Source organism: Acinetobacter sp. ANC 4173 (assembly GCF_004331255.1).
Classification (GTDB): domain Bacteria; phylum Pseudomonadota; class Gammaproteobacteria; order Pseudomonadales; family Moraxellaceae; genus Acinetobacter.
On record NZ_SJOF01000009.1, the window covers coordinates 1 to 57,671 of the forward strand.

General features: G+C 42.4%; 54 protein-coding genes, 2 tRNA genes, 3 rRNA genes and 1 pseudogene (1 of these 60 running past the window's edge). 31 read left to right on the forward strand and 29 right to left on the reverse strand.

The window, feature by feature from the left end:
* Positions 1–164 precede the first annotated feature (164 nt).
* The 3 genes from leuS to holA all read left to right on the forward strand — a co-directional run bounded on the left by leuS (position 165) and on the right by holA (position 4,518).
* A complete protein-coding gene (gene leuS, locus E0H94_RS11240) occupies positions 165–2,786 on the forward strand; it encodes a leucine--tRNA ligase (RefSeq protein WP_131326617.1) in 2,622 nt (873 codons plus the stop codon).
* A 212-nt stretch (positions 2,787–2,998) separates the two neighbouring features.
* Positions 2,999–3,523 carry an LPS assembly lipoprotein LptE gene (lptE, locus tag E0H94_RS11245; protein ID WP_131326618.1) on the forward strand — a complete coding sequence of 175 codons (525 nt, stop codon included), beginning with the start codon at positions 2,999–3,001 and terminating at the stop codon, positions 3,521–3,523.
* Between the two features lie 5 nt (positions 3,524–3,528).
* Positions 3,529–4,518, forward strand: coding sequence for a DNA polymerase III subunit delta (gene holA, locus E0H94_RS11250; RefSeq protein WP_131326619.1), 990 nt, complete (start codon positions 3,529–3,531; stop codon positions 4,516–4,518).
* 29 nt (positions 4,519–4,547) lie between these two features.
* Here the strand turns inward: holA and E0H94_RS11255 are convergent, their stop codons facing one another.
* A complete protein-coding gene (locus tag E0H94_RS11255; RefSeq protein WP_131326620.1) occupies positions 4,548–4,997 on the reverse strand; it encodes a bacteriohemerythrin in 450 nt (149 codons plus the stop codon).
* A 380-nt stretch (positions 4,998–5,377) separates the two neighbouring features.
* Between E0H94_RS11255 and E0H94_RS11260 the strand changes: the two genes are divergently transcribed.
* The 4 genes and pseudogenes from E0H94_RS11260 to E0H94_RS19005 form a co-directional block, all read left to right on the forward strand.
* The gene (locus E0H94_RS11260) at positions 5,378–6,718 is read left to right on the forward strand and encodes a MacA family efflux pump subunit (protein ID WP_131326621.1); all 1,341 of its coding nucleotides are present in this window, start codon (positions 5,378–5,380) and stop codon (positions 6,716–6,718) included.
* A 2-nt stretch (positions 6,719–6,720) separates the two neighbouring features.
* Complete coding sequence (locus tag E0H94_RS11265; protein WP_131326622.1) at positions 6,721–8,712, forward strand: MacB family efflux pump subunit; 1,992 nt, start codon at positions 6,721–6,723, stop codon at positions 8,710–8,712.
* A gap of 9 nt (positions 8,713–8,721) precedes the next feature.
* Complete coding sequence (locus E0H94_RS11270) at positions 8,722–10,128, forward strand: efflux transporter outer membrane subunit (RefSeq protein WP_131326623.1); 1,407 nt, start codon at positions 8,722–8,724, stop codon at positions 10,126–10,128.
* Between the two features lie 35 nt (positions 10,129–10,163).
* Positions 10,164–10,274: pseudogene (locus E0H94_RS19005) on the forward strand (hypothetical protein); the annotation flags it as partial.
* A 61-nt stretch (positions 10,275–10,335) separates the two neighbouring features.
* On the opposite strand, the gene E0H94_RS11275 reads toward E0H94_RS19005, so the two are convergent.
* The 3 genes from E0H94_RS11275 to orn all read right to left on the reverse strand — a co-directional run bounded on the left by E0H94_RS11275 (position 10,336) and on the right by orn (position 12,765).
* A complete protein-coding gene (locus tag E0H94_RS11275; RefSeq protein ID WP_131326624.1) occupies positions 10,336–11,139 on the reverse strand; it encodes an enoyl-ACP reductase in 804 nt (267 codons plus the stop codon).
* Positions 11,140–11,302: 163 nt separating this feature from the next.
* Positions 11,303–12,037, reverse strand: a complete 735-nt coding sequence (locus E0H94_RS11280; protein WP_131326625.1) for a Bax inhibitor-1/YccA family membrane protein — start codon at positions 12,035–12,037, stop codon at positions 11,303–11,305.
* A 170-nt stretch (positions 12,038–12,207) separates the two neighbouring features.
* A complete protein-coding gene (gene orn, locus E0H94_RS11285) occupies positions 12,208–12,765 on the reverse strand; it encodes an oligoribonuclease (RefSeq protein WP_116760500.1) in 558 nt (185 codons plus the stop codon).
* Positions 12,766–12,888: 123 nt separating this feature from the next.
* Here orn and rsgA point away from each other — a divergent pair, with 123 nt between their 5' ends.
* The 4 genes from rsgA to secB all read left to right on the forward strand — a co-directional run bounded on the left by rsgA (position 12,889) and on the right by secB (position 15,219).
* Positions 12,889–13,947, forward strand: a complete 1,059-nt coding sequence (gene rsgA, locus E0H94_RS11290; RefSeq protein WP_131326626.1) for a ribosome small subunit-dependent GTPase A — start codon at positions 12,889–12,891, stop codon at positions 13,945–13,947.
* Between the two features lie 93 nt (positions 13,948–14,040).
* Positions 14,041–14,448, forward strand: coding sequence for a rhodanese-like domain-containing protein (locus tag E0H94_RS11295; RefSeq protein ID WP_131326627.1), 408 nt, complete (start codon positions 14,041–14,043; stop codon positions 14,446–14,448).
* Positions 14,449–14,466: 18 nt separating this feature from the next.
* A complete protein-coding gene (gene grxC, locus E0H94_RS11300; RefSeq protein ID WP_131326628.1) occupies positions 14,467–14,721 on the forward strand; it encodes a glutaredoxin 3 in 255 nt (84 codons plus the stop codon).
* A gap of 39 nt (positions 14,722–14,760) precedes the next feature.
* On the forward strand, positions 14,761–15,219 hold the full coding sequence (secB, locus tag E0H94_RS11305; protein ID WP_116760505.1) for a protein-export chaperone SecB: 459 nt from the start codon (positions 14,761–14,763) through the stop codon (positions 15,217–15,219).
* Between the two features lie 66 nt (positions 15,220–15,285).
* On the opposite strand, the gene E0H94_RS11310 is transcribed toward secB, so the two are convergent.
* From E0H94_RS11310 to coaBC, 4 genes are all read right to left on the reverse strand, one after another.
* Positions 15,286–15,900 (reverse strand): alpha-ketoglutarate-dependent dioxygenase AlkB family protein, encoded by a 615-nt coding sequence (locus E0H94_RS11310; RefSeq protein ID WP_131326629.1) that lies wholly within the window; start codon positions 15,898–15,900, stop codon positions 15,286–15,288.
* Positions 15,901–16,755: a bifunctional transcriptional activator/DNA repair enzyme AdaA gene (locus E0H94_RS11315; RefSeq protein WP_131326630.1), complete on the reverse strand. Its 855-nt coding sequence runs from the start codon at positions 16,753–16,755 to the stop codon at positions 15,901–15,903.
* Between the two features lie 165 nt (positions 16,756–16,920).
* Positions 16,921–17,298, reverse strand: coding sequence for a cytochrome b562 (locus tag E0H94_RS11320; RefSeq protein ID WP_131326631.1), 378 nt, complete (start codon positions 17,296–17,298; stop codon positions 16,921–16,923).
* Positions 17,299–17,448: 150 nt separating this feature from the next.
* Positions 17,449–18,711 (reverse strand): bifunctional phosphopantothenoylcysteine decarboxylase/phosphopantothenate--cysteine ligase CoaBC, encoded by a 1,263-nt coding sequence (coaBC, locus tag E0H94_RS11325; protein ID WP_131326632.1) that lies wholly within the window; start codon positions 18,709–18,711, stop codon positions 17,449–17,451.
* Between the two features lie 112 nt (positions 18,712–18,823).
* Here coaBC and radC point away from each other — a divergent pair, with 112 nt between their 5' ends.
* From radC to E0H94_RS11340, 3 genes are all read left to right on the forward strand, one after another.
* On the forward strand, positions 18,824–19,516 hold the full coding sequence (gene radC, locus E0H94_RS11330) for a RadC family protein (protein ID WP_131326633.1): 693 nt from the start codon (positions 18,824–18,826) through the stop codon (positions 19,514–19,516).
* Positions 19,517–19,591: 75 nt separating this feature from the next.
* A complete protein-coding gene (locus E0H94_RS11335) occupies positions 19,592–20,503 on the forward strand; it encodes a bestrophin family protein (protein ID WP_016166241.1) in 912 nt (303 codons plus the stop codon).
* A gap of 90 nt (positions 20,504–20,593) precedes the next feature.
* Positions 20,594–21,217 (forward strand): glutathione S-transferase family protein, encoded by a 624-nt coding sequence (locus E0H94_RS11340; protein ID WP_131326634.1) that lies wholly within the window; start codon positions 20,594–20,596, stop codon positions 21,215–21,217.
* 35 nt (positions 21,218–21,252) lie between these two features.
* Here E0H94_RS11340 and E0H94_RS11345 read toward each other — a convergent pair whose 3' ends face one another.
* Positions 21,253–22,104, reverse strand: a complete 852-nt coding sequence (locus E0H94_RS11345) for a PHP domain-containing protein (RefSeq protein WP_131326635.1) — start codon at positions 22,102–22,104, stop codon at positions 21,253–21,255.
* A gap of 45 nt (positions 22,105–22,149) precedes the next feature.
* Between E0H94_RS11345 and E0H94_RS11350 the strand changes: the two genes are divergently transcribed.
* Genes E0H94_RS11350 through mnmC form a run of 4 tightly spaced genes read left to right on the forward strand, consistent with a single transcriptional unit; the run spans position 22,150 to position 25,547 of the window.
* On the forward strand, positions 22,150–22,764 hold the full coding sequence (locus E0H94_RS11350) for a septation protein IspZ (protein WP_131326636.1): 615 nt from the start codon (positions 22,150–22,152) through the stop codon (positions 22,762–22,764).
* Between the two features lie 27 nt (positions 22,765–22,791).
* Complete coding sequence (locus E0H94_RS11355) at positions 22,792–23,094, forward strand: YciI family protein (RefSeq protein ID WP_131326637.1); 303 nt, start codon at positions 22,792–22,794, stop codon at positions 23,092–23,094.
* Positions 23,095–23,099: 5 nt separating this feature from the next.
* A complete protein-coding gene (locus tag E0H94_RS11360; protein WP_131326638.1) occupies positions 23,100–23,600 on the forward strand; it encodes a hypothetical protein in 501 nt (166 codons plus the stop codon).
* Between the two features lie 33 nt (positions 23,601–23,633).
* The gene (mnmC, locus tag E0H94_RS11365; RefSeq protein WP_131326639.1) at positions 23,634–25,547 is read left to right on the forward strand and encodes an FAD-dependent 5-carboxymethylaminomethyl-2-thiouridine(34) oxidoreductase MnmC; all 1,914 of its coding nucleotides are present in this window, start codon (positions 23,634–23,636) and stop codon (positions 25,545–25,547) included.
* A 66-nt stretch (positions 25,548–25,613) separates the two neighbouring features.
* Here mnmC and E0H94_RS11370 read toward each other — a convergent pair whose 3' ends face one another.
* The gene (locus tag E0H94_RS11370; RefSeq protein ID WP_131326640.1) at positions 25,614–25,928 is read right to left on the reverse strand and encodes a rhodanese-like domain-containing protein; all 315 of its coding nucleotides are present in this window, start codon (positions 25,926–25,928) and stop codon (positions 25,614–25,616) included.
* Between the two features lie 91 nt (positions 25,929–26,019).
* Here E0H94_RS11370 and E0H94_RS11375 point away from each other — a divergent pair, with 91 nt between their 5' ends.
* Both E0H94_RS11375 and E0H94_RS11380 read left to right on the forward strand, forming a co-directional pair.
* Complete coding sequence (locus E0H94_RS11375) at positions 26,020–26,508, forward strand: YajQ family cyclic di-GMP-binding protein (protein ID WP_116760531.1); 489 nt, start codon at positions 26,020–26,022, stop codon at positions 26,506–26,508.
* A 34-nt stretch (positions 26,509–26,542) separates the two neighbouring features.
* Positions 26,543–27,040: a DUF4442 domain-containing protein gene (locus E0H94_RS11380; protein WP_131326641.1), complete on the forward strand. Its 498-nt coding sequence runs from the start codon at positions 26,543–26,545 to the stop codon at positions 27,038–27,040.
* 48 nt (positions 27,041–27,088) lie between these two features.
* On the opposite strand, the gene E0H94_RS11385 is transcribed toward E0H94_RS11380, so the two are convergent.
* The 3 genes from E0H94_RS11385 to E0H94_RS11395 form a co-directional block, all read right to left on the reverse strand.
* Entirely contained in the window at positions 27,089–27,457 is a 369-nt protein-coding gene (locus tag E0H94_RS11385) for an acyl-CoA thioesterase (RefSeq protein WP_413773013.1), read from the reverse strand.
* Positions 27,458–27,545: 88 nt separating this feature from the next.
* Complete coding sequence (gene trxC / locus E0H94_RS11390) at positions 27,546–27,971, reverse strand: thioredoxin TrxC (protein WP_131326642.1); 426 nt, start codon at positions 27,969–27,971, stop codon at positions 27,546–27,548.
* The gene (locus E0H94_RS11395) at positions 27,968–28,867 is read right to left on the reverse strand and encodes an alpha/beta hydrolase (protein ID WP_131326643.1); all 900 of its coding nucleotides are present in this window, start codon (positions 28,865–28,867) and stop codon (positions 27,968–27,970) included. The genes trxC and E0H94_RS11395 overlap by 4 nt, the downstream gene beginning before the upstream one ends.
* Positions 28,868–28,991: 124 nt before the next feature.
* On the opposite strand from E0H94_RS11395, the gene E0H94_RS11400 reads away from it, so the two are divergent.
* From E0H94_RS11400 to E0H94_RS11410, 3 genes are all read left to right on the forward strand, one after another.
* On the forward strand, positions 28,992–29,327 hold the full coding sequence (locus E0H94_RS11400; RefSeq protein WP_131326644.1) for a TIGR01244 family sulfur transferase: 336 nt from the start codon (positions 28,992–28,994) through the stop codon (positions 29,325–29,327).
* Positions 29,320–29,745 (forward strand): beta-lactamase hydrolase domain-containing protein, encoded by a 426-nt coding sequence (locus tag E0H94_RS11405; RefSeq protein WP_131326645.1) that lies wholly within the window; start codon positions 29,320–29,322, stop codon positions 29,743–29,745. Before E0H94_RS11400 ends, E0H94_RS11405 begins: the two co-directional genes overlap by 8 nt.
* Before the next feature lie 1,050 nt (positions 29,746–30,795).
* Positions 30,796–32,178 (forward strand): dihydrolipoyl dehydrogenase, encoded by a 1,383-nt coding sequence (locus tag E0H94_RS11410; protein ID WP_131326646.1) that lies wholly within the window; start codon positions 30,796–30,798, stop codon positions 32,176–32,178.
* A gap of 4 nt (positions 32,179–32,182) precedes the next feature.
* Here the strand turns inward: E0H94_RS11410 and E0H94_RS18710 are convergent, their stop codons facing one another.
* The 7 genes from E0H94_RS18710 to E0H94_RS11440 all read right to left on the reverse strand — a co-directional run bounded on the left by E0H94_RS18710 (position 32,183) and on the right by E0H94_RS11440 (position 38,196).
* Positions 32,183–32,392, reverse strand: a complete 210-nt coding sequence (locus E0H94_RS18710; protein WP_227548587.1) for a hypothetical protein — start codon at positions 32,390–32,392, stop codon at positions 32,183–32,185.
* Positions 32,392–32,703: a hypothetical protein gene (locus tag E0H94_RS18715; protein WP_227548589.1), complete on the reverse strand. Its 312-nt coding sequence runs from the start codon at positions 32,701–32,703 to the stop codon at positions 32,392–32,394. Before E0H94_RS18715 ends, E0H94_RS18710 begins: the two co-directional genes overlap by 1 nt.
* A 128-nt stretch (positions 32,704–32,831) precedes the next feature.
* A 5S ribosomal RNA gene (gene rrf, locus E0H94_RS11420) occupies positions 32,832–32,946 on the reverse strand.
* A gap of 180 nt (positions 32,947–33,126) precedes the next feature.
* A 23S ribosomal RNA gene (locus E0H94_RS11425) occupies positions 33,127–36,020 on the reverse strand.
* 355 nt (positions 36,021–36,375) lie between these two features.
* Positions 36,376–36,451: transfer RNA gene (locus E0H94_RS11430), tRNA-Ala, on the reverse strand.
* A gap of 70 nt (positions 36,452–36,521) precedes the next feature.
* Positions 36,522–36,598: transfer RNA gene (locus E0H94_RS11435), tRNA-Ile, on the reverse strand.
* Between the two features lie 61 nt (positions 36,599–36,659).
* A 16S ribosomal RNA gene (locus E0H94_RS11440) occupies positions 36,660–38,196 on the reverse strand.
* Together the 16S, 23S and 5S rRNA genes with 2 tRNA genes alongside form the textbook arrangement of a ribosomal RNA operon.
* 560 nt (positions 38,197–38,756) lie before the next feature.
* Between E0H94_RS11440 and E0H94_RS11445 the strand changes: the two genes are divergently transcribed.
* From E0H94_RS11445 to E0H94_RS11465, 5 genes are all read left to right on the forward strand, one after another.
* Positions 38,757–39,680, forward strand: a complete 924-nt coding sequence (locus tag E0H94_RS11445) for a VacJ family lipoprotein (RefSeq protein WP_131326647.1) — start codon at positions 38,757–38,759, stop codon at positions 39,678–39,680.
* Positions 39,681–39,783: 103 nt separating this feature from the next.
* On the forward strand, positions 39,784–40,752 hold the full coding sequence (gene gigA, locus E0H94_RS11450; RefSeq protein ID WP_131265517.1) for an RsbU family protein phosphatase GigA: 969 nt from the start codon (positions 39,784–39,786) through the stop codon (positions 40,750–40,752).
* A gap of 113 nt (positions 40,753–40,865) precedes the next feature.
* The gene (gigB, locus tag E0H94_RS11455; protein ID WP_131326648.1) at positions 40,866–41,387 is read left to right on the forward strand and encodes an anti-anti-sigma factor GigB; all 522 of its coding nucleotides are present in this window, start codon (positions 40,866–40,868) and stop codon (positions 41,385–41,387) included.
* Between the two features lie 24 nt (positions 41,388–41,411).
* Entirely contained in the window at positions 41,412–42,239 is an 828-nt protein-coding gene (locus tag E0H94_RS11460) for a carbon-nitrogen hydrolase family protein (protein WP_131326649.1), read from the forward strand.
* Between the two features lie 276 nt (positions 42,240–42,515).
* On the forward strand, positions 42,516–42,941 hold the full coding sequence (locus E0H94_RS11465) for an organic hydroperoxide resistance protein (RefSeq protein WP_131326650.1): 426 nt from the start codon (positions 42,516–42,518) through the stop codon (positions 42,939–42,941).
* 43 nt (positions 42,942–42,984) lie between these two features.
* Here the strand turns inward: E0H94_RS11465 and E0H94_RS11470 are convergent, their stop codons facing one another.
* From E0H94_RS11470 to gspE, 3 genes are all read right to left on the reverse strand, one after another.
* A complete protein-coding gene (locus tag E0H94_RS11470) occupies positions 42,985–43,383 on the reverse strand; it encodes a hypothetical protein (RefSeq protein WP_227548591.1) in 399 nt (132 codons plus the stop codon).
* A gap of 8 nt (positions 43,384–43,391) precedes the next feature.
* Entirely contained in the window at positions 43,392–43,565 is a 174-nt protein-coding gene (locus E0H94_RS18720) for a hypothetical protein (protein WP_227548592.1), read from the reverse strand.
* A 224-nt stretch (positions 43,566–43,789) separates the two neighbouring features.
* Entirely contained in the window at positions 43,790–45,280 is a 1,491-nt protein-coding gene (gspE, locus tag E0H94_RS11475) for a type II secretion system ATPase GspE (RefSeq protein WP_131326651.1), read from the reverse strand.
* Positions 45,281–45,381: 101 nt separating this feature from the next.
* Here gspE and E0H94_RS11480 point away from each other — a divergent pair, with 101 nt between their 5' ends.
* Together E0H94_RS11480 and E0H94_RS11485 are read left to right on the forward strand one after the other, a co-directional pair.
* A complete protein-coding gene (locus E0H94_RS11480; RefSeq protein WP_131326652.1) occupies positions 45,382–46,206 on the forward strand; it encodes a hypothetical protein in 825 nt (274 codons plus the stop codon).
* Between the two features lie 9 nt (positions 46,207–46,215).
* Complete coding sequence (locus E0H94_RS11485; RefSeq protein WP_131326653.1) at positions 46,216–47,133, forward strand: mechanosensitive ion channel family protein; 918 nt, start codon at positions 46,216–46,218, stop codon at positions 47,131–47,133.
* A 1-nt stretch (position 47,134) separates the two neighbouring features.
* Here the strand turns inward: E0H94_RS11485 and E0H94_RS11490 are convergent, their stop codons facing one another.
* Entirely contained in the window at positions 47,135–49,972 is a 2,838-nt protein-coding gene (locus E0H94_RS11490; RefSeq protein ID WP_131326654.1) for a DUF2339 domain-containing protein, read from the reverse strand.
* A 202-nt stretch (positions 49,973–50,174) separates the two neighbouring features.
* Here E0H94_RS11490 and polA point away from each other — a divergent pair, with 202 nt between their 5' ends.
* Positions 50,175–52,937: a DNA polymerase I gene (gene polA / locus E0H94_RS11495; protein WP_131326655.1), complete on the forward strand. Its 2,763-nt coding sequence runs from the start codon at positions 50,175–50,177 to the stop codon at positions 52,935–52,937.
* Positions 52,938–53,015: 78 nt separating this feature from the next.
* Here polA and E0H94_RS11500 read toward each other — a convergent pair whose 3' ends face one another.
* The 5 genes in view from E0H94_RS11500 to ppx are tightly spaced (at most 35 nt apart) and all read right to left on the reverse strand, a layout consistent with a single transcriptional unit that may run on beyond the window.
* The gene (locus E0H94_RS11500; protein ID WP_131326656.1) at positions 53,016–53,585 is read right to left on the reverse strand and encodes a YggT family protein; all 570 of its coding nucleotides are present in this window, start codon (positions 53,583–53,585) and stop codon (positions 53,016–53,018) included.
* Positions 53,586–53,611: 26 nt separating this feature from the next.
* Positions 53,612–54,442, reverse strand: a complete 831-nt coding sequence (proC, locus tag E0H94_RS11505; protein WP_131326657.1) for a pyrroline-5-carboxylate reductase — start codon at positions 54,440–54,442, stop codon at positions 53,612–53,614.
* Positions 54,443–54,466: 24 nt separating this feature from the next.
* The gene (gene tilS, locus E0H94_RS11510; protein WP_131326658.1) at positions 54,467–55,822 is read right to left on the reverse strand and encodes a tRNA lysidine(34) synthetase TilS; all 1,356 of its coding nucleotides are present in this window, start codon (positions 55,820–55,822) and stop codon (positions 54,467–54,469) included.
* On the reverse strand, positions 55,759–56,583 hold the full coding sequence (locus E0H94_RS11515) for an acetyl-CoA carboxylase carboxyltransferase subunit alpha (protein WP_131326659.1): 825 nt from the start codon (positions 56,581–56,583) through the stop codon (positions 55,759–55,761). Before E0H94_RS11515 ends, tilS begins: the two co-directional genes overlap by 64 nt.
* Before the next feature lie 35 nt (positions 56,584–56,618).
* Positions 56,619–57,671, reverse strand: the 3' portion of a protein-coding gene (gene ppx, locus E0H94_RS11520; RefSeq protein ID WP_131326660.1) for an exopolyphosphatase. 468 nt of this gene lie beyond the right edge of the window; 1,053 of the gene's 1,521 nt are visible here — the last part of the coding sequence; its start codon lies off the right edge, out of view; the stop codon is at positions 56,619–56,621.

The following is a 57,671-nucleotide window of genomic DNA, read 5'->3' on the forward strand; positions in this document are numbered from 1 at the left end:
AAAGAGAAATTAGCCAATTCAAAAAACTCATCCTATTAAATAGATATTTGAGAAATTTTGGTTGTGCATATTGCAAGATAAAACCCCATCTAAAAACTGACATTGCACCCAGTTTTGCGCTATGCTGTGCAGCAAACTTTTAACCGTTGTTCCTAAATACGTTTATGACTACTCATATTGACCCTGAATATCAAGCTAGTGCGATTGAACCCTCTGTCCAACAAGACTGGGAAAATCGTAAAGTCTTTAAAGTTGCCGACACTGTCGAAGGTCCTCATCGTTACATTCTGTCGATGTTCCCTTACCCAAGTGGCAAGCTGCATATGGGTCATGTGCGTAACTATACCATTGGCGACGTCATTAGCCGTTTCCATCGCTTAAAAGGTGAAACAGTATTGCAACCTATGGGTTGGGATGCTTTTGGTTTGCCGGCTGAAAATGCAGCAATTGCACACCAAGTTGCACCTGCAAAATGGACCTTTGAAAACATCGCGTATATGCGTGACCAATTAAAAAAATTAGGCTTGTCTGTCGATTGGGATCGTGAATTTGCAACCTGCACACCAGAATACTACCACTGGGAACAATGGTTATTTGTTCAGCTTTATAAGAAAGGCCTAATCTATCGTAAGCTTTCAACCGTGAACTGGGACCCAGTAGACCAGACGGTGTTAGCCAATGAACAAGTTGAAAATGGTCGTGGTTGGCGTTCAGGTGCATTGGTTGAAAAACGTGATATTCCAATGTACTACTTCCGCATCACTGACTATGCGCAAGAATTATTAGACGATTTAGATACCTTAAAAGATGGTTGGCCACAACAAGTCTTGACCATGCAACGTAACTGGATTGGTCGCTCTACAGGCATGGAAATTACTTTCCCTTCTGCGAACACTGAAATCTATGCAGATAGCTTAACCGTTTACACCACGCGTGCTGATACTTTAATGGGTGTGACTTATGTTGCCGTTGCAGCAGAACACCCTATGGCACTGAAAGCGGCGGAAAACAATCCTGAACTTGCTGCATTTATTGAAGAATGTCGTATGGGCTCAGTGGCAGAAGCTGATTTAGCCACGGCTGAAAAGAAAGGCATGGCAACAGGCTTGTTTGTAAAACACCCTGTAACCGGTGAAGAGCTTCCTGTCTGGATCGCAAACTACGTATTAATGTCTTATGGTTCTGGCGCAGTGATGGCGGTTCCTGCACATGATGAACGTGATTTTGAATTTGCCAATAAATTCAACTTAGCAATCAAGCAAGTGATTGATGCCAAAGGTGCTGATGATGCTGAATACTCAGCAACTGAATGGCAAGAATGGTACGGCTCGAAAGATGGTAAATTGGTGAATTCTGGCGAGTTCGACGGTTTAGAATTCCAAGCTGCGTTTGATGCTTTCCTTGCAAAATTAGAACCACAAGCTTTAGCGAATTCAAAAGTTCAATTCCGTTTACGTGACTGGGGTGTATCTCGTCAGCGTTACTGGGGTTGCCCGATTCCAATGATCAACTGTGACAAGTGCGGTCAAGTCACCGTTCCAGAAGATCAATTGCCAGTCGTGTTACCAACTGATGTCGTACCAGATGGTTCAGGCAATCCGTTGAACAAAATGCCTGAATTCTATGAAACTAAATGTCCTTGTTGTGGTGGTGATGCACGCCGTGAAACCGATACTTTAGATACTTTCGTAGAATCTTCTTGGTACTATGCACGTTACGCCTCTCCAGACTTTACTGGCGGTATGGTAAAACCAGAAGCAGCACAATCTTGGTTACCAGTCAATCAATATATTGGTGGTGTTGAGCACGCGATTCTGCACTTACTTTATGCACGTTTCTTCCATAAATTGATGCGTGATGAAGGCGTGGTACAAGGCAACGAGCCATTTACCAACTTGCTTACTCAAGGCATGGTTTTGGCAGATACCTTCTATCGCGAAGCAGAGAATGGCAAGAAAACGTGGTTCAACCCTGCCGACATCGAATTAGAACGCGATGAAAAAGGTCGTATTCTTTCGGCAAAATATTCAGGTGATGGTCAGGAAGTTGTCATCGGCGGACAAGAAAAAATGTCTAAGTCGAAAAACAACGGCATTGACCCACAAGCGATTATTGATCAATACGGCGCAGATACAGCACGTGTGTTTATGATGTTCGCTGCCCCACCAGATCAATCATTAGAATGGTCAGATGCAGGTGTTGAAGGTGCAAACCGCTTCTTGAAACGCGTTTGGCGTTTGACGACTGGTTTCCTTGAAAAAGGGCATCAAGCCACTGCAATTGATACAGCAACTTTGTCGAAAGACGCGCAAGACTTGCGTCGTAAAACGCATGAAACCATTCAAAAAGTGGGGGATGACATCGAACGTCGTCATGCGTTTAATACGGCAATTGCAGCATTGATGGAATTACTCAATGCCAGCAATAAGTTCGAAGCGAAAGATGATAATGATGTTGCAGTAGCACGTGAAGCCATCATCACATTGTTGACTTTACTTGCACCATTTGCCCCACATTTAAGTCAAACGTTATTGACTCAGTTTGGCATTGAACTGACGCAAAGCTTATTCCCTGTTGTCGATGAATCTGCATTAACGCGTAATACTCAAACGATTGTGGTGCAAATCAATGGTAAATTACGTGGTAAATTAGAAGTGTCTGTAGATACATCAAAAGATGAATTATTGGCACTGGCGAAAGCCTTACCAGAAGTACAACAATTCTTAACTGGACCAACCAAGAAAGAAATTGTAGTGCCAAATAAATTAGTGAATTTGGTGGTTTAAAGCCTTAAAGCCTCCCTTTTATAAAGGGCGGTTTGGAGGGATTTTATTAGAAAATCTCCCCTAACCCCTCTTTCAAAAAGAGGGGGAAACGAGAAGGAATAAACAAAACCCAAACAAAGCCCGTTTTAATTTAACAGGCTTTGCTACTAAAATCAGATCAGTCCAATCAATTTGTATTACCCTGCTGAGTCAGCATTTACAGAGGAAAACACATGCATTTAGGCAAACGTTTCGCAACTCTTATTTTAACTTGCGGTCTAGGTGCAGGTTTGGTGGGCTGTGGTTTTCATTTGAAAGGAACTCAACCTTCTGCGAATCCAGTAGCATATGCACAGATGAGTTTATCTTTGCCTAAAGACACGGAAAAATTAGAAGAAAAATTATCTATTTATTTAGGTGCTGCCAATGTTCAACTCAGTAACAGCCCGAATGCTTACCGTTTACATGTGTATAGTTATACGCCTGTGCGCCAAGAGCTACGCGGTAAACTGATTGAAACCTTACTGCGTCTGAATGTGACCTTCCGTATTGAAGATGCTCAGGGCAATCCTGTGACTGAAATGCGTACCGTGACTGCATCACGTAGCTACCAATATAATTTGGCAACGGTCAACACCGATGACCAAGAAGAAAAATTCTTAAAAGATGTACTTGTGGATGATGTCGCACAACAAATTGTGCGACAAATTTCATCAAACCGTTTACCTAAAGTTACTACCACAACAACACAACCTTAATTGTTATGAAACTCGACTATTTGCAGGCCCTTAAACGCATTGCTGAAGCACGTGGTGCATGGGTGCTGCATGGTCAAGAACCGCTGCTCGAACAGAATCTACTCGATGCCTTTCGTAAAAGCTGGCACGAACAAAATATTGAACGTCAACGCTATGACATATCCAATGTGAGTGATTGGAAAACAGTTTTCAATGCCTTGAACAGTTTGTCTTTATTCTCTACGCAACTCGCAATTGAGGTGCATGGCAACATCAAACCTGATGCCAATGGCATTAAACTACTCACCCAATATCTGCAACACAATGAACAGAATTTATTGTTGATTGTCATGCCGAAGCAAGACAGCAACAGTTTAAAATCTGGCTTTTTTAAAGTGATTGATGCCAATGGGGTAAATGTCAACTTAACTGCCCATTACCCACAAGATCGACAACGAATTTTGGCGGTTGAAGCGGAAAAACTCGGCATTGAATTGGCCAACAATGCATGGCAATCGCTTGAACAGCATCACGAGCATAATTTACTGGCAGCAAAAAACAGCCTAATGCGGGTCCGAGATACCTTTCCTGATTTAGCACAAATTGGTATCGAACAACTGCTTGCCTGCCTGCAAGATCAGTCACGGTATAGCACCTTTGATTTAAGTGATGCCTTACTCGAAGGTAACTTTGCTCAAGCCGTGAAAATTTACCAATATCTTCTGGCTTCGGGCGAGCCGATGAGCTTGTTGCTGTGGAGCATCAGTAAGGAAATGCGTCTTTTGATGCAGCTTTTTGAACAACCACAAAATGCACTACAGCTCGGGATTTGGAAAACCAAAGTGAGTCTTTATCAACAAGCCTTACGCCGACTAAATCCGAAACAGTTTCTCACTTGGCCCACACTTTTATTAAGAATAGATGCATCCATTAAAGGTTTAAGTCAGGAAAACCCTGAACAACTGATCTTACAAGCCATCGGCATGCTTTGTGGTAAAAATTTATTTTTAAATTAAAAGCCAAAAATTCAGCCAAACTGATAGATCTAGCTAAAGAAGCGTGCAAACCAGCTTTTGCCTTTTTTCTGCTCCTGAGTACGTAAATAGTGCAACATATTGTCACGTACTGCATCCACATAATCCTGATCATCATGCTGAATATGGTTAATTAACCATTTAGACAATAGACGATGTAAATCATGTTCAACCGATTCCCCTTCAGCAAAGCGTTGGCGACAATCATTCAAACGTTTGACGAATAATTCATGAATGCCTCGATGCGAGGGTAAATATTGATAATTGACTTGCTTGAGCAAGTTTTCTTCAAAACTAAAATGCGATTGGGTATAGTCTATCAAATCATCTAACACCTCTCTAATTTGGTTGCGCTGCCCGCTTATGCGGATCTGATCCAACGTATTAATATATTCCAGAATTTGTCGATGCTGATTGTCAATCACCTCAATCCCAATATTAAACTTTTCACTCCACTCCATGATTTCCCTCACATTATTTTCATCAAGTTATTTTTTATTACAGCAACCCATTTAGGTTTTATCTTTAATCAAAAAAACCATATTTTTTTTATGGGATTAAATCTTATCTGCTTTTTAGTCCTAAATCTATAGAAAAAAAAAGTGTAAATTTTCAGTGGGGGAGCATTCATGTAAGCTGGTGATAAAACATAAAAATCTTATCGTTTAATGCAGCTTATAATCATCGATCATGCATCATTTAAGAATCATGACTAAAAAAGCGGATAGATTCCGCAAAATAGAGTAAAGAATAGTTATCATTTACAAATTGATAGAAAATCCACGATTTATCCGCATTTCACTTTTATACTAGGCAGGATTATTTTTACTCCCTGACTCCTATGCCAAAAATAAAATCTTTTAGAATTATTATCGCACTGCTCTGTGTTGCTTTACTCGCTTATTTGGCTTGGAGCTATTTCAAACCCAAACAAGAACAACCGCAATATATTACCGAAAGCGTCACACGCGGTGATCTTGAAAATACCGTATTGGCAACAGGAACTTTAGATGCCACCAAACTGATCAGTGTCGGTGCGCAGGTGTCAGGGCAAGTACAGAAAATGTATGTGCAGTTAGGCGATGAAGTAAAACAAGGTCAACTGATTGCCCAGATTGATTCCACAACACAAGAAAATAGCTTTAAAACTGCTGAAGCCAACATCAAAAATTTAGAAGCTCAGCGCTTACAACAAGAAGCCAATCTGAATGAGGCACAACTGGCCTATAAGCGTCAACAACAAATGTTTGCTCAAGATGCGACCTCTAAGGCGGAACTGGAGTCTGCGGAAGCAAGCTTTAAAACTGCACAAGCACAAATTAAAGCCATTGATGCGCAGATTGAATCTGCAAAAGTCACCAAATCTACGGCGCAAACCAACATTGGTTATACTCGTATTCTGGCACCAACCGACGGAACAGTGGTTGCCATTGTGACGGAAGAAGGTCAAACGGTGAATGCGAATCAAAGTGCACCAACCATAGTCAAAATTGCCAAATTACAAAATATGACCATTAAGGCACAGGTCAGTGAAGCCGACATTATGAAAGTCGAAAAAGGCCAACAGGTCTACTTCACGACTTTGGGGGATGACAGTAAACGTTATGCCACCCTACGTCAGATTGAACCTGCACCCGACTCGATTAGTGATGACAGCAGCACCAGTACTTCAAGTTCATCAAGTACCGCAATTTACTATAATGCTTTATTTGATGTGCCAAACCATGATGGCAAACTACGCATTGATATGACCGCACAAGTGTACATTGTGCTCGATTCTACACAGAATGCACTTTTGCTTCCTTCTTCAGCCATTTCTAATCGTCCTGTAAACAATAAGCAAAATAGTGCTGCCAAGGCACAAGCCGCATCCGCTGCTGAAAGCAAATCTGACACAGACCGTACACAAGCTCCTAAGCTTGAACGCCTGAATTTAACCGCTGCTCAGCAACAACTGATTAAACAAGGTAAAGCGAGCTTAAGTGTCGTTCGTGTATTACAAGCCGATGGTTCAGCCCAATCGAAACAAGTCCTGATCGGAATTAATAACCGTGTGAATGCACAAGTTCTGGCAGGTCTAAAAGAAAATGATCAAGTGGTGATTGCAGACAGTTCTGATACCTCAGCAGCCTCAGCCAACAGCAGCAATAAACGTCGTAATGGTCCACCAATGGGAATGTAAGCATGACAAAAAAAGCCTTGCTTGAAGTCAGCAATTTGGTACGAGAATTCCCTGCTGGTGAAAGTACTGTTCAAATTCTCAAAGGGATTGATCTGACCATTTACGAAGGCGAACTGGTTGCGATTGTCGGTCAATCGGGTTCGGGTAAATCGACCTTAATGAATATTTTGGGTTGTCTAGATCGTCCTACCTCTGGCAGCTATCTGGTCAAAGGCAGAGAAACTGGGCAACTCGAACCCGATCAACTGGCTGAACTACGTCGTGAGTATTTCGGATTCATTTTTCAGCGCTACCATTTACTCGGTGATTTAACCGCTGAAGGGAATGTTGAAGTTCCTGCCATTTATGCGGGCATCACACCGTATGCACGTAAACAACGGGCAACTGCTCTACTCACGGAACTTGGACTGGGCAATAAAACCCAGAACCGTCCGAGTCAGCTCTCGGGGGGGCAGCAACAGCGGGTATCTATTGCACGCGCGCTGATGAATGGTGGCGATGTGATTCTTGCCGATGAACCTACAGGGGCTTTAGACTCACACAGCGGTGTTGAAGTCATGCGCATTCTGCGTGAATTAAATGCGGCGGGACACACCATTATTTTGGTCACACATGATATGCAAGTGGCTAAAAATGCCTCGCGGATTATTGAAATCAGTGATGGACAAATTATTGCCGATCGCGTAAATCAGCCTGAACATGATACTGAATTACATCATGATCCTGATGCTGAAACTGCAATTTCAGCACAGCAAGAAAAAAATAAAAGTGTTTCGGCATGGCGCTCCCTGCTCGATCGCCTAGGTGAAGCCTTCCGTATGGCGATCCTGTCCATGAATGCACATCGTATGCGCACCTTTCTGACCATGCTCGGGATTATTATCGGGATTGCCTCGGTCGTGACTGTAGTGGCTTTAGGCAATGGCTCTCAAAAACAAATTTTAAGTAATATTAGTAGCTTAGGAACAAATACCATTACGGTCTTCCAAGGTCGAGGTTTTGGTGACAATTCCAAAACTGCCAATTTTAAAACCTTGGTGCCCAGTGATGCCGACGCGCTTGCCACCCAACCGTATGTCAGTGCGGTCAGTCCCATGGTGAGTTCATCGAAAACCATTCGCTATCAACAAAATGAAGCCAGTGCCACCATTAATGGTGTCGGGGGTGATTATTTCACCGTCAAAGGTCTCACTTTCAAAAATGGGCAAACCTTTGATCAACGGAGTGTGCGTGACCGTACCCAAGATGTCGTGATTGACACCAATACCCAAAAGCAATTTTTTAGTGATGGTAGTAATCCGATTGGACAAGTGATCTTACTCGGTAGTGTACCTGGGCGGATTATTGGTATCGTGGAACCTCAAACCAGTGCCATGGGTTCCGATGACACCCTAAACGTATATATGCCTTACACCACGGTCATGAGCCGTATGCTGGGTCAGACAAACGTGCGTAATATCATTGTGCAAATTAATGATCAATACTCCACCAGCGCAGCTGAAAATGCAATTGTGAACTTATTGACCTTGCGTCATGGTCAACAAGATATCTTTACCATGAACAGTGACAGTATTCGTCAAACCATTGAAAAAACCACCAGTACCATGACCTTATTGGTTTCTGCTATTGCCGTGATTTCATTGGTGGTTGGCGGAATTGGCGTCATGAATATTATGTTGGTCTCGGTCACCGAACGGACGCAAGAAATTGGCGTACGGATGGCAGTGGGTGCACGTCAGAGCGATATTTTACAACAGTTTTTAATTGAAGCTATTTTAGTCTGCTTAATTGGCGGGGTCTTGGGGGTATTACTTTCTCTTGGCTTAGGTCAAATCATTCAAAAATTTGCAGGTGGTAATTTTGGGGTTGCCTATTCAACCACCTCGATTATTGCCGCATTTGTGTGCTCGACGTTAATTGGTGTGGTGTTTGGTTTCTTACCTGCAAAAAGTGCAGCCAAACTCGACCCTGTTGCAGCACTTGCTAGAGAATAAGGACAAATTATGCAGTTTTCATTTACACGTCTGTGTACGGCAATGCTACTCGGTAGTACTTTAGTGGGTTGTGCGGCTGTGGTTAAAACACCTTATCAAGCACCCAGTGTACAAACGCCTGCTCAGTTCCAATATGGTCATGCGACTGCACAACAACGACAATCATCCGTCTATGCCGATCAATGGTGGACATTGTTTGGCGATGCGCAACTGAATCAACTGATTGATGCCGTATTAGCAAAAAATACCGACTTGGCTGTTGCAGGTATGACCTTAAAACAAGCACGCTTGCAAGCAGATTTAACTGCGAATCAGCAAAAACCGCGCATCAATTCCACAGTTTCTACTGGACATCAATTCGACTTAAATTCTGGTGATGACAACTCTAGCGGGCTATCTTTAGGTGCAGGGCTCAGTTATGAGTTGGATTTATTTGGTAAATTAGCACGACAAACCGAAGCTAAAAAATGGGAAGCACTGGCGACTGAACAGGATTTGCAAGCCACGGCACAAAGCCTGATTGGCACCACAGCCAAACTGTATTGGCAATTGGCGTATTATCATGAAAGCCGTAGTACTGCACAGCAAAGTCTTGCGACGTCGCAAAAGCTGTATGATTTAGTCAAAGTACAGTATCAAGCAGGTGCTGTTTCTGGTTTAGAACTGACCCAAGCCGAGCAATCAGTACAAAGTCAGAAAGCCAGTCTCAGTCAAATTCAGCAAAACTTAGTCGAGACACGTACTGCGCTGGCTGTCCTGCTGCATATGCCTGTACAACAACTGAATATTCAGGAACCACAGCGTTTGCCACAACTGGCTTTACCGACCATTGCAGCAGGCTTACCTGCCGATATCCTGTCACGTCGACCAGATTTAAAAGCAGCTGAATTACGCCTGCGTGAGAGTCTGGCCACCAAAGATGCCACCACTGCGAGCTATTATCCTTCCATCAGCTTAACTGGAAATTTAGGCAGCAGTAGTACCTCTTTAACGCAACTTTTGCGTAATCCTGCCCTGACTTTAGGTGCCAGTTTAAGTCTGCCATTTTTGCAATATAACGATATGAAAAAAGATATGGCGATTAGTCAATTGGACTATGAAAAAGCCATTGTGCAATATCGTCAGAGCTTATATCAGGCCTTTGGCGATGTTGAAAATGCCTTGTCTGCACGCAGTGAACTGGATCAACAAGTCAAGCTACAACAGCGTAATTTAGAACTGGCAGAAAAAGCCGAACGCTTAACTGATGTGCGTTATCGTTATGGTGCGGTGGCCTTGAAGAATTTACTGGATCAACAAGAAACCACGCGTAGTGCCCGTTTGACTTTGGTTAATACCAAACAAAGTCAATACAACGCCTATGTCACGCTGATGCAGGCTTTAGGTGGGAGTCCTATTCAACAATTACCTGAATAAATGAAATTTAAAGACATAAAAAAACGGCACTTCACACGCGTAGTGCCCGTTTGACTTTGGTTAATACCAAACAAAGTCAATACAACGCCTATGTCACGCTGATGCAGGCTTTAGGTGGGAGTCCTATTCAACAATTACCTGAATAAATGAAATTTAAAGACATAAAAAAACGGCACTTCAAGTGCCATTTTTTTATCGCCGAAGCAATCAGTCATCACCCATCATATCAGGGCTCATACCAACCGTATTGAAACCAGCATCTACATACATGATTTCACCAGTAATCCCGTTTGCCCAAGGTGAGCAAAGGAACAATGCTGCATTACCCACATCTTCAATGGTCACATTGCGTTTAAGTGGTGAAATTTTTTCATTGGCATCTAACATCTTACGGAATGATTTAATGCCTGAAGCCGCTAAAGTACGGATTGGACCCGCTGAAATTGCGTTAACGCGAATACCTTCAGCACCCAAGCTAGACGCCAAGTAGCGTACGCCTGCTTCTAAAGATGCTTTTGCCATACCCATCACGTTGTAATTCGGCATAACACGCTCAGAACCTTGGTAAGTCAAGGTCAATAGACAGCCCTGACGTGCCAATAGCAATGGCTTTGCTGCACGTGCCATCGCAATAAAGCTATATGCACTGATGTCATGTGCAATACTGAAACCTTCACGATCGGTAACATCGGTGAAGTCGCCATCTAAAGTATGTGCAGGTGCAAAACCGATAGAGTGAACTACACCATCTAGACCATCCCAGTGTTTCGCCAATTCAACGAATGCTTGGTCAATTTCTGCATCCACAGCAACATCACAAGGAAATACCAATGTTGAGCCAAATTGCGCCGCAAATTCATCAACACGCTTTTTAAGTTTCTCATTCGGATAGGTAAATGCCAGTTCCGCACCTTCACGATGCAATGCTTGAGCAATACCAAATGCAATCGACAACTTACTTGCAATACCTGCAATCAGAAAGCGTTTTCCCGCTAGTAGTCCGTGTGACATGTGAATCTCACTTAAAATAATTTAGGATGAATAATGCCAAGTCTGGCATCAGAACAAAATTGCAAAATGCGCCTTTTTTTCAGCAAATCACAGATTCATAACAATTCACCCTGCCAAAGCAGGGTGAATATGAATTGAACTAAAAAATATTAACCCACATTAATTAGTCATCGCCTTGAATCAGACTCAATAAGCGCATGAATGAGTAATACATCCAGACCAAAGTCGCCAATAACGCAATCGCAGATAACCATTCCATAGACTTTGGTGCATGTTGGGCTGCACTGCTTTCAATCAAGTCAAAATCAAGAATGAGATTTAAAGATGCAATCACCGCCACAAAAGCAGCAAAACCAATGCCTAACCAGTTACTTTCAAAGATATACGGCACACTTGAACCAAAGGCTAAACGCATGGTGAGTTGCACCACAAACACGATTGCAATGGCAATGCTGGCAGAAAGTACAACCGATTTAAATTTTTCTGTGGCACGCACAATTTGTAAACGATACAAAGTAAACATCACCAAGGTCGTCACAAAAGTTGCCAATAATGCCTGCAATGGTACGCCGGGGAATTTCAATTGGAAAATAACCGAGACACCACCTAAAAAAGCACCTTCAAAAAACGCATAGGGAATGGCGAGAATTTTCGCGGTATCAGGTTTAAATGTGGTGATCAGTGCCAAAATAAATCCACCAATCGCACCGACAACCGCAGCGCTATAGGCAATGGAAATATTTAGGGTCATAAAACTGTAGAAGAAAATACCTAAACCCAGCACCGCGGCAATTAAAGTCAACAATACAGACTTTTGAATCGCACCTTGCACGGTCATCGGCTGGCTGTAATCTGCGTAAACTTCGACGCGATTGAGTATGGGATTATTACTTTGCATATTTAAACTCTTTTTTATAATTTAAAATGAATAAAAACAAAAACTTGTACTTTACTTTAGATCAACTTAAAGCCGTACACCCTCTAGCTTGATGTAGAAAATATAACCTAAAAATATGACAGACTAAAATAAAAATGGGGTTTAACACCCCATTTTCAGCCAATATCGATTTAGTCTTTATTCATGATAAAGAAGTATTCACGATAATATTTTAGTTCTGCAATCGAATCGCGAATATCATCCATGGCTAAATGTGAGGCATTTTTCTTTAGCCCACTCATAATTTCTGGGCGCCAACGCTTTGCCAACTCTTTCACTGAAGATACATCCAAGTTACGGTAATGGAAGTATTGTTCCATTTCAGGCATTAAACGATGTAAAAAACGGCGATCCTGACAAATCGAGTTACCACACATTGGCGAGCTCTTTGGATTGACCCATTTTTTTAAGAACTCAATGGTTTGCTGCTCAGCATCTCGTGCTGTCAATTTACTACGACGCACACGTTCAATCAGACCCGACTGACCATGTTGACGGGTATTCCACTCATCCATGGCATTCAGGATTAAATCCGATTGATGCACAGCCAATACTGGACCTTCCGCCAAAATATTCAAATGATCATCGGTCACAATCGTTGCAACTTCAATAATTTGGTCGTTATCGGTATCTAGACCTGTCATTTCAAGGTCAATCCAGATCAGGCGAGTATCAGGCGTGCTGCTCATAAATGTGCAATCTTATTGGCTGTAAAAACATTTATAGTAGCAAATTAATACCCTGAATGCTGTAATTCATCCCCCGCTTCATGCTATTTTTGCCATCTTGAATTCATGGTTTTTAGGATATGAATGGCTTTAATTCGTAAACGTCGCTTAACTGAACAGCAGCAGCGTCGTATTCAGAAACAGCAGAAAACACGTCAAGAAGAAATTGACACTTCAAATGATCTGGAAGGGTTAGTGGTTCAACACTACGGCCGCCAGCTTGAGGTACAAGCCTTGTCGGTGCCAGACATGCATCCTGAAAAACCCAATGTGCAAGATGGTGAACCAGAACCGTTTTGGAAACCGATTGAATTGGACAGCATTTGGCGTTGCCATACTCGTACCAATCTTGAATTGCTGGTGACGGGTGATCGGGTCAAATGGCAAGCCGATCCGAATACGGGACTCGGTATTATTACCGCCATCCATCCGCGTCGTTCCTTACTGACCCGTCCTGACCGTTATCATAAAGTGAAACCCGTCGCGGCCAATATCAGTTTAATTGTGATTGTGTTTTCACCTTTACCAGAACCTGCACCCACATTAATTGATCGTTATTTGGTGGCATGTGCCGATGCCGATATTCCTGCCTTATTGGTCCTGAATAAAACCGATTTACTCAAAGAAAATGATCCTATTCTGGATATGCTCAAAGAATATCAAGATCTGGGCTATGAAGTGATGCAATGCCAATCTACAGGTGATCTCAGTGCTTTAGCACAGCGTCTTGAAGGTGAAACGGTCGCTTTTGTTGGACAGTCTGGGGTGGGTAAAAGTTCATTAATTAATACCATGGTTCCGAATGCCGCGCAAAAGACCAACATTATTTCTGAAAACTCGGCTTTAGGTCAGCACACCACCACCTCAACGCGTTTAATTCCTTTTGGACAAAGTGCATCACTGATTGACTCACCAGGAATTCGTGAATTTGGTTTATGGCATCTGACCACTGAAAAAGTGCAACAAGGCTTCCCTGAAATTCAAAATCAGTTGGGCTATTGTCAGTTCCGTAACTGTACCCATAAACATGAAAAACAGTGTGCACTGCGTGTAGCTGCCAGTAATGGTGAAATTTTACCCCGTCGTTTAGACAGTTTTTTACGTTTAATGGATGAAATTGCTGAAGCACAGCAAAAAAATTAGACTTTCTGTCTGTCCTCCCCTTGAAGCGGTGATTTTGATCACCATATTTATGAGCTATACTCTAGGCAATTTTGAATTGTAATTAGGTGATTTGTGGAACGTTGGTTGGAATTTATGGGGAATCACCCCTTTTTATTTGGAACACTTGGGGCATTAGTGGTGTTGTTCTTCGTTTTAGAAGGTCAGCGCAACGGTCGCAAAATCTCTCCACAGTCTTTAGGTATTTTAGTGAAAGCAAAAAATGCCATGTTGATTGATTTACGTGATACAAAAGACTTCCGCGAAGGTCACATCAGTGGCAGCCGTAACATTCCCTACAGCCAAATTGCAAGCCATGTCGAAGAGTTAAAAGCTGCGGAACGTCCATTGGTATTTATTTGCAACCTTGGTCAAGTCGCAGGGACAGCTTTGCAACAAGTTGGTCATGTGGATAGCTATCGTTTAGATGGTGGTATTAGCAACTGGAAAGCGCAAGGCTTACCTTTGGTAAAAGCGAAATAATTGCTTAAGGAGACTCTAATGGCTGAAGTAACGATTTATTCTACAACTGTATGTCCTTACTGCGTTCGTGCGAAACAACTTCTTGAGCGTAAAGGCGTTGAATACAAAGAAATTAATTTATCCAATGAAGCGCCTGAAGTACGTGTAGAACTCATGCAACGCACGAATCACCGTACTGTTCCACAAATTTTTATTGGTGACCAATTTATTGGCGGGTTTGACCAGCTTTATGCTTTAGAGCGTGATGGTCAACTTGACGGATTATTGGCTTAACCATAAAGCATAGTTCAAATTGATATTAAGGATTTAAGAATGAGCGAAGAACAACAAGTTCAACCACAATTGGCACTCGAACGTATTTATACTAAAGACATTTCTTTCGAAGTTCCTGGCGCACAAGTCTTCACCAAAGAATGGCAGCCAGAACTCAATATCAACCTTTCTTCTTCTGCAGAAAAGATTGATCCAACCCATTTCGAAGTGTCTTTGAAAGTTGTTGTTCAAGCAAATAATGCGGGTGAGACGGCATTTATCGTTGATGTGACTCAAGCAGGGATCTTCCTGATTGATGCCGTTGAAGAAGAGCGTCTTCCATATATTTTAGGTGCATACTGCCCGAACATTTTGTTCCCATTCTTGCGTGAAGCAGTGAACGATATGGTTACCAAAGGCAGCTTCCCTCAATTGCTGTTAACGCCAATCAATTTTGATGCTGAGTTCGAAGCAAATATGCAGCGCGCTCAAACAGCTATGGCTGAAGGTCAAGCATAATTCCAGACCTTTGCATTGCAAAATCATGGATTCAAAAAAGGCTGAATAGATTGTATTCAGCCTTTTTTATTGCGCTGCATTCATGCATCTAAAGGTCAAATTCACTCTCATTCCATACACTTTTTTGCTTGGAGGCAACCGATGCAGCCAGTAGCGTTGGGTTTCATCTTTCATAACCAGTAAACTGCCATGTGCCAGTAGCAACTCCACTTTTTCTTGGGTCTGCTTGTGCTTAAAAGCAAATTTTCGCTCTGCCCCCAAACTTAAAGAAGCAATTGCAGCATGCTGTTTCAGTTCTCGTTCGGCATCACTATGCCACGCCATCCCTTCTTCCCCCGAATGATATAAATTCAGCAAACAGGCATTAAATTTCTCACCCGTTTTAGCTTCGACCAACGCTTTCAGTGCCAACAGCTCAGGCGTCCACGGCAATGCCTGTTTGGTGGTTTTGGAGTAGGTATAGGAAAAAGCCTGATCGGCATACCACGCAACTTTGCGTTTGGTCACAATGGTCTTGCCAAAAATCACCGCCAGATCATTTTGCCAAGCGACACTTTCTAACAGTCGCTGAAAATAATGATCTGCCAAAACACTATCCATAATTTGACCGTAGTAATGCACACAGCCCTGATAGGGCAGTAAATTCAGGCTAGCATCAAATTCAACTGGAAATAATGACATTTAAAACTCTTCTACATTGGCATAAAGCTGGGCACTTTCCCAGCCAATCATCGCCGTCTTGCGGGTTGTTCCCCAATGATAATTGCCGAGCACACCTGACGCTTGAATAACCCGATGGCACGGAATTAAAAAAGCCACAGGATTATGTGCCACCGCACTCCCTACCGCACGTGCTGCTTTGGGTTGCTCAATCTGCGATGCTACGTCACGGTAACTCGCCAGTTGTCCCGCAGGAATTTTGAGCAAACTTTCCCATACCTTTAATTGAAAGGCTGAACCTTTTAAATGCAGTTTTATGTGCTGTATGGAGTTGGGTTGCACCGTCAACACAGCCAGAGCGCGTTGCTGCATTTCATCCGTCTGTTCAATATATTCAGCATGAGGAAACTTGGCTTTTAATTCATTCAGGGCTTGCTCATTCTGTTCAACAAAAGTTAGTGTACAAATTCCTTTTGGTGTGGAAGCCACCAAAATGCACCCAAATAATGTTTCTGCAAAACTATAAAAAATCTTTAATCCAGCCCCACCCTGTTTATATTCAGCGGGGGTCATCCCTTCAATTTGAATAAATAAATCATGTAAACGACTGCCACTGGATAATCCTGTGTCATAGGTCGCATCTAAAAGTGAATGCGATGCTGTTGAGGTTAAAATCGACTTGGCATGTTCCACACTGATATATTGCAAAAATTTCTTAGGACTGGTGCCAGCCCATTCACTGAATAGGCGCTGAAAATATGCAGGACTTAAATGTACATGTGCGGCTATATCGTCTAGCGTTGGCTGGTGCTGAAAATGTCGCTGAATATACTCAATCGCTTGCGCCACCCGCTGATAATGCTGTTGTGAAGACATATTCATTCATCCTTACAGATTTCTTTTTCACTTTAGCAATTCTTGCTGTGGCTGAAAATCTGAATCATGCTCAGTTTGAATCATCCCCCCTAATTTATCAGACATAAAAAAACTGTACCGATGAAGGTACAGTTTTAGATCTATCGCTGAGATAATTACCCAAGATCAATGTGCATAGTATTTATGACCTTGATCACGTAACTCGCCAATTTTTTTCCCTTGCTTTTTCGCTTCATCTAATTTACCTGCTTGTGCAAGTGCTTTTGATTTGTCAATTTCTACAATAATTTGATCGAATAAAGCGCTTGAACTTGGCACTTTTGCAGCGGTATGTGCAGTCAATTTATATTGCTTGGCATGTACAGCAGCACCGCGCATATTGTTCAAGGCACTGGTTGCAGCTTGTGGGGTTGAAGCTTGGTTGAAGGCTTTATAATTTTTCCCAAGGGTTTTCATATCATCTTCTAGACCGGCTGCCATAACGGTATTGCTTAAGAGCAAAGATGACAACATTACAACGGTGGCTAAAGTTTTTTTAATCATGAGGATGTCCTATCAAAAACTGTGGCTATGGTTTATTTATCTTGGGCAAATAGACAGAATTACATATCCTGTACTGCGGTTTGCATTGCCTGTTTAGCATACATAAAAAATGCAACGGATTCGTTGCATTTTGATAAAAATTTCACCCGTCTATTTGGCTTGATGATGCTGTAATGCATCGTGCATCGCTTCTACCAACTGTTGTGCAATCTCTTGTTTTGAGGCTTTTTCTAAATCGCGCTTGTCCATATGGTATTGATTGGCAAAAAACACCGTCATGGCATTTTCATCCGATGCAAAACCAATATCAGCACGTGACACATCATTACAAGCAATCATATCCAGCTTTTTAGCGACCAGCTTACCTGCTGCATATTCTTCAACATTACGTGTTTCTGCGGCAAAGCCGACCATAAACGGACGCTTTTGTTGCTGGGCAATAGTCGCCACAATATCTGGGTTTTTCACTAAAGCGACATTCAGCTCATCACCCGATTTTTTAATTTTATGTTCAGCGACTTCAGCAACGCGATAATCGGCGACCGCAGCTGTGGCAATGAAAATATCACAGCCTTCTTCCAACATTTGCATGCTGGTATTCAACATTTGAATCGCAGAGGATACGTTAATACGGCGTACCCCATTTGGAGTATCTAAACTGACAGGGCCTGCAATTAAAGTCACTTTTGCCCCAGCCGCATAACAGGCAGCCGCCAAAGCAAAGCCCATTTTGCCTGTACTGTGGTTAGAAATATAACGCACAGGGTCTATTGCTTCACGAGTTGGACCCGCAGTAATCACCACATGTTTACTCGCCAATAGACCAAATTTTTCAGCGATTGCACGTTGTGCTTTATGGAAGTATTGCGTGACTTGATAAGCCAAATCTTCTGGCTCAGGCATACGGCCTAACCCCACATCCCCACATGCTTGTGAACCAGCTTCTGGCATAATCACATGCACGCCATCTTCAATCAGCGTATTTAAATTACGCTGCGTGGCTTTGGCTGCCCACATCTGCTGATTCATGGCAGGTGTAACCCAAACTGGTGCTTTGGTCGCAAGATATAATGTACTGAGCAAATCATCTGCCAAACCTGCGGCAAACTTGGCTAAGGTATCGCAACTGGCTGGTGCCACCAACAATAAATCTGCCCAACGGGCTAATTCAATATGTCCCATACCAGCTTCGGCTTCTGGATCGAGTAATTCGGTATGTACGGGATTGCCAGACAAGGCTTGAAACGTCAGTGGTGTAATAAAGGCCTGCGCACCATGCGTCATCACCACACGGACATTAAATCCCTGATCTTTAAGTCGACGAACGAGGATGGCACTTTTATAGGCTGCAATTCCGCCTGTAACAGCCAAAATGATGTTTTTATTTGGAATTACACTTAAATCAAAGCTCACAAACAGTATACCTTTCTGTTGCAGTGGCGCTCACAATAGCATTAAATATCCGCATACCCAAGTGATTGACTGGGTTAAAACTTGATAATAAACATGAAAAAGCGCAACAAAAATGAATCTATCGATCAAACATTGGCCCGAACAAGAGCGTCCACGTGAACGCTTATTACAACAAGGGGCGAATAGCCTTTCAGATGCCGAATTATTGGCTATTTTTCTGCGCTCTGGCTCCAAACAACATTCAGCGGTTGAATTAGCCCGACTGCTGATTCGTCACTTTGGTGGGCTAGCGCCGATTCTGAATGCTGAACTCCCCCAACTCAGTCAGTTTCATGGGATCGGTGCCACTAAATATTCGCAACTGATGGCGGTGAAAGAACTGGGACGACGCTATGTGGCGCAACAATTACAACAACACCGTTTAGAAATCCAAAACTCTTCACAATTACTTGACTATCTACGCTTTGAACTCTTGGGAGAAACGCAGGAAGTATTTGCCGTTCTGTGCCTAGACAGTCAGTTACGCAAACTACATTTTAAAAAACTCTTCTTTGGCTCACTGAATAATTGTACCGTCTCTCTAAATCAATTACTGCGTTACGCCTTGCAACAGCAAGCCAGTTCTATAGTCATTGCACATAATCATCCTTTAGGACATGCCCTGCCTTCGGCGGCGGATATTGCCTTAACCCAACAAATTACACAGGCCTGTAAACTGCTTGAAATACAATTATTGGATCATTGTGTCATCGCTGCGACAGGCAGTTTTTCGTTTGCTGAGCAGGGCTTGATCAAGTCCACTTAAAGCTTTTCAAGCAATATTGACAAAACCTAAACGACAGCTGAAGATCAATCCAAAATAAATGATGAAAACCACCACATGATTGTGCGAGAACAACCCGACGTCTTTAAACTATTATTTTCATGGCGCGGTACAATCCTTCCGAAAGTTTTACCACCCTTAGGCGTGGTCATGCTCATTTCTACTATCGTGGGTGGTGTATCGCACATGGGATATTTTCATTTTCCTGAACTGCCCTTGGTTGGCTTCACCTTAATTGGCGTTGTACTGTCTATTTTCCTCGGGTTTAAAAATACCGCTTGTTATGACCGCTGGTGGGAGGCACGTAAACTTTGGGGCATGTTAATTGCCAATGCACGCCACTTTGACCGTAACTGTCGTATTCTGACGCAGGCACGGCGCGAGCGAGTCATTCAACATGTGATTGTCTTTGCTAATGTATTGCGCGACCGACTGCGTCATCAAACTGAAAACCCAACCGAACTCACTGAAACCACAGGTTTAAGCCCGCAAGCGTTGGCACAACTGTATCAACAGGTCAATGCACCGCAATACACCCTCAGTCTAATTCAATGGGAACTGATGCAAGCCTTAAAAGAAGGGGAAATTTCTGACATTATTTATGCACAAATGAATGAACATGTGGCGGAAATGAGTTTGGTACAAACAGGCTGTGACCGAATTGCCACCACTCCCTTACCTTTTGCCTATTCTGTATTGCTGAACCGTACCGTGTATTTCTTTTGTTTCATGCTACCGTTTAGTTTAGGCGCAACGTTAGGACTGGCTACGCCATTACTGGTCGGGATCTTGGCCTATACCTTTTTGGGTTTAGATGCCTTAAGTTCAGAAATTGAAGAACCATTTGGTACACAAAGTAATGATTTACCGTTAGATGCAATGGTACGTACCATTGAAATTGAATTGCTCGGCACCTTGGGTAAGCCGACTCCACCGCCCATTCAAGCACAGGATAACAATCTTTTATAAAGCCAACCATTCAAAATCAGCTGTCCTCTTTGTAGAAAAAGAAAGACGAGATTAAACAAATATTTAAAAACCAAGATCAGGAGTCAGGCTGTGATTAAAATTTTAGGGCGTACAGATTCCATCAATGTTAGAAAAGTCCTCTGGTTATGTGATGAGCTAGATTTACCTTACCAGCGTGAAGATTGGGGGCGTGGCTTTCGCTCCCCACAAGAATCCGAGTTTTTGCAATTAAATCCGAATGCCACCATTCCTGTACTGATTGATGATGAGCTAATTCTTTGGCAGTCTAATTCGATTATTCGTTACTTGGCCAATGCTTATGCTGGCACAGCACTTTATCCGACAGAGCCGAAAACACGTGCGCTTATTGATCAATGGATTGACTGGCAAGGGATTGAACTCAATAACAGTTGGGTCTACGCCCTGATGCACCTTATTCGGAACTCTCCCGAGCACCAAGACTTGCAGGAAGTTGAAAAAAGTATTCAAGCATGGAACAGTATGATGCTGATTTTAGAAAACCAACTCGCAAACACTCAGGCGTATGTCGCAGGTCAGCAGTTTTCATTGGCAGATATTCCGATTGGGCTTTCTGTACAACGTTGGTATTTAACGCCTTTTGATAAACCAGATACACCACATATCAAAAACTACTATGACCTTTTAAGTCAACGAGAAGCTTATCTAAAATGGGGCAATAACGGTCAAAACTAATTCAGCATGTTTGCTTGTAAATTAAAACATGGGTATTACTGAAACTGTTCCCAAATTCCGACTTGTTCTGCTTTCATCACAGGCGTATGTCCCAGTTTAATCCATGGCATATTTTCACCATGAAAATCACTGCCTACGGACACTTTTAAACCCTGTTCCGCAATTATACGATCCACCATTTGACGGGTCGCAGGTGGGTCAATTTGCGGTGGTAATTCCACTGCATCCCCACCAGACTGCGCAAACAACTCAATTAAATAGCGGACATTGGTTGCCGATAAATCATATCGGGTAGGATGTGCCAAAACCGCAAAGCCACGACTGGCATGAATGGCCTGAATCGTTTGTTGCAAACCCAAGCCATCAAACTTTACATAAGCCTTCTTGCCTTCTTTAATATATTTATCAAAGGCTTGCTGCGCACGACTGACAATCCCCTTTTCCACCAAGGTTTTCGCAATGTGGCTACGCGTGACGCGATCTGCTTCACCCTCGACTTTGGCCAGTACATCTGCATAAATATCCTGACCAATCAAAGGTGTCAGCAGACCACAAATCTGCGCACCACGTTCAGCTCGAATCTGTTTCTGTTGTTCTAAGACAGCCAATAAAGGCTCAGGATGCTGCATATTCAGTGCAACAATATGTACGCTATAACTTTTTTTTGTGGCTGGACGCGACCATTGACTGGAAATTTCAACCCCAGAGATTAACTTCAGACCATAAGCATGCGCAGTTGGTTCTGCCAATGCCAAACCATCCATCGTATCGTGATCGGTCAATGCCAGCGTATGAATACCTTTTTCATGTGCGGCATGGATCAGTTGCTCTGGTGACAAAGTTCCATCAGAAATATTACTATGTGTATGTAAATCTACGCCAAGCATCACTTATACTATGCCATTTATTTAAACAGATTCAGATACTCTAACATGAAAGCACTTTTAGACTTTGTGCCACTCATTATTTTCTTTTATTTATATAAGACTGTAGATCCGAAAGATACCGAGCATCCTTTATTGCAATTGATCGGTTCTGCCGGCGGTATAGACAATAATAATATTTTAGTGGCAACAACGGGCTTAATTCTTTCCATGCTGGTGGTGTATGGCGCATTGTTCATCATGCAAAAATTCCGTTTAGACAAACAACAGTGGATTGTGTTGTTTATGACGGTGATTTTTGGTGGCATTACCTTAATGCTCAGTGATGATTTCTATATCCGCCTAAAAGCAGCCATTCTAAATATGGTCTTTGCTGGTGCTTTCTTGTTATCTCCGTATTTTAGTAAAGACCGTAGTCCGCTCATCAAACGCCTATTTGCCCCCATTTTTAATTTGGGTGAACTGGGCTGGAAAAGACTCAATTACGCTTGGGCAGGCATGTTTGCGGTCATGTCTGGCTTACATGTCTTTTTTGCTTTCTTATTTATGAATGGAAAATATTGGGGTGAATTTACCGCTTTTGGTGACATGCTAGTGATGTTTTCCTTTATCATTATTCAGTTTATTGTATTACGTAAACATTTTAAGTCTTCCGAAGATTAATATTCGTTTCGTGCGCAGAGAATCATCATGCCATTATTTGTTGTGACTTGTACCGATCAAGACGGTACTGTAGAAAAACGCCTTGCGGTACGCCCTCAACACCTCGCACGTTTAGAGCAATTAGATGCTGAAGGCCGCTTAATTGTTGCAGGTGCGATGCCTAAAGATCCAAGCAATCCACAAGCAGGTTTTTATGGCAGCACCATCATTGTCAATTTTGACAGCCGTGAAGCACTCGATACTTGGCTACAAGACGAGCCTTTCTTAAAAGAAGGTGTCTATGCTCAAATTGAGGTTAAACCTTTTAACAAAGCGTTTCCTAAAGGATAAAATTCATGCGCGCTGTTGTTCCTAGTTTACTGGGTCTTTCTTTATTGTGTTCTACAGCTTGGGCGGTAGAACCTGCACCAACCTCTCCAGCTCCTGCTGTAGCCTCTGCTGCACCGACAGCGCCACCGCAAACCCTTCCTGCGAACAAACCGCGCGTGATTCCGGCAGTAGCAACGGTGAATCCAAATGGACAACCGCAAGAGGTTCAACCCCTTACAGCAGAACAACTTGCCAAAAATAAAGCCTTGCAAGATTTAAAAATCAAAGCTTTGGTCAAAGACCAATCCGTACGCCTACAACAATTGGAAAAAGCCAATTTAGAAGCATTGGCTCAAAACCAAGAATTACAATTAAAAAATGATAATTTAGGTGTGCAAGTTCAAGTGCTACAAAGTGAACGTAGTGCGCAGATGTTTATTTATGGCGCTGTCACACTCGCAGTTGGCGTACTCTTGGGTTTCTTAATTGCCAGTTATGCGCAATCTAAACGTCGCCGCCAATGGTAATTTTCTACGCTGAAATCATATAGGTTGCTACTTTTGTCACATGCAATACAAACGGCCGATCTCGATTGGGATCTCGTCGATGGCATCGAAGTGCCCGTTTCTAAACAATTTGGCGATGTGTATTTTTCTAAAGACAATGGTTTATTAGAAACGCGTCATGTCTTTTTACATGGCAATGATCTCAGCCTGCGTTTGGCAAATTTAAGCGACTATGAATACTTTTCTATCGGCGAAACAGGTTTTGGTACGGGCTTAAATATTCTGGCGCTATGGCAAATGTGGCAACAATATCGTCCCGATAACCAGAGTCATTTACATGCCATAAGCGTGGAAAAGTTTCCACTGTCCAAGCTAGACTTAATTCGTGCTTTAAATGCCTGGCCTGAACTCAAGCCTTTAGCCCATCAACTGATTCAACAATATCCTTTACCGCTTGCAGGTTGTCATCGCCTGAGTTTTCCTGAAGAACGCTTTAGTCTTGATCTGTGGTTAGGCGATGCGCATCAGGTTTTCCCACAAATGGAAAAACTTCATCCTGTCAATGCGTGGTTCTTAGATGGTTTTGCTCCGTCCTGTAATCCAGATATGTGGCAAGAACAGGTGTTGAATCATATCGTGCGCCTGTCCGACTACGGAACGACTTTTGCCTCATTTAGCGTTGCAGGGGTATTAAAACGTGGACTAAAACAGCATGGTATTCAGATCACTCGTCCACGTGGCTTTGGGCATAAACGGGAAATGCTGAAAGCCTGTTGGTTAAAACCAGAATCCTCATCGGAAAGTGCTGCTACGCCTACAGCACCCAATCCAGTTGATGCAATGCTGCCTAAGCAACGTCACATCGCGATTGTCGGCGCTGGCATTGCAGGTTTAAGTTGTGCTTGGGCTTTTGCCCAACGTGGACATCAAGTCACTCTGTATGATCAAAGTGAGCCACTGGCAGGCGGTTCTGGGAATCCCTTGGCTTTACTCAATCCTAAATTGTGCCCGATTGAGCAAAGCCATGAACACTTGATGACCTTGGCATGGCAACACGCACTGCGCCACTATGCTCAATTTCAGGCATTTCGCCCGATTCAAGTCAATCAGATGGCATTAAAAAATGCGGAAGATTTATTGGGCTTAGCCGCTGAATATCCAGAACACGTGCTGAGCACCTCTGTAGCACAGGACAGTGCCATTCCAACAGCATTTCCGAGCTTAAATCTGTTACAGGCAGGTGTGGTCGCTCCGCATACGTTACGCGATCAAATTTTACAGCACCCCTTCATTCAGTTTCAGCAAGCCACCATCAAAAACTTCGGTGCCAATCCAACTGTCCAGATCTTTGATACACAGGATCAGTGTCTGGGTGATTTTGATCATGTGATTGTGTGCTGCGCGCGCGACAGCCAAGCCTTTTTTGAAAATTTCCCCCTCCTCAAACCAATTCGTGGTCAGGTCAGTTGGGTTCAAAATCAAACTCAAGCCCTTGCTAGCGATCAGGCCTATAGCTATGGTGGCTATTGTATGCAGCTTGATGCTGAGCATTTAATTCTGGGTGCATCCTTTTATCCTAATCGGGATGATTGTGAAGTTCTCGCAGAAGACCATGTGCATAACTTCAATCTTATCCACAGTGTATTTCCAAGTTATGCACATTCTTTGCCTCCGACCTCAACTTGGCAAGGTCGCGCTTCCGTCCGCGCACAGACCAATGACTATTTCCCCGTACTGGGTCGCTTGGATCAGACCAAAGAAATTTATAGCTTGGCGGGGTTAGGTTCTAAAGGCTTTTTATTTGCACCACTCTGTAGTGAATTACTGGTCGCGCAGATTTTATCTGAAAGCAGTCCAGTTCCTAGCAGCCTGATGCGCAAATTAGATATCAAACGTTTTATGAAAAAGCAGAAAGTGAAGAAGCCTTATTATCAAGCTACGAATACACTGCCATCTCAAACTCAGTAAGCAGATACGTGGTGCTCTGTTGTTTTCTTTATGCCATAAAAAAGCGCCATAAGGCGCTTTTTTGAATCAGGTTCCTTGTTCTAAAGGTAAGCCTGCATCACGTGCCGCTCGGGTACCTCCCATCAGCACAACATACTCACGTGAATCATCTAAACCATCAAGAAGTTCAGCCGCACGTGGTGCCTTACTTCCGCCACCACATAAAATGTAAATGGTCTGATCCGCAGACACCTGAGTCAAACAATCTGCTGACAAGTCTGTAATTGGCTGATTTACCGCACCTTTAACATGGGCTTCAGCATAAGCACTTGCGTCACGGACATCCCAGATGACGGCATCGTCTGGGAACTCAAATGTTGTAATTTCTTGTTTACGGATCATTGTGCACTCCTTTGATGTAAACAACACTTGGCAAATGAAGAAAACATCCCTAGCATCTCAGATATTCTTTCCCTTTGTAAAGGTCTATTCCATGCCATCTTTCGATATTGTTTCAGAATTAGAGATTTTTGAAGTAAATCATGCAGTTCAGAACACGCAAAAAGAAATTGCGACGCGTTTTGACTTTCGCGGACAAGATGTTTCTATTGAACTGAATGAAAAGTCTAAAGAAATTAAAATTAGCACCGAAAGTGATTTCCAATGTGAACAAGTGTATAACATGCTGGAAAACCATTTTTATAAACGCAAAGTCGATGTGCAAGCTCTAGATCCACAAAAAGCCACGGCTTCGGGTAAAAATGTGATTCAAGTGATCAAACTGAAAGATGGCCTTGACTCTGATACTGCAAAAAAAATTAATAAAGCCATTAAAGAAAGCGGCATTAAAGCGCAATCTTCAATTCAAGGCGACAAAATTCGCGTGACTGATAAAAAGCGCGATACTTTACAGCAAGTCATGAATTTCTTGCGTGAACAACAATTTGGGCTTCCATTGCAATTTAATAATTTTAAAGACTAATGTGAAGCTATCCCCTAACCTCTAAAGGTATGATATGACACAAAGTAATCGTTTATCCAAACTGGTCAAAGCCACATCGAAATTCCCGCAAGGGATTCGAAGTACCCTTTGGAGCAAAGCCTTTGGTCGTATTGTGCCGATGGTGGGCACAGCCAATATTCGTTATCTGGAAGTCGATCAACACCATGTAGTGGTACGTATAGAAAACCAACGCAATATGCAAAACCACATTAAAGGCGTACATGCAGCAGCCATGGCGTTGTTGGCAGAAACGGCCACAGGTTTTTTAACAGGTCTGCATGTACCAGATCAGCGAATTTTGCTGATTAAAACCCTACATGTTGATTATTTAAAAGTCGCTCAAGGTGGGCTTACTGCCACCGCAAGCTTAAGCCCAGAACAGCAGAAGTTGATTGCTGAACAGGAAAAAGGTGAATTACTGATTCCTGTAACGGTCATTGATGATGCTGGTAATGAACCGATTCAATGCCAAATGCTTTGGGCTTGGCTACCTAAGCGCAAGTCGGCTTAAAATAGAGGCATAAAAAAACCAGCAACATGCTGGTTTTTTTATTTAAGCTTAGGCAGATTGAGTGTTCATAAACTTCTGCTTCACTTCTTCAGGAATTTGACGTTTATTCCCTTTCACATCCACAGCCACAAAAGTGAATACACCTTCTGTGACGCGTTTTGCCTCACGCGAGCTGTCATGGCTATCCCAGACTTCAATTTGCATTTGAATTGAAGTATTGCCGACTTTTAGAATTTTGGTATAACAACTAATCACATCGCCAACTTTGACTGGCACCAGAAAAGTCATTTGATTAATTGAAATTGTTGCGCAACGCCCTTTACTAAAGCGTTCTGCATGGATTGCTCCAGCCAAGTCCATTTGTGACACAATCCAGCCACCAAATACATCGCCACTCCAGTTGGTATCCGCTGGCATCGCAATGGTTTGAAGAGATAAAGTCCCTTCTGGTTTCACATGAATATCTGACACGATTTCTCCAAGCCTATTGTGCTTTGACTAGGCATTAGACATTTGAATGTTGATCCAGCCACTGTTGTAGTTCACTCGATCTAAGCGCACCGCTTATTCTAGCAATTTCATTGGTTTTATTCATCAACACGAGGGTTGGAATACTCCGTACATGAAAAGCACTACTTAAACGAGGAGACTCCTCCGTATTAATCTTGGCAAAAATCACGCGAGGGTTCTGTTTTGCCACGGCTGCGAAATGAGGAGCCATCATTTTACACGGTCCACACCAGTCTGCCCATAAGTCAATCAAAATAGGTAAATCACTGTGCGTGATAAACTGACTAAAATTTTGTTCATTTAAATCAATGGGAGCTAGTGGAATCAAGAGCTGGTGGCACTGACCACAGCTGGGCTGGGCTTCAATTTTTTCTTCAGGCACGCGATTCTTCGCCAAACAGGATGGGCATACAATAATCATGAGCTGACTCCAATATGTTGATGTAAGAATTCTAATTGGGTCGAAATGGCTTTTTCAAACCACGGATGATGATAAATATCGAAATGTTTCATCTCCCATTCATAATATTGCACAAATGGGGCAATATTGGTGGCTGCTTCACGACTCGAAGCGATTGGAAATAAACTGTCTTCTTTGGCTGCTATAAATAGCACTGGAACATTAATTTTACGGACGTCCTGAATTGGTCGATAACGGATCAACTTAAAAAAGACCCGGGCTGGAATTTCACCACTCCAAAAATAGTCTGGATGAACAATCGACATATAACCTGAAAAACTATCTTCTGTCGGCATAAAGCTAAGATCATCTGGACTCACGACAGGCAAGGTTTTCGTACTCATCCCTACTTTCGCCCCCATATAATCCTGACTGGACATTTTTAATGCTTTGGATAATTGAGGAAGAGGATAAAGTTTGGTAAGTTCACTGCCATCAACCATCGGCACTTGAACCATCACCGCTTGAATATTTTTCAACTCGCTGGCCAAACTTAAAACATAGCCGCCACTGAGTGCCGTTCCCCACAAAATAATCCGTCGTGAATCAATCGACTTTCGTTCCTGAAGATGTGCAATCATCGTTCGCCAGTCGTCTAACTGTGAGCTAATGGAGACCAATTCACGTGGCCGCCCTGTACTGCCACCCCAGTAGCGATAATCAAACAACACCACCGCATAACCGGCTTGTGCAAATTGTTTTGCATATTGCACCAGTTTAAACTGGCGTAAGCCTGCCAAGCCATGTGCCATCAATATAACAGCTGGTTTATGTTCCGTTTTTGGCCGATAAAAATCTGCTGCAAGAACTTCCTGACCACTTTTGACATATAAAGGCTCGACCGTGTAAGCGTGCATACGCGCTCCAGTACGTTATTTTATGGTTGTAATCATTTATAAAAATTTCAACAGATTCAACTGTCGAATCTGCTTAATGCTATCATAAAGCATATATTGTTTAATTGAATGATGGAGTGACACAATGAGCGAAAATGTAGGCTTCGCAGGTCAAATTGGCCCTGAGCATGTAGAACAAGTTGTCGAAAAAGGATTCAAATCTATTATCAACAACCGTCCAGACATGGAAGGTGGATCAGAGCAACCCACCAGTGCTCAAATTGAAGAAGCCGCGCGTGCTGCAGGACTCGACTATGTCTATCAACCCGTGGTAGCAGGTCAAATAACCGAACTTGATGTGCGTACTTTTGCCAATCATTTTAATGAACTCCCAAAACCCGTTTTAATGTTTTGTCGTACGGGCAATCGTTCAAACAATTTATATCAACTGGCAAAACAAATGGATTTGCTGGATGATTAAGCAACTCTTGACTACATGCATTTTGTGTAGTGCTTTGATGAATAGTACATTTCTTTTCGCTCAGAAAACTCCAACACCTCAAGCACTGAGCGAAAACCTTACCGTGTCTGGTCAGCTTGATAACAAAACGTTTCAACTACTGTTAAAACAGGGGTTTAAGTCTGTGATTGTGAATCGACCTGATCAGGAAATGGGAAACAATATTTCCGTCAGTCAGTTACGGAATATTGCGGAGCAATCTCATGTAAGTGTCATTTACCAACCGATTGAAAACGGTAAAATTACGCAAACAGATATCATTGAATTTTCAAAGTACTATAACGAACTACCTAAACCCATTTTAATGATTTGTAAAAGTGGTCAACGCTCAAGCGAATTATTTAATGAAGCACGTAAGCAAGGTTTATTGCATGAATAAATTATTGATCGTTGTACTCTGTACTTTAATCCTACCTGCTTGTAGCTCGATGAATGTGCGTCCTACGGTTGGGGTGAGTGTTGGAACATCAATTTAAATTTTCGCTCAAAAAAACAGCGCTTCAGCGCTGTTTTTTATACAGATGGATTATAGAGCATCATTATAATGTGCTGAAATACCATATGAACTTGTTAAGTTTGATGCAGCTTCATTTTCAACATCGCTAATCAAATAGCTTAAGCCAAGACTGGTTGAACCACTAATTACTTTACTACTTACAATTGAATCTGCTAACAACTGAATATTTAAATAGCCTGCATAAATTTTCAGATATTGAATCTTAAGATCAAATTGACCATTGCAGGTGCTCCTTCAGTATTAATCAATGACACAACTTAGGCAAAAATGCCAGATTTAACTGGTGTTCACTGATTTATTTCTTTCATCAGTATTTACCTTTACTATGGTTTTAAAACCATTTTTAATTTAATCAGACAGTGAAGAAGAAGTCGCAAGTGTTATAAGTACATATGCCACATTTCTTGACGCATCCGTCGTCTGTTTTACAATATTCGTATTACTTATATGCTTCATAGACGTATCATTGCCAGAGTGATTTCCACATGCGCAACTCCCCCCTTTATTTTCATCTAAAACGCGAACCATAACAGTTAGCTGACCATTTGTTATGGTCATCAATAATTTATCTAATTCATTTTTTAATGCAGTTACAGAACCAGTTGCTGTAGCCTCTCCTCTTGAACCACCTCTCCATTCAAAGTTCCCCCTGAATTATTATTATTTTCAAAATATCTATCACTTCTCTTCCACCATAACTTACCAACCAAACACAAAGCGTATTAGTAATATAGTTTTCAGCCAATCTATTTATTATTCATCAAAATCACGAACATTATTTTCTTCAAGAAAATCGTCATTAAAATTGTTAATTTACAGTATGAACCCATAGAAGTAGCTTTATGTAAACAAAGCAAAATCAAATGTTTTACTATGTTAATCTGAAAAGCAATTATTCAAATAACATACACTATGTACGACATCATTATTATTGGTGCGGGAACAGCTGGACAAGCTGCTTACAAAGAAGCAATCAAACACACATCAAATATTTTAATTGTGAATCATGGTCCGTGGGATACCACCTGTGCACGCGTTGGTTGTATGCCTAGTAAAGTGCTTATTTCTGTAGCAAATCAACTGCACGATGCCCAATCATTAAATAAAGTTGGCATAACGACTCATCTAAATATTGATTCTAAAAAAATCATGTTACACGTACAAAAATTGAGAGATCAATTTACACAAGCTGCTTTAAAAGATATCGCTCGTTGGGATTCAGCCCATAAAATATCAGGTCAAGCTCACTTTATTGATGTTCAGACCATTGAAATCAATCAACAACGCTATCAAGCCCGAAGTTTTATTCTGGCTGTAGGATCAACGCCGAGTTTTGATCAGCAATGGAAGCAAGAATTAGGTCAAAAACTAATTACCTCCGATGAGGTATTTGAGTTGGAACAATTACCTCAATCTATTGCAGTCATTGGAAGTGGTGTCATTGCACTTGAACTTGCTCAAGCATTACAACGCTTAGGGGTTAAAACCACGATATTTGCACGTAGTCGAAAGGTCGGAACATTAACCAGTCCCTTACTACAAAAAATGGCACAAGAACTTTTAAGTCAAGAAATTGACATTAAGTTCGAAGTTTTACCCACGCAAGTTCAAAATTCAAAAGATGGCGTAAAGATTGTCTACCAGGAGCATGGGCAAGAATACAATCTAGTGACAGATTATTTGTTGGTCGCAACAGGGCGTCGTACGTTACTGGATACCTTAAAATTAGAAAATATTAATGCTCAATTTGTAGAGCTTAAAAACTTACCTGTTCATCCAGAAACCAAACAGCTTGCACACTATCCTATTTTTGTTGTTGGTGATGCTCATACCAACACACCTATTCAGCACGAAGCAGCACATGAAGGTCGCAGTGCTGTTTTAAATTGCTTAAATTTAAAAAAAATAAAAAACATCCGAAATCTAACGCCAATGGGTATTGTATTCTGTGAACCAGAAATAGCAATTGTCGGACAAAGTTTTAAGCAACTTGAAAGTGATAAAGTTCCTTTTGTAACAGGCCATGTTTCTTATACCAAACAAGGACGTGCGCAAGTTTTAGGAAAAAATTATGGTGCGATGGAAGTCTATATTCATGCAGAAAGTCGCAAAATTTTAGGTGCAGAATTACTCATGACTTCAGCTGAACATTTAGCGCATTTACTCTGTTGGATGATTGCTGAAGATTTAACACTGGATCATCTCCTCGCTAAACCATTTTATCATCCAACCTTAGAAGAAGGATTACGCACTGCCCTTAAACATGCTCGGCGCCAATTAAATACTACTCAATAGCATCTTAATCTTGTTTCAATAATACTGCGACTCTTTGACTATATGCAATGAGATGAACAATCCAGCGTTTTGCAGCCAAAACTGCTGTAACAATAATCCCAACATTCTGACCCATGACCAAAACTACAGTTTGCTCTAAGTAAATCGCTTGGCTCGCCAAGGCTGCTAAAGTCACAGCAATCGCTTCACTAGATGATTGCAATAGAATTGTCATCACAAAACCAATAATATAGAAAGTAATTTACTTAAAATACTTTCTGTAGACCAACGCCTTAAATCAATAGAGGCAACGACACCTACCATGGCTTGCTGTAAAATATAAATTTCCAAAAATAATAAATTAAATCCAGCAATGGTCATACCCATTAAAGCCAGTAGATCCTTCGCAAGTAATTTTAAGATTGCCCCAAAAGTAATTAAAGGTAAGGCTAACTTCAAAATTGAAAATTTTAAACCCAATAGTACAACCATCCAACCCGTGCTGGTTGCACCAATAATGACATCCATCGTATTGCTAAAGGTCAAGACGCCCGCACTTTATATTTCTTATCATTTGACCGATTAATCATATTTTTAAATAATTTTCGTCTATTCTTTTTAATTTCCAATAAAAAACACCCCCTAACGTTGGTTAGGGGGTGTTTGAATTAATGAGCTGGCGATGACTTACTCTCACATGGGTAACCCCACACTACCATCAGCGCTAAGAGGTTTCACTTCTGAGTTCGGGAAGGGATCAGGTGGTTCACTCTTGCTATTGTCGCCAGCACAACTGTTTATGACTATTCGTTATGGTCTTATTTACACAGGGTGTATGCCTAACTTTCATCAAATGAGTTATTAACAGAACATCTGAGTTAATTTAATTTGCACATTGTACTTAGCTTTATAACTAAATCAAGTTGATTGTGATGATTTGAACCACAACACCAACTGTTTGGGTGTTGTATAGTCAAGCCTCACGAGCAATTAGTATTGGTCAGCTTCACATATCACTATGCTTCCACATCCAACCTATCAACGTCGTAGTCTTCAACGGCTCTTTAGAGGACATAAAGTCCTAGGGAAATCTTATCTTGAGGTAGGCTTCCCGCTTAGATGCTTTCAGCGGTTATCCCTTCCGAACATAGCTACCCGGCGATGCGACTGGCGTCACAACCGGTACACCAGAGGTTCGTCCACTCTGGTCCTCTCGTACTAGGAGCAGATCCTCTCAAATTTCCAGCGCCCACGGTAGATAGGGACCGAACTGTCTCACGACGTTCTAAACCCAGCTCGCGTACCTCTTTAAATGGCGAACAGCCATACCCTTGGGACCTGCTTCAGCCCCAGGATGAGATGAGCCGACATCGAGGTGCCAAACACCGCCGTCGATATGAACTCTTGGGCGGTATCAGCCTGTTATCCCCAGAGTACCTTTTATCCGTTGAGCGATGGCCCTTCCATACAGAACCACCGGATCACTAAGACCTACTTTCGTACCTGCTCGACTTGTGGGTCTCGCAGTTAAGCGCGCTTTTGCCTTTATACTCTACGCGTGATTTCCGACCACGCTGAGCGCACCTTCGTACTCCTCCGTTACTCTTTAGGAGGAGACCGCCCCAGTCAAACTACCCACCAGACATGGTCCTCGTCCCGGATAACGGGACAGAGTTAGAACCTCAATATTACCAGGGTGGTATTTCAAGGACGGCTCCATTGGAACTAGCGTTCCAACTTCAAAGCCTCCCACCTATCCTACACAAGTAAGATCAAAGTTCAATGTCAAGCTGCAGTAAAGGTTCACGGGGTCTTTCCGTCTAGCCGCGGGTACACCGCATCTTCACGGCGAATTCGATTTCACTGAGTCTCTGCTGGAGACAGCGCCCCCATCATTATGCCATTCGTGCAGGTCGGAACTTACCCGACAAGGAATTTCGCTACCTTAGGACCGTTATAGTTACGGCCGCCGTTTACTGGGGCTTCGATCAAGAGCTTCGCTTACGCTAACCCCATCAATTAACCTTCCAGCACCGGGCAGGCATCACACCCTATACGTCCACTTTCGTGTTTGCAGAGTGCTATGTTTTTAATAAACAGTTGCAGGGGCCTGGTTTCTGTGGCTGCCAATAGCTCATCCCGCAAGGGGAATCACCGTCAGCAGCGTACCTTCTCCCGAAGTTACGGTACCATTTTGCCTAGTTCCTTCAGCAGAGTTCTCTCAAGCGCTTTGGTCTACTCGACCTGACCACCTGTGTCGGTTTCGGGTACGATTCCTGTGTAACTGAAGCTTAGAGACTTTTCCTGGAAGCATGGTATCAGCCACTTCACTGTACAAGTACAGCTTGCTATCAGTTCTCAGCATAGAGTACCCCGGATTTGCCTAAGATACATGCCTACAACCTTTCACCTGGACAACCAACGCCAGGCTGACTTAACCTTCTCCGTCCTCTCATCGCATTACACAGAAGTATTGGAATATTAACCAATTTCCCATCGACTACGCCTCTCGGCCTCGCCTTAGGGGTCGACTCACCCAGCCCCGATTAACGTTGGACTGGAACCCTTGGTCTTTCAGCGTGCGAGTTTTTCACTCGCATTGTCGTTACTCACGTCAGCATTCGCACTTCTGATACCTCCAGCATACTTCTCAATACACCTTCATCGGCTTACAGAACGCTCCCCTACCACTTGCAATAAATTGCAAATCCGCAGCTTCGGCATATAGTTTTAGCCCCGTTACATCTTCCGCGCAGGCCGACTCGACTAGTGAGCTATTACGCTTTCTTTAAAGGGTGGCTGCTTCTAAGCCAACCTCCTAGCTGTCTATGCCTTCCCACATCGTTTCCCACTTAACTATAATTTTGGGGCCTTAGCTGGCGGTCTGGATTGTTTTCCTCTTGACTACGGACGTTAGCACCCGCAGTCTGTCTCCCGGATAGTACTCATAGGTATTCGGAGTTTGCATCGGTTTGGTAAGTCGGGATGACCCCCTAGCCGAAACAGTGCTCTACCCCCTATGGTATTCGTCCGAGGCGCTACCTAAATAGCTTTCGGGGAGAACCAGCTATCACCAGGCTTGATTAGCCTTTCACCCCTATCCACAAGTCATCCCCTGGCTTTTCAACGACAGTGGGTTCGGTCCTCCAGTTAGTGTTACCCAACCTTCAACCTGCTCATGGATAGATCGCCTGGTTTCGGGTCTACACCCAGCAACTAAACGCCCTATTAAGACTCGATTTCTCTACGGCTCCCCTATTCGGTTAACCTTGCTACTGAATGTAAGTCGCTGACCCATTATACAAAAGGTACGCAGTCACCGAACAAGTCGGCTCCCACTGCTTGTATGCATGCGGTTTCAGGATCTATTTCACTCCCCTCACAGGGGTTCTTTTCGCCTTTCCCTCACGGTACTGGTTCACTATCGGTCAGTCAGGAGTATTTAGCCTTGGAGGATGGTCCCCCCATATTCAGACAAGGTTTCACGTGCCTCGCCCTACTCGACATCATCATATAAGCCCTTTCGTGTACAGGACTATCACCCACTATGGTTGCACTTCCCAGAGCATTCCACTAGAACTTATATGACTTAATGGGCTTTTCCCCGTTCGCTCGCCGCTACTAAGGGAATCTCAATTGATTTCTTTTCCTAAGGGTACTGAGATGTTTCACTTCCCCTCGTTCGCCTTGCAACACTATGTATTCATGTTGCAATACCTACCTTATAGTAAGTGGGTTTCCCCATTCAGAAATCTCCGGATCACAGGATATTTGCCGCCTCCCCGGAGCTTATCGCAGGCTATTACGTCTTTCATCGCCTCTGACTGCCAAGGCATCCACCACATGCACTTAATTACTTGACTATACAACCCCAAACAGTCGCTAATCCCTACAAGTAGGATATTGCGTCGCGAACTTAATCGCTACAGTTGGAGCTTTGTAGATTTAACTACGTACAGCTTCAATTCAAATTCACATACCAAAACGCTTGATTCAGTTAATTTCGCTAGTAACTCATTTCACTCAACGTTAACAATTACTTGTTAGGTTAAATAAAACGAGTATGAACAAATTATTTCAACTCAAATATATTCTGTTAATGATTTTTCCAGCCTTCGTCAGGTCAGGAAACTGTGATAAATCACAGAACTTAATAAACTCAATGTTTACTAAATTCTATAATCTAACTACTTAGCTTATATATTGATGTTCAATATATGGTGGAGACTAGGAGAGTCGAACTCCTGACCTCCTGCGTGCAAAGCAGGCGCTCTACCAACTAAGCTAAGTCCCCAGCTTATCAATAAGTTAATGTCTCTGTTTTTCTGTATTCAGCATTTATTCAATGCTTTGTTAGTCAGATTTGGTGGGTCTGACAAGACTTGAACTTGTGACCCCACGCTTATCAAGCGTGTGCTCTAACCAACTGAGCTACAGACCCTCAGATACATCGTCATGAAGAACAACTTGTTGTGGATTCTTACCAATCGTCAATCTTTCGTTAAGGAGGTGATCCAGCCGCAGGTTCCCCTACGGCTACCTTGTTACGACTTCACCCCAGTCATCGGCCACACCGTGGTAAGCGTCCTCCTTACGGTTAGACTACCTACTTCTGGTGCAACAAACTCCCATGGTGTGACGGGCGGTGTGTACAAGGCCCGGGAACGTATTCACCGCGGCATTCTGATCCGCGATTACTAGCGATTCCGACTTCATGGAGTCGAGTTGCAGACTCCAATCCGGACTACGATCGGCTTTTTGAGATTAGCATCCTATCGCTAGGTAGCAACCCTTTGTACCGACCATTGTAGCACGTGTGTAGCCCTGGTCGTAAGGGCCATGATGACTTGACGTCGTCCCCGCCTTCCTCCAGTTTGTCACTGGCAGTATCCTTAAAGTTCCCACCCGAAGTGCTGGCAAATAAGGAAAAGGGTTGCGCTCGTTGCGGGACTTAACCCAACATCTCACGACACGAGCTGACGACAGCCATGCAGCACCTGTATGTAAGTTCCCGAAGGCACCAATCCATCTCTGGAAAGTTCTTACTATGTCAAGACCAGGTAAGGTTCTTCGCGTTGCATCGAATTAAACCACATGCTCCACCGCTTGTGCGGGCCCCCGTCAATTCATTTGAGTTTTAGTCTTGCGACCGTACTCCCCAGGCGGTCTACTTATCGCGTTAGCTGCGCCACTAAAGCCTCAAAGGCCCCAACGGCTAGTAGACATCGTTTACGGCATGGACTACCAGGGTATCTAATCCTGTTTGCTCCCCATGCTTTCGTACCTCAGCGTCAGTATTAGGCCAGATGGCTGCCTTCGCCATCGGTATTCCTCCAGATCTCTACGCATTTCACCGCTACACCTGGAATTCTACCATCCTCTCCCATACTCTAGCTGACCAGTATCGAATGCAATTCCTAAGTTAAGCTCAGGGATTTCACATCCGACTTAATCAGCCGCCTACGCACGCTTTACGCCCAGTAAATCCGATTAACGCTCGCACCCTCTGTATTACCGCGGCTGCTGGCACAGAGTTAGCCGGTGCTTATTCTGCGAGTAACGTCCACTATCCAGTAGTATTAATACTAGTAGCCTCCTCCTCGCTTAAAGTGCTTTACAACCAAAAGGCCTTCTTCACACACGCGGCATGGCTGGATCAGGGTTCCCCCCATTGTCCAATATTCCCCACTGCTGCCTCCCGTAGGAGTCTGGGCCGTGTCTCAGTCCCAGTGTGGCGGATCATCCTCTCAGACCCGCTACAGATCGTCGCCTTGGTAGGCCTTTACCCCACCAACTAGCTAATCCGACTTAGGCTCATCTATTAGCGCAAGGTCCGAAGATCCCCTGCTTTCCCCCGTAGGGCGTATGCGGTATTAGCATTCCTTTCGGAATGTTGTCCCCCACTAATAGGCAGATTCCTAAGCATTACTCACCCGTCCGCCGCTAAGCTAAGGTGCAAGCACCCTCGCTCCGCTCGACTTGCATGTGTTAAGCCTGCCGCCAGCGTTCAATCTGAGCCATGATCAAACTCTTCAGTTTAAAATCAGTAGTACCTATAAGGGTACCAATCTTGGCTCATCAATTTTCTGACAAATATTTCTCAAATAAACTTCGAGTAATTTCTACCATCAATCAATGAAAATAATTTCGATTAATCAATCAGTAAAAATCCACACAAGTTGTTCTTCATAATCTCTTAATGATCTTCTTGATGACTCGTCATCATCAAGCTAGGTCGGCTATGTTACTCTAATTTCAATCAAAGTCAACAGGTTTTGTTAATTATTTTTAAACCCCTTCAAGACTTCCAGATTCTACCGCTTGGGCTAAATCCTTGTTTCTCAACAAGTTTTAATCAACATCACCGCCGATGGATGTGCATTCTACAGCATTCCCAAACCGTTGCAATACCCTTTTTAATTTTTATGCGAAAATAGCGTTCGTACGGTTAATTAATAATCTATTACACGGTTTTATTACATATTTTGATCAAATTTGTTTTAATACTCTGAAGAAAACAACTGTTACAATACGCTCCATACCCTTTATTTTAGACTTCTTATGTTGCTTATGACATTAAGAACCGTCTTGGATCTATTATGCAACATACTCACTATTATTTATGTGCGACACTTTTAGCTGTTAGTTTTGCTTCTACTGTTCAAGCAAATGATGATCTATCTGCTACAGCTTCAAGCGACACTCCTATAAATGAAGTTACACCTGATGCATCATCTATTCCTCAGGTTTCTAGACTTGAGTCATTAAAAGAACTCAAAAATGTAAAAGCAAATGATTTAAAAGTGAATGCAAATGCTGCACAGCCCGATAGTATCAAAGACCCTTTAGAAGCATTGAACCGTGAAACCTTTGCCTTCAATGATTTCTTAGACCGAAATTTTGCCAGACCAGTAGCAGTACAATATAAAACAAAAGTTCCTGACAGTACCCGCGGTGCTTATCGTGCATTTCGTAAAAACTTAAATGAACCTTGGAATGCCGTAAATCAATTGGTGCAAGGGCGCCCATCGCGTGCTGCAAAGTCTTTAGGTCGCTTTACGATTAATACCGTGACGACTTTAGGTTTTGCTGATCCTGCGCGACGTTTAGGTCTAGACATGGAAGAAGAAGGCTTTGGTACGACACTTGGTTATTATGGTGTCCCTTCTGGTCCATATTTGGTTTTGCCTATTATAGGTCCAAGTACTTTCCGTGATGGTTTTGGTTTTGCTGTTGATGGTCAAGCACGCCTACAAAAATACATCTTTGCAAATAACGATGGCTTATATTGGTCAGATCAATTGCTACGCGGTATTGATACACGCGCCCAAATCCTTGATGTAGAAGATGTATTACAAGGAGACCGTTACGCAGCGATTCGAGATATCTATTTACAACGTAAGAATTTTGAAATTGCGCAAAAGCAAGGGCTTGATGCTGACAACATTTCTTTTGTCGACGAAGAACCTGATGATGGTATTGATGATACGCAAGATTCAGATAACTCACCACCGTCTGAATAATTTGTAAAACTTATTTGCACTGAAACGCATTATTTTTTCTAGCAATTACTTGATTGATATAGTACATCTAACGAGTAAATCTAAAGGATCATACAATATATATATGTATTTCATTCAACCAACTCGTAATATTCCTTATTTAGATCAGGTGCTTAACACACTTCCAAGTGTGCAGATGATTCAAATTAATGATATTGACTTGTATGATCCTACGATTATCGCGATTGCCGATGTACAAGATTACCTGACCCATCAGTGGAGTTTACCCACAATTGTTATGGCCTTTGAAAATGAAGGGACTGCTTTGGCTCAGGCTTGGGAGCTCGGTGCGCTTGCAGGTTGGATTTGGAATCGTTTACCTGCCAATCCTGAACATTCATTATTAAAAATTGATGCTCAATATAAGCGTAATCAGGACAGTCGTGATTTGCCTTCTGCTGCTGAACTTCAGAAACGATTACTTCCAAATCCGATTGAACTGACCAATTATCGTATAGAGACCCTGTTCCAACCTTCAGCCTATCTTTCTGGCGATTGGTACGACTATTGGAAGCTCAGTGATAAAGAAATTATTTTCTATTTGGCCGATGTGTCTGGTCATGGTGTCACCAGCAGTTTACTCACCTCTTGGATGGCAGCATTTCATGGCCGCTCAAAAACACCAAGAGAATTGATTAAGAAACTGAATGGAATGTTGGTACAAGAAAATATTGAAAAGCACATCACCATGATTGCAGGTACATTGAATTTAGAAACCCATGTTTTAAAATGGTCGAGCGCAGGACACTATCCTCCTGCAATTATGCTGGAACCGAATCATCCACCTAAAATTTTAAATACCAGTAGTTTTCCACTCGGTTTAACGGAAGATTTAGAAGTAGAAGAATTCGAATGTGTATTAAATAAACATTCACGTTTCATTATTTGCTCGGATGGTGCTCTTGAACCTTTTGATGGCGGATTGAATGAACAATTCGAACAATTGGTCTTCCACTTGCAAAATCAATCATTTCAAGCCCCCGAACATGTGGCAGATGATATTGCTATCTTAAGTTTATGCAGAATGAATTAAATTAATTTTCAATAACTTAAATAATTTAATAGGTATCTACGACTCAAGAATACTTGAGTCTACACTTGCCCTATGTGATAATTTTAGAATCCTTCTCTGCAAATGGCATTTATATGTCAACAGGTCATGTTGAATATGCAAGTTTGGACGGAACGCATATTTTTAAGCTTATTGGCGAAGTGCGAGCCCAATCTTGTATCAGTCTAGACAAACTTTTAAACCGTATTGAACAACAGTCGAATGTCGTTGGGGCAATCGTAGATTTAACCCAAACTATATTCATCGATAGCACAGTGTTAGGCATTTTAGCGAAACTTGGTTTGAAGCTAAAACAAGCCCACAACATTCAGGCCGTCATGTTATCAACCAATCCAGATATTACGACTTTAGCCAATAGCATGGGCTTAGGTCAGGTTTTTGTCATCTTGAATTACTGCGGTGATCCAAGCGTATGTACACGTGAGTTAATGGAAGAACATGTGACCAACTCAAGTATGCTGACAACCGTACTTGAGGCGCACAAAACCTTGATGAAATTGAACGAAAATAATCAAAATATGTTTGAACCGCTGGTCAAACAACTCCAAAAAGAACAAGATAATTTGGAACAAGCATCTCATCAACAAAACGCTTAATGTACTTGTTACAAGGATAAACTGATGTCTTTACTTTCTGTTGCTCAAATGAATTCTCAAAATGACATTGAAGAAAACTTCAAGGTCATCGAATCATTGATTCAACAGAGTAAAGCACAAGGTTCTTCCTTGGTGGTGTTTCCTGAAAATTTCGTGTGCTTTGCCGCAGGCAAACAACGTGAAACAGCAGCACAGTTCGAAACGATCCAAAAACGACTCGAAGCTTTAGCGCACCAGTATCAAATATGGATGATTGCGGGAACGTTACCTTGCCCTTTCCGTCCTGATGGTTCTGTGATTGAAGATGGTCGTGTGCGCACAGTCAGTTTGTGTATTAGCCCTGAGCGCACCGAAGCCCGTTATGACAAAATTCATTTGTTTGATGTACAAGTCGGTGATGCTGTCGGTGGTTACCAAGAATCCAAATTTTTTGAACCCGGCACAGACATTGTGGTTACACAAACCCCTTTTGGCAACATTGGGATGATGGTCTGCTATGACCTTCGTTTCCCCGAACTGGCTTTACATTTACGTGCGCGTGGTGCCAATATTTTAACTGCCCCTTCTGCCTTTACTTACACTACTGGTCAAATGCATTGGCAATTACTTTTACAAGCACGTGCCATGGACAGTCAATGCCAAGTGCTCGGGGCTGCGCAACAAGGCTGGCATGGTGAAAAACGTCAAACTTGGGGACATACTGCCGCGACCAATAGTCGTGGGCAAGTACTCGATATCATTACAACCGAAGGTGCGCAGCTCATTACTGTACCTTTTGACTTACAAGAACAGCAACAAATTCGTGAGTCCATGCCCTTAATGCAACATCGCCGATTGGTTCAGTTCGGTTAAAAGTCTGACTCATCTTATTTTTTTGAGATAAAACTATTTTTTCAATAAAGTTAAATATTTAGCTTGGAGATATTTCATCTGAAATAAGTTATTGGTTTCAGCTCAAAGATGTTTACCCTATTTTTATGCCAACCTTGTTGTAAACGAATCTTCACAAAACTCAATTGATCTAAAAAATAGACTATGTCTATATATAAATCTGATTGTTTAATACTTGCACTGCAAATTAAATCGTGTACGATATATTTGCATTCGATATAAATATAGGTGAATAAAATGTCTCTAGAACAAGTAGTTTATACTGCACATGCCAAAGCCACAGGTGGTCGTGATGGCCGTGCAATCTCATCTGATGGTATTTTAGATGTAAAACTCACCGTCCCTAAAGAAATGGGTGGCATGGGTGGTGGTACCAATCCTGAACAATTATTCGCTGCTGGTTATTCAGCCTGTTTTCTTGGTGCAATGAAATTCGTTGCTAACCGTGATCATTTAAAAATTACACCAGATGTATATATTGAAGGTGAGGTAGGGATTGGTCCAATTCCAACAGGCTTTGGCATTCAAGTGACTTTGAATATTCATTTGGAAGGCTTAGAGCAAGCTGAAGCACAAAAATTAGTAGATGCAGCACATATTGTTTGCCCGTATTCAAATGCAACTCGCGGCAATATTGATGTGACATTGAATGTGATTGTTTAAGTCACACCTTCTATCCCGAAGTCATCACTTCGGGATAGAAATTTCATAACCCACAAGGATTCGGAAATATTTTTTTAAACTGCACCTTTTCACCATTATCCCCATCATAATTAGCAATCAACACGAGATTTCCTAGTTGATCAAAATAAGATGATCTTTGAAAAATAGTGTACTGAGCTATTTCCCAGATGGGTACTTGTTGAAAAATATGATTTTTAGTGCTGATTAAAGTATAAGTCTTATCAAGATTTAATTGACGTGCCGTTATCTTATTCTTTCTTGTATCAGTTTCGATTAAACAATTATTTTTCGCATTAATTGTAATAAACTCAGACGTTGCATCATCCTTTTGTTTGCTTCTTGCTATAAAATCATGCCCCTGACATGGACTTCCACAAGAAATTTTAACATGGTAATAATCATCATTTAATCGCTTAATCACAGGTGACTTCATTTCTTTATAAATAATATTTTTTCACCATTAACCTCTCGAATGACATCACAAGACCACTCCATCTCATCATGACATTGCTTATACACCTTAAAAAATTCAGTATCAGCAAAACTTTGCTGGGCAATAAATGCCCCACTTATTAAAAAAAAGGAAATTAAAAGTTTATTCATTATTAAAATCTATTTGTTCTTACATTAAGTTTCATCGTGACTTTCATCATTTTTTAGCAACACAAAAACCATTGCAATCAATTCCTAAAGGCTAATATTTCAACTAGACCAATCAACTCTTAAAGCAATGCTTTTTTAAATATTCTAAAAAATTAATTTATTTCTCTTTCGCAGTCCCGTCTATAGCGAAAGAGAAAATTAACGAAATATCCCATCACTTTCAGTTATTCAGCGGCTTCATTGGTCACACGTAAAACTTCCTCCAAAGTCGTTTTACCGGCTAAAACTTTTCTCAAACCATCATCTCGAATAGAGCCTGAATGCTGCCGCGCATAACTTTCTAATTCAAATTCAGCGGCATTACCATGAATTAAACGGCGCATAGATTCATCTACAGGCACGATTTCATAAATTGCTGTTCGTCCACTGAAACCCATATGTGAACATTGCTCACACCCCTGTGGCTCTGGCAATTTCAACCCTTCAACCGAAGAAATAATCGGCTTAAAAATCTGCTGTTCAAACGGGTCTGCCTCGTGCCACGTGCTGCAATGTGGGCAAAGTGTACGAACCAAACGTTGTGCAATCACACCAATAAGAGAACTCGACAATAAGAAAGGTTCAATGCCCATATCTTTTAATCGGGTCACTGCACCAATTGCTGTGTTGGTATGCAGAGTCGACAAGACTAAATGCCCCGTTAAAGAGGCTTGCACCGCAATTTCAGCCGTTTCTAAATCACGGATTTCCCCCACCATCACCACATCTGGATCTTGACGCAACATGGCCTTTAAGGCCCGTGCAAAGGTCATATCTACCTTGGTGTTCACCTGTGTCTGACCTATACCCTCTAACTGATACTCAATTGGATCTTCCGCAGTCAAAATATTGCGGGTATTGTCATTTAGGTCTGATAAGGCCGCATATAAGGTCGTGGTCTTACCTGAACCTGTCGGTCCAGTTACCAAAATAATGCCATGTGGACGATGGACCAATTGGGTTAAACGCTCATAGTCGGGTTTCAACAAGCCCAAATGAGTCATATTCAAACGACCTGCTTGTTTATCTAACAAACGCATCACCACACGTTCGCCATGCGATGAGGGTAATGTCGAGACACGTACATCGACTTCACGACCTGCTAGGCGCAATGAAATACGTCCATCCTGAGGAATCCGCTTTTCAGCAATATCCAATTTTGCCATGACTTTAATTCGCGACACCAAAAGCGGTGCCAATTCACGGCGGGGTTGCACAATTTCGCGTAACTGACCATCCACTCTTAAGCGTACTGAGAGTTTCTTTTCAAAAGCTTCAATATGAATATCCGAGGCGCCAACGCGAATCGCTTCTGAAAGTAAAGCGTTAATTAAACGGACAATCGGTGCATCATCTTCTTGATCCATCAGATCTTCAGCTTCTGGGACTTGATCTGCCAAACTGAGTAAATCGGGATGATCTTCCAGCCCCGCAGCCACTTGCTGTGACTCGCCTGTATCCCCAGCATAACTGGAACTGAGTAAAGCATTAAAACGTTGATCGTCTAATATTTCATAGTGTGCAGACACATTGAGTAAACGACGTGCTTCTTGTAATGCAATCCATGCCGTATTTTCACGGCGTACAATAAAAACCTGTTCCCCATCATATCGAAGTAAAACGCCATGTCGTTTGGCAAAACTATAAGGAATTTGTATTTGTTTAAGTATTTGCATCACAAAATTATAATGATGAAAAAGAGGCTTTTGAGTGTACTCTAAGCTTATGACAGCGTGAAGTCTGTTTTTGACTGAACTGACTAGAGGACTTTTTTATTTTGGCATCATCTGATTTCGAGCATCATCAAGCTGCACACCCCTCACTCAAATGGTGGGGTGAGCAAAAATTCGAATTAAATCAAGCGAAAACATGGCAGTTTGGCTCTTTATTGTTTCGCCTGGCACGAAGTATCAATGAATGGCGCCTAGAATATCATCGCCCACAATATCAAAAAGATTCTGAGCGCCAATGGAATATCATTAAAGATCCTGAATTTGCCTTTCCACACCCCATCAAAATTGAGCGTTATATGTTTCGTCAAACGCACGAAACATTTCATTTGATGCCACGCTTGGCAGATCGATCTGTCGTGATTAAACCTGTCGACCCCATTTATATTCCTGCGGGGCAACGCGGAACCCTTTACATTAGTACGCCGCTCTGGATTGCAGGTTTTGTTGAAAGCCAACGTGAACCGTTATTTGACCTTCCGATGATGCAACCCAAAGATACGTGGTTCGGTCCTGACCACCGTACAGGTGAGATCTGCTATGCCACCGCAGTAGATGGACGTACGGAGTTAAGTTTACTGAAACCAAGCCCTTTTCGGGCAGTCACACCGATTGAGTTCCACAACACCAGTGGTCAACAACTGCGCTTTGATCGAATGAATATCCCCGTTTCAGCACTACCGCTTTTTTATAGTGAAAGTACAAATCGGTTATGGACGTCACAAATTAAAGTCATTCACGAAGATTTAACCCGACCACCGCGTATTAAAATTGAAAACCGCACTCCTCCTTTGGCGGGTGAAGTCACTTATGTGCATGCACCTCGCTCACCTGGTGGTGCTTTGTTCAATATGTTTGACTCATTTTTTTAGGATACCGATATGCCAGAGACCAATATTCCTAAAGATGTTGCAGTCAGCTTGAAGGAAATTTTTACCAACATTAACTTTGAAAGAATCAGTGAGATTTTAGTCGCACTGGTACTGTGTTTGATTGGTTTCATCTTCGCGCGCCTGATCTCGAATACCTTTATACGAACAGTTGGACAGAACTTTAACGCGCATCAAAGTATGGTTTGGCGTCGCGGGATTTTTTATTTTATTTTCATCCTGTTTATAATGGCAAGCCTAAAAGAAGCAGGCTTTAAGCTCAGTGTCTTTATTGGCGCTGCAGGTATTTTTACCGTTGCACTTGGCTTCGCCTCACAAACGTCTGCCAGTAACTTAATTAGCGGTCTATTCCTGATTGGTGAAGGCTCCTTTGAAGTGGGAGATACCATTCAAATCACTCTCATTCGTGGTCATACCATTGAAGGAGAAGTTATTTCTATTGACCTACTCTCGGTAAAGTTACTGACTTTAGATAATATTTATGTACGTCTGCCCAACGAACAATTGATTCGCGCTCCCGTCCTAAATTTATCCAAATTCCCCATTCGGCGGATTCCAATTACCCTCGCTATTAACTTTCAGGAAGACATCATTAAAGTCCGTGAAGTACTGTTAGATGTTGCTGCCAACTATCCCTTGGTCTTGGATGATCCTAAACCCGAGGTCACAGTAACCGCCTTTCGTGAATCCACCATCGAAATTCTGTTTGCTGTTTGGTGCCGACAAGAAATTTTTCTAAAAGCACGGGATGAACTTCAAGAGCATGTGCGTAATGGTTTCTTAAAAAATCATATTGAAATTCCAGTACCTAAAATGGGTATTATTGACCGTCCTCGCCCCAAAGCGCGTGATGAGATTGACCAGTATGCCTATGAGAAAGAACTCAAAAAAGAACCCAAAGAGCGATAAATTATCGCTCTTTTTTTTGTTCGCTTAGGCTTGGAGGTAATGGAGCAATATAGGCTATCACCAACATCACCGCACCTGAGCCAATAAAGGAAATCACCCGTGTTAAGGTGCCACTTTGTGATAGATCCAATAACAATAACTTAAGTACCACAATCGCGAGCAATGCTGCTCCAACAAACCAGATTTGACGAATATGACGTTGGCTCGAAAAGGTCATTAATACAAAAGCCAAAACCACCCACAACAAGGTCAAACTCAGTTGTACTGAACCATCATGCCAAATGGCACTCCCCCATAACGGTGTCACCAAATAATGATGCATGGCTCGAACCACAACACTACTAAACACCAACAGCCCAATCAGGATGGTGGTAATTTTAACACCCCATTCTAGGGAGGACTGCTCCTCAAAATCATGTCGATAGATGATCCACAACAAGCCTGCAAACATAAGCAAAGACAGTAAGTCAGTCAGACTCAACAAGGGCGCCGCATAGTAATGGAGCGCAGAATATGAATCTAAATTTAAGACCAGTAACCACAGTAATCCAAGCCCCCATACAGATGTCTGTTCGATAAAATTACGTTTCGCTGTGAAAAATTCATAGAATGCATATAAAAGAGGTGCAATACCTAAAGTTACTATTGGCATCTGTGGGAAAATAGCTAAACCAACACTGGCAAGCGCAAGGCAAAGCATTGCAGCCCACAGTTGATTCAGTATTCGTGCCGATGAGCGCTGTATGCATATCAACATCAAACTGATCAATAACGCACTGATTGCAAAACTGAACTGCACGGTTTGACTGGTCCAGCGCTGCGTTGTAAACACCTCTTCAAATACACTCAGACCATAAAGCAACAGCAACAAACTACCCAGCAAAGTGAGGTGCAAACTTTGCCATTCCAATTTGGATTTAAACTGTACGACTACGCTAAAACATGCCAGTAAAACCGTAGCGATGGCTATTGAGCAACTGAATGCCCATGACTGCCAGTGCATCAGCTCTACACCCGCGATGGCACCTGCATACATCCCTGAAACAAGGAAAATACCACTCAAGATACGGGCGCTGAAATATTTTTCTACGTCCTGATAATGTAATAAATAAAATGCTGAAATAAACTGTGCGATAGCATAAATGCAGGTCGTTAAAATAGGGAAATCATTATTCGACCAGATTTGGTACATCAGTGCGATGGTACTGAGCAGAACCAATCCCACACCCACATAGCGACTGAGACGATAGCGTTCGGTAATGCCCCAAACAATTAAAGCGGTACCTTGAATCACCCAGCCCGTAGAGGTCCAGTGCGCCCCTTTTGCCAACGGAAAGATCAAAGCGGTGAACACGACGGCCAGAATAAAAAAACTTTTGGCTAAAATCGATAATTGCGGATGCTGACGCTTAATCCAAAAATTTAATAGCCCATAAATGACTGCCAATGCAGCAGCGCCCCAAGTCAATGCCACAGTAGAGTCATGCATTAAAAAAGCATGTAGCGAAAATCCCAGTACAGGAACACTAAAAATAAGCCCAACATCTAAAATCGGTTGAAGCTTTTTACTATTTGAGCGGGTTTCTGATTCTCGCTGTTGCTGTTGCTCTGCCACCATCAACTGGCTATAGCGAATACTGAGCCAAATAAAGAGTGCAATATGCAACCATAAAATGATATCGAGGGTATTTAGTTGCGAATTTTCCGCATAAATCCCAATCACTGATCCACCAATAAACATCGTGGCAAAAAATGCGATCTGGTGCAGTATTTTCCATGGCTGCAAATAATTGACCACGACCACAGCCAAATTAATCACGAAATAATACCCAAATAAGAACACCACATCGGGATGAGTGTGTGGAATAAGCAGAGGTGCTAGATACGCCATGCTCAAAGCAAGAATAGCCAAATACAATGCTTGCTGCTTCAGACTCAGCACCACAGTAATACCCAACAACATCACAAATAAAATGCTGGCAGTCATTAAGCTTTGCAGCACTTCAAAATGATGGGCAAAAATCAGCGTAAGGAAGACGACTGCCAAACCTAAGCCCTGAAGGGCGATGGCAAATAAAGCATTCTTCCGTTGCAGCACATAACCCGCTAATGTGGTCGCTCCACCCGCAAGCGCAATAAAGCCCAGTTTCACCGCTAAACTTAATTGCCAATGTTCACTGGCAAAACGCAGCAACAACACAACCCCCACCATGAGTATAGCAACGGCCACTCTTAAAATTGGATTACCATGCTGCATCCAATCCACAGCAGGTTGCCACCATATGCGAGCAGATTCTGATGATATTGGATTTGGATCGACTGAGGTTTGTTGTGGTTGTTGTACAGTTGGATCCTGTTGTTGCGTCATGGTCAACTGTCCCGACATTGGCATTGCAGGAGGAAATGGCTGCTCTGACATCGGTAATGTTGAGGTTCTAGAAATAGCCCCCGAAGGTTGTTGCTGTGGTTGCTCTAACAGAGCCAATCGCCGCTGAAATACATCGATCAATTGAATCAAACACAGCAGTAAAACCAGCAATGCTCCACCAACCACCCACATCCACGTATTGGCATAGGCCCATAATGCCACCAAGGCCGCTGCATAAATCAGAATCTTTTGTGTCCCAATTCCTGCTACTTGAATCCTTGGTTGAGCAGTCGCTTGTTCTAATTGCACTAAACGCTGATGGATATTCGAGATTGACTGCACCATCACGACAGTTAACCCAAGGGCAGCAGCAACTACTGTCGATTGCCATTGCATCACTATCGCAACTACTAACAATACGGTTAATGCGATCAAGAGCAGAACCATTCCCTGTTTGTCTTTTTTATACATGGGTTTATGCATTACACAGCTTCAATCTGTTTATCTTACTTGATCACCATTCATGCAAGCAGTTTCACATACAAAATACTGCAAATTTATACACTTGAGGCGAATCTCCATAATGTTACTTAGCGCATAGTGACATTACACATAAGACAGCTTTGCCTTTTTCACGTAATATAAGCCCTAGTTCATAATCAGGATTTGTAGAATGTCACCATTTGTATTGGTCGATGGGTCATATTTTTTATTTCGCGCTTTCCATGCGGTCCCACCTCTGACAACTTCTACGGGGTTGCACACCAATGCTGTACGTGGCGCAATTTCTGCAATTCAGAAACTGATGCGTCGTACTCAACCGACACACATGGCCGTCATTTTTGATACCCCAGAACCTACTTTCCGCCATGAACTTTCACCCATTTATAAGGGTGATCGACCAAGCATGCCTGAGGAATTGGCCCAACAAATTCCATATTTACACGCCTTGATCCGTGCTTTGGGTATTCCAGTACATATGCTGCCTGGTGCAGAGGCTGACGATATTATCGGGACATTAGCCAAACGCGCTGAAGCCAAAGGACAACAAGTCCTGATTTCGACTGGCGATAAAGACATGGCGCAACTGGTCACCGAAAAAGTCACGCTTGAAGACAGCTTTAAAGAAAAGCCTATGGACATCAATGGCGTTTTTGAGAAATTTGGGGTCTGGCCAAACCAAATAATCGACTATCTGACTTTAATGGGCGATGCGTCTGACGGCATTATGGGCGTACCAGGTGTCGGTGCTAAAACCGCAGCCAAACTACTGACCGAATACGGTTCAATTGGCGGTATTTTAGAAAATGTCGACCAGATTAAAGGCAAAGTGGGTCAAAATATTAAAGATCATGTTGAAGGTATTGCGATTGACCATCAACTGGCCAGTATTGTCTGTGATTTAGAAATTAGTGTGTGCTACGAAGACTTAGCCATCCAAGACCCAAATGTGAATGAATTACGTCGTCTCTACACTGAACTAGAATTCCGTAATCAATTACAATCCTTGGATCACCCCAACAATCCAAACCATACCAACAACAAACAAAGTAATGCCAGCCTTCAGCAGGCTCCTGTAGCAGCTCCAATTGAAACTGAAGACCAAGCGACTTTAACCAGTGTCGATGATCAACTTGGTCAAGCCAACTATCATACGGTGTTGTCCGCAGAGGTTTGGGCAAAACTACTACAACGTATGCAAAGTGCGAGTAAGTTCGCGATTGATACGGAAACCACCAGTCTGGATTATCGTATTGCTGAAATGGTGGGCTTTTCAATTGCTTTTGATGCGCAAGATGCTTACTACATCCCTCTCGCGCATGATTATGAAGGTGCACCAGAACAATTGGACCGTGAAAGCGTTCTGGCACAAATTAAACCCATTTTAGAAAATCCTGAAATCAAAAAAATTGGACATCACCTGAAATATGATGCACATATTTTTGCCAATCATGGGATTGAACTGCAAGGTTGGTATTTTGACACCATGCTGGCGTCTTATGTACTCAACTCCGTGGCAACACGTCATGGGATGGATGATGTGGCTCGCCTGTATTTAAGCCACCTTACCACCACCTATGAAGAAGTCGCAGGTAAAGGGGCAAAACAAAAAACCTTCAATCAAATCGAAATTGAAACAGCAGCACATTATGCAGCCGAAGATGCCCATGTCACCTTCCGTCTATATGAAGTGCTGGATAAAAAACTTAAAGTACATCCAGAACTGATCAATATTTTGCATAATATTGAAGTACCTGTGGCACGCGTATTAACCCTAATGGAAGAAAATGGCATTCAGCTTGATCTTCAATTTTTAGATCAATTGGGTGAAGATTTTTCCAAAACCATGCAAGATTTGGAAAATCAGATTACCGAATTGGCAGGTCAGCCATTTAATGTCAGCTCTCCGAAACAAGTCGGTGAAATCTTGTTTGAAAAACTAGGCTTAAAAGGTGGCAAAAAAACGTCAACAGGACAATACAGTACCAGCGAAAGTATTTTAGAAAAATTAGATCATCCCATTAGCGCGCTGATTTTGGATTATCGTGGCTTATCTAAACTTAAAAGTACCTATACCGATGGTTTATTGAAACAAGCCAACAATGATACCCATCGTGTACATACCAGTTATCATCAAGCGTTGACTGCGACAGGACGTTTATCTTCGACCGATCCAAACCTACAAAACATTCCTGTCCGCGAAGAAATTGGCCGTCAAATCCGTAAAGCATTTATTGCGCCAGAAGGTCGAGTGTTACTTGCAGCCGACTATTCACAAATTGAACTGCGTTTAATGGCACATTTCTCTCAAGATGATGCCCTGCTGGATGCCTTCCGTCATGGTCAAGACGTGCATCGCCGCACTGCTTCAGAAGTGTTGAATATTCCATTGGATCAGGTGACTAACGATCAGCGTCGTCAAGCTAAAGCCGTCAACTTTGGTCTGTTATATGGCATGTCTGAGTTTGGCTTGACTCGTCAACTGGGCTTTACCCGTGAAGAATCACAGAACTATATCAAACAATATTTCCATCGCTATCCAGGCATTTACGAGTATATGCAACGTACACGTCAGGTCGCTTTGGAACAAGGCTTTGTCGAAACCATTTTAGGTCGTCGTTTATATACGCCAGAGATTGATGCCCGCAACATGATGATTCGTAAAGCAGCTGAACGTGCGGCAATTAATGCACCCCTGCAAGGCAGTGCTGCGGATATTATTAAAATCGCAATGATTGAAGTGGATAAAATCTTACCGAAAGATCAAGCCAAAATGCTCTTACAAGTACACGATGAATTGGTGTTTGAAGTGGATGCCGACATTGCAGATGAATTGGCACCAAAACTGGTTAAAGTAATGCAATCAGTATTGGAAATTTCGGTTCCGCTACTGGTTGAAGTCGGTAAAGGTCAAAACTGGGATGAGGCCCACTAAGGGACGTGTCTCAACACAATAAAAAAGGACTCTATATAGAGTCCTTTTTTATGATGAATTGAAAATAATTTAAAAAACTTATAACCCTGTCAACAATGCAATTGCGACTTCATTCATAATAATTTCAGCAATATACAGAGCGAAGAATGCCACAATTGGAGATAAATCAATCATGCCCATATTTGGTAACAAACGACGGAATGGTGCCAATAAAGGCTCAGCCAACTCTTGAATCACTTCAATATAAGGCGAACGTGACTGTGTAAACATCACCACCCAACTTAAAATAATGGTTGCAAAAATCAAGTAACGACAGAAACGAATCAAGTCCTGAATCATGGTCACAAAAGTCAAAATCACCAAATGAATTGGACTATTCGGCATTGCCCCCGATAAGTACATGATGCCAAATATTTTGAGTAAATAAAGCACCACGACCAATGCCAAAGCGGCAGAGTTAACTCGCCCTTTACCCAGTGTAGGGAAAATACGACTGAAAATATCGACAATCTTAGTGGCTTTAACCGTAGACATCACCACTGGATTGTACGGATTAACCGCAGCCAATTGCATTAAAAAGCGGAAGAATACGAGCAAAATCGCTACGTTAATAATAATGCCAAAAATTAGCGCAGAGCTTGCACCCATATTAAAATTTTCCTAATTAAAATCAATTATTTACTACTTTCACTTAATTCTTGAGCCAATTCTTGGCTACGTTTTTTTGCAGCAGCCAAAGCTGATTGAATATTTTGTGAAATTTGTGCACGATCAAAAACTTCTAAAGCAGCCTGAGTCGTACCATTCGGAGAAGTAACATTTTTACGTAACTCTGCTGGTGAGTTTGCACTGGTAATTGCCATTTGTGCAGCGCCTAAAGCAGTTTGCAAAGTTAATGCAGTGGCAACTTTTTCATCTAGCCCCATGTTTTTACCAGCACGAATCATGCTTTCCATCATATAGAAGAAATACGCAGGTCCCGAACCTGAAACTGCTGTCACCGCATCAATTTGTGCTTCAGAATTGACCCAGATGGTTAAACCTGTTGCAGCAAGCACTTGGCTGGCTAACTCGCGATCTTTCGCATCGACAACCTCTGTCGCATATAAACCATGCGCACCTGTCTGGACTAATGCAGGCGTATTCGGCATGACACGGACAATACGATCTGTACCCGATAAGGTTGCCATGGTTGCAATTTCTGCACCTGCAACAATTGAAATAATCAACTTACCATCAAGTAAACCATGTAATTGTTTAAGTACATTGGTAAGCACCTGAGGCTTGACTGCCAATACAACAATATCTGCATGTTGAATAGCAGCAATATTATCATCCGTCACATGTACATCTTTTTCTTGCAACAGTTGACGTACATTCTCAAAGGGATCAGAAACTGTAATACGAGTAGTGGGCATGCCTCGCGCAATTAAGCCGCCAATGAGGGCTTGCGCCATATTGCCGCCACCGATAAAACTAATATTACAATTTAAAACTGCACTCATGATTTACGCTCGATATTGAGTATTCTATTGTCCTGAAACTAATTTTGGCTGCCATCCATCCACAACTAGATATTCAGACTGTGCCAACCAAAAACCTTTGGGTGTAAAAACCCCTAGCATAACATTATCTATGCTTAATATTTGAATTGTATGACGCAACCACGGAAAAATTTGTGCTTGTTGTAGCGCTTTTTTCAGCGGCCAAGTGCCAACACGTCCATAAAGATGAATCTTTTCACCACCAGCTCGGGTAGACAAAATCAGTGGTCTACCCAATAGTTCTTTTGACAACCCAAGTGCTTGTGCTTGAATCAAATAACGTCCTGAAAATACAGATACAGTCTGATTAAGATCGAAAGTTTGCATTTGTGTTGGCAAAATAGAAAGCCGTTGTTCGGCTAAATAGGTGTCCGCAGTTAAGCGAAAGATTTGCTGTTGATAACGGACATAATAATAACCCTGCCAATGTAACGCCGCTTGTGCATCTTGCTTCGCCTCAATCACTTCAGTGATTAAGCGTTGCACCATGGCAAAATTTGGGCGATAAGTGGCTTCACCTTGCATCCAATGTGAAAGGAGTTGGCGTTGTCTTGCTACAGATAAAGCCGATAAAGGCTCTAAATTAAGATAGTGTGGATTACCACATTTCTCCAAATCAGAAGCCAACACCTCAAGTAATATTTCATCAGCATCTTGCATAAGTACACTAGTACGAGTTAGCGCTTGCTGCATTTTCGGGAAGCGTTGCTCTAAAATGGGCCATAAAATTTGACGGCACCAAGCGCGATCATAATCTGGATCAGCATTGGTCGGATCTTCAATATTTTGCACATTCAACTGAGCCGCCCATTGGCAAATCTGCTCACGCGACAATTCTAGCATGGGTCGCCAAAGCGTCATTTTCGCTCGCACATCAACCATAGACATGGCAGATAAACCTTGCACACCTGCCCCTGAAAGCAGTCGTAACATCAAAGTTTCAGCCTGATCTTGCTGATGATGGGCTAAAACTAGAACTTCATTGACCTGTAAATGTTCTGCAAAGGCTTGATAGCGAGCATTGCGTGCTTGGTTTTCTAGATTACCTTCAGCCACACGAACAGGAACAATGCTACAAGGCACCTGCAATTGCTGACAGGTATTCAAGACAAATTGACCCCAAGCCGCACTCATACATTGCAGCTGATGATCGACATAAATTGCACGAACTTTTTGCGGGAATAAAAACGACATAAGATGTAGCAACAGCATGGAATCCACACCGCCACTACATCCTATGAGATAAGAACTTTGTTCTTTAAAGGTCTGCGCCTGTATTAAGACGTTAGACCTAAATTGTCGCTGCCAAACTTCATTAAACGTTGGTAACGTGCTTCGCATCGTTCTTGGGCATCCATTGGCTGTAACTCATCCAATGCTTGTTTGAGTACGGCCTTTAAACTTTCCATCACTTGTTCAGGATTTAAATGCGCACCTTGACCTTCATCAACCACGTATTCAACAATACCTATCTGTTGTAAACGGTCTGCCGTTAACGCCAAGGCTTCACTGGCCTGCTCTGCTTTTTCAGCAGTTTTCCACAGAATAGATGCACAGCCTTCAGGTGAAATCACTGAATAAATACTGTGTGACAACATAATCACACGGTCAGCAACACCAATACCTAAAGCACCACCCGAACCCCCTTCACCCAATACTGTTGCAATAACAGGAACTTTCAAATTTGAAAGTTGTGCAAGGCTAGTCGCAATCGCTTCCGCTTGGCCACGTTCTTCAGCACCTACACCTGGGTAAGCGCCCATAGTATCAATAAAAGTGAATACAGGTAAATTAAAACGCTCTGCCATATCAAGCAAACGTTGTGCTTTACGATAACCTTCAGGATTACTCATCCCAAAGTTATGCTTTAATTTTTCACGAGTGCTACGACCACGGTGCTGACCAACGATCATCACGGGTTTACCATCAAAACGTGCTAAGCCACCGACCATCGCACCATCATCACCAAACAAACGATCTCCATGTAAAGCATCGAATTCAGTGAAGATTTCACCAACATAGTCCAAAAATTGCGGACGGTCTGGGTGACGTGCAATTTGGACTGTTGCCCATGCTTTAGATTGAGCAGCTTTATTTTTCATAGGTCAACCATTATCCCTAAATTAACCAAACAGTGTTAATCGATAAATTGTTCAGACTGAATATTCAATTCAATATCCCAATGCTTGAATTGCATTTGTTCATCATGCAAATCTGCAACAAGCAAAGGCCATTGTTTGGCATCGCCAGAAACGCAGAGTTGCCATTGTTGCGCATTGCCAATGGTTAATTCAATGGCAGGAAGCATCGCATCGCTACGACTATGATTCAGTAAAACTGCTAATCGAAGCAATAGACATAGATGCACAAGTTTGCTACCACCAACCTTCATCACGTCAATTTTTGCATCACTACGTAACTTGCGACGATGATGTGCAACCAAATGTGAAATCTGGTTTTGGTCAATCTGTGAGAAGCCTGCAATGTCCGAATGTTGTAATAAATAGGCACCATGACGATGATAACCACCATGACTAATCGCCAATCCAATTTCATGCAAATATGCCGCGCGACGCAGTAAGTCACTGTCATCACTGGTTAAATTCAGTGGTTTTGCCACACTATCAAATAGATGTTGTACAGTTTTAACGACGCGCTCAGCCTGTTTCGGATCTGCACCATAGCGCCCCATTAACGCTTGCACACTACGGTCACGAATATCCTCATGTTGGAAACGACCAAGCAAGTCATACATGACGCCTTCGCGTAATGCGCCGTCCGAATAAACTAAAACTTCAATTTCCAATAACTCGAATACTGCACACAAAATTGCAATTCCAGCTGGCAAAACTGCTCGACGGTCTTCCTTGAGACCATCAAAATCCATTTCCGAAATATGCTTGTATTTAAGAAGTTTTTCTTTCAGTTTTTCTAGCCCTTCACGAGTCAGATTTTCCTGTTCATTACTCCAACCCATATTGACCGCAATTTGGCGACAAGCTTTAATGGTACCACTCGATCCAACAACAGTATCCCAACCTGCTTCTTTATAAGTATTGGCAATTGCAGATAATTCTTTACGCGCTGCAACCACAGCTTTATCAAAACTTTTTTGATTAATTTCACCATCGGCAAAATATAACTTGGTAAACGCGACACATCCCATTTGTAAGGATTCGGTGTGGATTGG

Coding starts and splice junctions, on each gene's coding strand:
- leuS (WP_131326617.1), top strand. CDS start 165: ATGACTACTCATATTGACCCTGAATATCAAGCTAGTGCGATTGAACCC.
- lptE (WP_131326618.1), top strand. CDS start 2,999: ATGCATTTAGGCAAACGTTTCGCAACTCTTATTTTAACTTGCGGTCTA.
- holA (WP_131326619.1), top strand. CDS start 3,529: ATGAAACTCGACTATTTGCAGGCCCTTAAACGCATTGCTGAAGCACGT.
- E0H94_RS11255 (WP_131326620.1), bottom strand. CDS start 4,997: ATGGAGTGGAGTGAAAAGTTTAATATTGGGATTGAGGTGATTGACAAT.
- E0H94_RS11260 (WP_131326621.1), top strand. CDS start 5,378: ATGCCAAAAATAAAATCTTTTAGAATTATTATCGCACTGCTCTGTGTT.
- E0H94_RS11265 (WP_131326622.1), top strand. CDS start 6,721: ATGACAAAAAAAGCCTTGCTTGAAGTCAGCAATTTGGTACGAGAATTC.
- E0H94_RS11270 (WP_131326623.1), top strand. CDS start 8,722: ATGCAGTTTTCATTTACACGTCTGTGTACGGCAATGCTACTCGGTAGT.
- E0H94_RS11275 (WP_131326624.1), bottom strand. CDS start 11,139: ATGTCACACGGACTACTAGCGGGAAAACGCTTTCTGATTGCAGGTATT.
- E0H94_RS11280 (WP_131326625.1), bottom strand. CDS start 12,037: ATGCAAAGTAATAATCCCATACTCAATCGCGTCGAAGTTTACGCAGAT.
- orn (WP_116760500.1), bottom strand. CDS start 12,765: ATGAGCAGCACGCCTGATACTCGCCTGATCTGGATTGACCTTGAAATG.
- rsgA (WP_131326626.1), top strand. CDS start 12,889: ATGGCTTTAATTCGTAAACGTCGCTTAACTGAACAGCAGCAGCGTCGT.
- grxC (WP_131326628.1), top strand. CDS start 14,467: ATGGCTGAAGTAACGATTTATTCTACAACTGTATGTCCTTACTGCGTT.
- secB (WP_116760505.1), top strand. CDS start 14,761: ATGAGCGAAGAACAACAAGTTCAACCACAATTGGCACTCGAACGTATT.
- E0H94_RS11310 (WP_131326629.1), bottom strand. CDS start 15,900: ATGTCATTATTTCCAGTTGAATTTGATGCTAGCCTGAATTTACTGCCC.
- E0H94_RS11315 (WP_131326630.1), bottom strand. CDS start 16,755: ATGTCTTCACAACAGCATTATCAGCGGGTGGCGCAAGCGATTGAGTAT.
- E0H94_RS11320 (WP_131326631.1), bottom strand. CDS start 17,298: ATGATTAAAAAAACTTTAGCCACCGTTGTAATGTTGTCATCTTTGCTC.
- radC (WP_131326633.1), top strand. CDS start 18,824: ATGAATCTATCGATCAAACATTGGCCCGAACAAGAGCGTCCACGTGAA.
- E0H94_RS11335 (WP_016166241.1), top strand. CDS start 19,592: ATGATTGTGCGAGAACAACCCGACGTCTTTAAACTATTATTTTCATGG.
- E0H94_RS11345 (WP_131326635.1), bottom strand. CDS start 22,104: ATGCTTGGCGTAGATTTACATACACATAGTAATATTTCTGATGGAACT.
- E0H94_RS11350 (WP_131326636.1), top strand. CDS start 22,150: ATGAAAGCACTTTTAGACTTTGTGCCACTCATTATTTTCTTTTATTTA.
- E0H94_RS11355 (WP_131326637.1), top strand. CDS start 22,792: ATGCCATTATTTGTTGTGACTTGTACCGATCAAGACGGTACTGTAGAA.
- E0H94_RS11360 (WP_131326638.1), top strand. CDS start 23,100: ATGCGCGCTGTTGTTCCTAGTTTACTGGGTCTTTCTTTATTGTGTTCT.
- E0H94_RS11370 (WP_131326640.1), bottom strand. CDS start 25,928: ATGATCCGTAAACAAGAAATTACAACATTTGAGTTCCCAGACGATGCC.
- E0H94_RS11375 (WP_116760531.1), top strand. CDS start 26,020: ATGCCATCTTTCGATATTGTTTCAGAATTAGAGATTTTTGAAGTAAAT.
- E0H94_RS11380 (WP_131326641.1), top strand. CDS start 26,543: ATGACACAAAGTAATCGTTTATCCAAACTGGTCAAAGCCACATCGAAA.
- E0H94_RS11385 (WP_413773013.1), bottom strand. CDS start 27,457: ATGCCAGCGGATACCAACTGGAGTGGCGATGTATTTGGTGGCTGGATT.
- trxC (WP_131326642.1), bottom strand. CDS start 27,971: ATGATTATTGTATGCCCATCCTGTTTGGCGAAGAATCGCGTGCCTGAA.
- E0H94_RS11395 (WP_131326643.1), bottom strand. CDS start 28,867: ATGCACGCTTACACGGTCGAGCCTTTATATGTCAAAAGTGGTCAGGAA.
- E0H94_RS11400 (WP_131326644.1), top strand. CDS start 28,992: ATGAGCGAAAATGTAGGCTTCGCAGGTCAAATTGGCCCTGAGCATGTA.
- E0H94_RS11405 (WP_131326645.1), top strand. CDS start 29,320: ATGATTAAGCAACTCTTGACTACATGCATTTTGTGTAGTGCTTTGATG.
- E0H94_RS11410 (WP_131326646.1), top strand. CDS start 30,796: ATGTACGACATCATTATTATTGGTGCGGGAACAGCTGGACAAGCTGCT.
- E0H94_RS18710 (WP_227548587.1), bottom strand. CDS start 32,392: ATGACAATTCTATTGCAATCATCTAGTGAAGCGATTGCTGTGACTTTA.
- E0H94_RS11445 (WP_131326647.1), top strand. CDS start 38,757: ATGCAACATACTCACTATTATTTATGTGCGACACTTTTAGCTGTTAGT.
- gigA (WP_131265517.1), top strand. CDS start 39,784: ATGTATTTCATTCAACCAACTCGTAATATTCCTTATTTAGATCAGGTG.
- gigB (WP_131326648.1), top strand. CDS start 40,866: ATGTCAACAGGTCATGTTGAATATGCAAGTTTGGACGGAACGCATATT.
- E0H94_RS11460 (WP_131326649.1), top strand. CDS start 41,412: ATGTCTTTACTTTCTGTTGCTCAAATGAATTCTCAAAATGACATTGAA.
- E0H94_RS11465 (WP_131326650.1), top strand. CDS start 42,516: ATGTCTCTAGAACAAGTAGTTTATACTGCACATGCCAAAGCCACAGGT.
- E0H94_RS18720 (WP_227548592.1), bottom strand. CDS start 43,565: ATGAATAAACTTTTAATTTCCTTTTTTTTAATAAGTGGGGCATTTATT.
- gspE (WP_131326651.1), bottom strand. CDS start 45,280: ATGCAAATACTTAAACAAATACAAATTCCTTATAGTTTTGCCAAACGA.
- E0H94_RS11485 (WP_131326653.1), top strand. CDS start 46,216: ATGCCAGAGACCAATATTCCTAAAGATGTTGCAGTCAGCTTGAAGGAA.
- E0H94_RS11490 (WP_131326654.1), bottom strand. CDS start 49,972: ATGTATAAAAAAGACAAACAGGGAATGGTTCTGCTCTTGATCGCATTA.
- polA (WP_131326655.1), top strand. CDS start 50,175: ATGTCACCATTTGTATTGGTCGATGGGTCATATTTTTTATTTCGCGCT.
- E0H94_RS11500 (WP_131326656.1), bottom strand. CDS start 53,585: ATGGGTGCAAGCTCTGCGCTAATTTTTGGCATTATTATTAACGTAGCG.
- proC (WP_131326657.1), bottom strand. CDS start 54,442: ATGAGTGCAGTTTTAAATTGTAATATTAGTTTTATCGGTGGCGGCAAT.
- tilS (WP_131326658.1), bottom strand. CDS start 55,822: ATGCGAAGCACGTTACCAACGTTTAATGAAGTTTGGCAGCGACAATTT.
- E0H94_RS11515 (WP_131326659.1), bottom strand. CDS start 56,583: ATGAAAAATAAAGCTGCTCAATCTAAAGCATGGGCAACAGTCCAAATT.